The organism is Peptococcus simiae (assembly GCF_046569735.1).
Lineage (GTDB): Bacteria > Bacillota > Peptococcia > Peptococcales > Peptococcaceae > Peptococcus > Peptococcus simiae_A.
This window is the reverse complement of sequence record NZ_JBKICG010000013.1, coordinates 1-57,671: the sequence shown is the minus strand read 5'-3', so window position 1 is coordinate 57,671 and position 57,671 is coordinate 1. Positions and strand designations below refer to the sequence as shown.

Genomic DNA, 57,671 nt, shown 5'->3' with positions numbered 1-57,671 from the left:
TTAAGCGCCTGCCGGGATATTTTAAGAAAAGAACCGGGGCAGACCCTTGTGACCCTGCTGCCGGATTCAGGTAACCGATATATGTCAATGGATGATATTTTTGAGCAAGGGAAGGGCGTGGAGGAATAATGGCAAAGACAATATATGTAGATAATGCGGCAACCACTCCGGTTAGTGATAGCGTTTTGGAAGCGATGATGCCTTACTTAAAAGAGGTATATGGCAATCCTTCCAGCCTGTATCATGTGAGTGAAGAACCCAAGGCCGCTATTGCTAAGGCCCGTGACCAGGTGGCCAAGGCTTTAAATTGTGAACCCCGGGAAGTCTTCTTTACCTCCTGTGGGACAGAGTCGGATAACTGGGCCTTAAAGGGCTATGCGGTCCAAATGAAAAAAAGGGACAAGACCCACATCATTACGACCAATATTGAGCACCATGCCATCCTGCATACGGCTCAATTTCTTGAAAGCCAAGGCTTCGATGTCAGCTACCTGCCGGTAAATGAAGATGGCTTAGTGACCGCTGAGCAAGTCCGAGATGCCATCCGGCCGGAAACTGGCTTGGTCAGCATCATGTATGCCAACAACGAAGTGGGGACCATCTTCCCCATTCCTGAAATTGCCCAAGTCTGCCATGAAAAAGACGTCATCCTGCACACCGATGCAGTTCAAGCCGTCGGCCATGTGCCCATTGACGTCAAGGCCCAGAAGATTGACATGCTCTCCTTGTCCGGGCACAAGATTCATGCCCCCAAGGGAATTGGCGCCTTGTATGTCCGCAAGGGCATTATGCCGGTCAACCTCCTTCATGGGGGCGGCCAAGAGCGGGGCCGTCGGGGCGGGACAGAAAATACCGCCTTCATTGTCGCCCTCGGCCAGGCCATTACCGATGCAGTGGAAAACATGGAAAAAAACAGCGCCCACTGCCGCCGGCTCCGCGACCGTTTAATTGAAGGCCTCTTGGCCATTCCGGCCACCCGGTTAAACGGGGCCCGGGACCCGCGCCTGCCCGGAAATGTGAACGTATCCTTCGAAGGAATTGAAGGGGAGTCCATCCTGCTCATGCTGGATGCTTACGGGATTTGCGCCTCCAGTGGGTCGGCCTGCACCTCAGGGTCCCTGGACCCCTCTCACGTGCTTTTGGCCCTGGGCCTGCCCCATGCCATTGCCCACGGGTCCTTACGTCTGAGTGTCAGTGAAAACAACACCGATGAAGAAGTCGATTACATCTTAGAGCATGTGCCAGCCATCATTGAACGGCTGCGGAATATGAGTCCGGTTTGGGATAAGGAAAACCAGCGTATGATCATGGAAGATGACAACCTTAAAAAATAATCCGCCAGTTCAGTACCTTTGATTAAAGAGAGGAGTCTTCACCTTGTATACAGATAAAGTTATGGACCACTTCAGAAATCCCCGGAATGTCGGCGCCCTTGAAGATGCCAATGCCATTGGTGAAGTAGGTAACGCCAAGTGTGGCGACATCATGAAAATGTACCTTAAAATTGAAGATGACATCATCAAGGACATTTCCTTTGAAACCTTTGGTTGTGGGTCTGCCATTGCCACCAGCTCCATGGCAACGGAAATGGTCAAGGACCACCCCATCTCTGAAGCCATCAAGTTATCCAATGATGCCGTTGTTGAAGCCCTGGGTGGCCTACCGGCCAATAAAATCCACTGCAGTGTTTTAGCCGAACAAGCCATCAAGGCAGCCTTGGTGGACTACTACAACCGCCAGGGGCAAGACGGCGAAGCCATGGTTGGTAAGCTCATGACGGAAGAAGAAATTGAGGCCACCAACCACATTGAAGAAGACTAAGGATAAAAACTGAATACAAAACGTCTTTTGCCATTTGCGGTAAAAGACGTTTTTTACCTTGCTTGACGAGAGGCGGTCTCACTTATACAATATTGGGAGCATAAAAATTTAAAGACCCTTAAGGAGGGGTATGTCATGCGTGAGGCTGTAGGTGTTATTGGTGGCTTAGGGCCGGCAGCAACGGCCTATTTTATGGAGCGGGTCATTGACTTTACCCAGGCCGACTGCGACCAGGCCCATATTAATATGATGATCTTTAACCACTGCACCATTGGCGACCGGACGGCCTATATTTCCGGGGCCTCGTCTGAGGACCCCCTGCCCTTAATGATTGAGGATGCCCGGGATATGGCTGCTCTGGGCTGCCGCTTTATCGTCATTCCCTGTAATACGGCCCATTATTTTTATGAGGATATCCAGGCGGCGGTAGAGATCCCGGTGGTTAATATTGTCCGGGAGACCCTGCGCTATGCCAGCTGCGAGGCCAAGGCTCCCCTTTGCATTGGGATTATGGCCACCGATGGCACCATTATGACGGAAAGCTACCAGAAGGCCGCTGAGGAAAGCGGCTGCAGCTGGGTCACCTGTGACCCGGCCATGCAAAAGAAGTTAATGGACATGATTTACCAGGGCGTCAAAGCCGGTCAACCGGTGGCCCTGGCGGATTTTGAAGAAATAGCCAACCACCTGCGCCAAAAAGGGGCCAACTGCCTGGTTTTAGGCTGCACCGAGTTGTCTGTTTTAAAACGCGACCTCGCCCTGCCGGATGAAGATGTCATTGATTCAATTGACGTCCTGGCATTAGAGACGGTACGCCGCAGTGGAAAACCCATGACCGCTGCCGCCTTGCGTGTGAAAGGAGTCAAGTGTAGATGAAAAAAAAGATGTTAAAGGCATTAGGGATTTTGTTGATTTGTTCTTTGGCCTTGACCGGTTGTGGTCAGGAAAAGGGAGAAGGCGGCAAGACTGCCGTTGCGGAAATTATTAATGAAAAGCATGTGCCGAGTGACTATGATGTCATTGTTGTTGGTGGTGATCCTGAAGGCATCGTTGCCGCTATATCGGCTGCACGAAATAACCAAAAGACCTTGCTCTTATGTTCCAGTGCACAGTTAGGTGGCCTATATACGGATGGTGAACTAAATTTTATTGATATACCGGAGACACGGAAGGGTGAGGTCCTGGTTCGTGGGATTTACGAGGAGTTCTTTAAAGCTGTTGGGGGCTCCGGTTTTGACATTGATAAAGCGCGACAAGTTTTTTATGATATGGTAAAGGCGGAAGATAATCTGACTTTGCGGGTAAACAGCGTATTTCAAAAGCCCGTGATGAAGGGGGACAAGATTAAGGGGGTCACAGTGACCGAAGATGGTCGAGAAAAAACTTATAAGGGTGATATCGTCATTGATGCGACTACAGATGCTGATGTAGCTGCAGCTGCGGGCGTCCCCTATACCTATGCCGGTGAAGATATTGGTGAAAAAGATCGAGAAATGGGTGTCACCCTTGTTTTTGGCCTAAAGGGGCTGGATTGGGATAAAATCACGCGGCACTTGAATATGCAACGGGCTAAAGGGGAAGTTACTGGCGGGTCAACGGATATGGGGGCCCGGGATAACCTGGCCTGGGGTTATCTTAAGGAGGGCTATGGGTATAAACCAACTAACGAAAATATTCGCTTACGTGGGTTTAACATGAGTCGTCAAAATGATGGTACCGTTTTATTTAATGCCTTGATTATTTTCGGCGTCAATCCTCTAGACCCGGATAGTCGAGCAGATGGGATAGCCCGTGGTAAAAAAGAACTGGAAAAAATAGTACCCTATTTGCGTAAAACCTGTGTTGGCTTTGAAAAAGCGGAGCTTGAAACGGTTGCAAAAGAGCTCTATGTTCGCGAAAGTCGCCATATGGAATGCGAGTACATGTTAACCGTTGACGATGTCTTGGAAAACCGACCACAGGCAGATATGATTGCAGTGACCAGCTATCCCGTTGATGTTCAGCCTTCAAAAACACAAACCTTTGGCATTGTGATTGGCTTTCCAGACCAGTACGCTATCGGCTTACGGTCCTTAGTTCCGAAAAAAGTAGATGATTTATTGATCGTTGGGCGAAGTGCAGGGTATAGGTCAATGGCAGCGGGCAGTGCACGTATTGTGCCAACAGGGATGGCTTGTGGTCAAGCCGCAGGTGCTGCAGCGGCATTGGCCCGGGAGCAGTCTTTGACGCCACGAGAGCTCTGCTATAATGAAAAACAGGTCGAAAGTTTACAAACTCGCCTGGTTGAGCAGGGTGTGAATTTGACGCATGAACAAACTCAAGAGCCCATTATGTCTCATTGGGCCTATCCTGGCCTTAAGACCATGCGGAGCTTAGCCTTTATCGGTGGCGGTTATGACAATAACTACAAACTGGATGAAGAGGTATCAAAAAATCAATATCAGAATTTAATTAATGGCTCTTTACGGAAGTTGGGTTTCCCGCCGGATCCGGTCGTTGAAGTGAACGATAATCCCCCGGCACGACAAGTGATCGGTTCCTTGGCAAGGGAGGTTGCAAAGCTCGAGGGTGTTCATTTACCGGATGATTTCGCCAGCTATCGGCAGTATTTAACTGAAAAAGGTATTATTGACGACACCCTGCAGCCCTACTTTACCAGCAAAGAAGAGCGGCCACATACGGCGGAAACGGTCCAATTGGTTGCAAATTTTTATCATTGGGGTAGGGAATTACCTGATGCGAAAAACTTGATAGCAGTTGAGTAATATGCGGATATGATATACAGATGGAGAAAAAGCTAACATGCAAAAATCTTATGGTGGACAAGCGCTCATTGAAGGCGTGATGATGCGGGGCAAGCACCACCAGGCCATGGCTGTGCGCCTAGATGATGGGCGGATAGAAAGCCTGGTAACCCCCTTTACCCCCTGGGGGGAGGCGCATCCGATCTTGCGCCTGCCTTTCATCCGGGGGAGCGTCAATATGGTTGAATCCCTGGTCGTTGGCATGAAGGCCTTGAGCTGGTCAACGAATATGAACTTAAGCGGGGGGATGGATGCAAAGGAAGAGGCGGTCAAGCCCTGGCAAATGGCCTTAACCGTCCTCATGTCCCTTTTGCTGTCGATTGGGATATTCTTCCTGCTGCCGGTGGTCTTGGCCCATGCCGCCGGTCCTTGGATTTCCGGGGTCCTGGCCCAAAACCTCCTTGAAGGGGTCCTGCGGGTCGGGATTTTCCTCCTCTATATTTGCCTGATTGCACAAATGCCCGATATTCACCGGGTCTTCCAATACCATGGTGCTGAACACAAGAGCATCCACTGCTATGAGACAGGGGCCCCCTTGGCGCCAGCTTCAGCCCGACGCTTTTCCCGGCTCCACCCCCGGTGCGGGACCAGCTTTCTCTTTATCGTCATGGTCGTGAGTATCTTTGTCTTTTCCTTTACCGGCGTGGACAACATCCTCTTACGGCTCTTTTCTCGGGTACTTTTGCTACCGGTCATTGCAGGGGTGAGTTATGAAATCCTCAAGTGGACCGGCCGGCATATGGACCGCCCCATCGTCCGTCTCATTGCCTGGCCGGGCATGCAGATTCAGCGGATGACCACCGCTGAACCGGATGAAGATATGCTGGAAGTGGCCCTGGTGGCCTTGGAAAAAGTCCGCTTAGCCGAAAAAGACCAAGAGCCGGTGCCCTTTACTCAGATGACCTATCTCGCTGCACAACATTAAGGGTGAAAGGAGATTACCGGCCCATGAAAGATATGGCCTATATTCGCTTGGCGACCGTAGAGGATGCGGAAGCCCTACTGGACATATACCGCCCCTATATCAGCATGACCTGGCTGACAACGGAGGCAGAGGTCCCTAAGCTGGAGGCCTTCCGCGACCGGATTGCCGGCGTCCTTGAAAAATACCCCTTTGTCGTAGCCCAGGTGGGGGATGACCTCTGTGGCTACGCTTATGCGCATAGGTACCGGGCTCGTCCGGCCTATGACTGGAGCGCTGAGCTGTCCATTTATTTAGATGAAGACTGGTCCGGCTATGGCCTGGGTAAGCTCTTGTACGGCACCGTCATTCAGCTGTTGGACTACCAGCACGTGCAGACCGTTTATGGCATGATTGTCCGGGACAATGAACCCAGTGCTGGTTTACACCTGGGCATGGGCTTTAGCCCGATTGCCACTTATTCTAAAGTGGCTTATAAGCGGGGAGCCTGGTTGGACCTCATGCTGTTTGAAAAGGATATTGGCGACCATCCGATTCCGCCGCCCCCCTTTTTACCCCTTCATAAAGTTAAACCGGAAGCCTTGCAGGAAACGCTGACGGTAGCAACAAAAAAATTCATCAATGAGTTGGAACGGAAATCGGCAAGGAGGATGACATGAGTTCACAGAATAAGTATGACGAAACGACCCCGGCAGGGAGTTATTGGGCAAGGGATGCCAAACATGTAGTGGTCAGGGCCCACTTGCCGGCCGGCCGCCTGTCGGTGACCCAGTGGCATACCTTAAGACAAATTTTAGACAAGCACCCGGACCTGGACCTGCGGATTACCACCCGGCAGAATGCCCGCCTTTACGGTGCTGACCCGGTTTTAGCGGAAAGCCTCCTGGAGGAAGTCAGCCAGGCCAGTTTCCAGCCCGTCGGGAAAAAAGGCGACGTGGTCATCAATCCGGATTCGGGCCTGCGCCAGGACGAGGCCTTTGACGTTTACCCCTATGCCCTAGCCATTAGTGAATGGCAGAGCAGTGGCCTGGGCCGGTCCGCCCAGGTGCCCGGGAAGTTAAAACCCTCCATGACCTCTGCACCGGATGCCCTAGCCTCTATTTCTTACGCCGATATTGGCTTTGTCGCCCGACGGAATGAGGCCGGTGAGGCAGGCTTTACCGTCCTGGGTGGCGGGAGCCTGGGGGCCATGCCCCGCCTGGCCGTTACCCTATTAGACTTTATCCCGGCCAAGGACGTTTTGCGGGCCATGGAGGCCTACGCCCAGGTCTTTATCGACCTCTTTGCCGATAGTAAGATTGGTAAAAAACGGATGCGGTTTAAAATCCGCGAACTGGGCGAAGAGGGCTTCATCGCGGCTTTCCGGACGGCTTATAACCAGGTCAAGGCTAAGGACATTGCCGGGCTGCCCAAGGATGCCCTCCGCAAGAGAGACTGGGGAGAGCCGGCTGACCGGACCCACCCCAACATGGTCCCGACCCGGTTTGAAGGCATTTACAGCGTCTACCTGCCGGTGCCGGCCGGCATTGTCCCGGTCGACTTTGTCCAGACGCTGGACAAGTTCTTCAACTACCTGGAATACCGGCCGGAATTGGCCCTGTCTGCAGAGCAGGAAGTGGTCGTTCGTGACCTGGCCGGGGACGACGCCCTGGCCCTTTTGGATATGATGGCCCCCTACATGGCGGCCCATGCCGTTGGCGACCAGCAGAACCGGATTGCCTGTGTTGGGGCAGACCTCTGCCGCTTTGGCCTGGCCCACAACTCGGCCGTCAATGACATTCTGAGCAAGTTTGACCCGGATGACTTACCCAAGATGGGTATTTCCGGTTGCATGAACTCCTGCTCCGGTCACCAAGTTCGCCCCCTGGCCTTTTGGGGGAAGAAGTCTGACCATGCGGACTTTGCCAATGATGTCTTTGAGGTGGTTGTCGGCGGTTCAGCCACTGACGATCAGGAGGGCTTTACCTTGGGCCAAAATATTGGCTCCATTGCCCTAAAAGACCTAGAAAGCTTTCTACAGGAGCTCATAGCCCGGCAGAAGGCCTCCGGCCAGGCCTGGGAGGAATTTCTCCAGGACCATACCGAAGACCTCAAGGCCCTTGTGGCGACCTATCAAGACTAGGCTTGCACATTTGCTGGGATAAGCGTAAAATATATATGCCCCTGGTTGCCAGGGGCATTATTTTGTACATACGACCTTAAAAGGAGGAAGCCCATGTTTGAACAACTTCCCGCATTAGATAAACGTTTTGAAGAATTGAACCAGGCCATGGCTGACCCAGCTCTACTCTCCAATCAGGAAGAGTTTCGCAAAACAGCCAAGGCCCGGGCAGATCTGGAAGACGTGGTCATGGCCTGGCGTGAATACAGCGGCCTCTTACAGGAAAAAGAGGACACCAGGGAAATCATTGAAGCCGAAGATGACCCGGATATGGTGGATATGGCCAAGGAAGAACTACATGAACTCAATGACCGGATTACTGCCCTGGAGGAAAAAATCAACCTCCTGCTCCTGCCCAAGGACCCCAATGATGAACGGAACGTCATCATGGAAGTCCGGGCCGGCACCGGCGGGGACGAGGCCGCCCTCTTTGCCAGCGACCTCTTCCGGATGTATGCCCGGTATGCCGAAGACTGCGGCTGGAAGGTCGACATCATGAACTCCAATGCCACCGATGGCGGCGGTTACAAGGAAATCACCTTTATGATTGTGGGTAAGGGGGCCTATTCAAAATTAAAATTTGAAGGGGGTGTCCACCGGGTCCAGCGGGTCCCGGCCACAGAAAGCGGCGGCCGGATCCATACCAGTGCCGCAACGGTCGCTGTCCTACCTGAAGCAGAGGATGTGGAAGTGGACCTGGATATGAATGATGTCCGGGTAGACGTCTTTTGTTCTTCCGGCCCCGGGGGGCAGAGTGTCAACACCACCCAGAGTGCCGTCCGGGTCACCCACGAACCCAGCGGCATTGTGGTCAGCTGCCAGGATGAAAAGTCCCAGCAGATGAACAAGGAAAAGGCCCTCAAGGTCTTAAAAAGCCGCTTGTACGAAAAGGTGATGGCCGAACAGCACGGGGCTGAAGCGGAAGCCCGTCGGTCCATGATCGGGTCCGGGGACCGCAGCGAACGGATTCGGACCTATAACTTCCCCCAGGGGCGGATCACCGACCACCGGATCAACCTGACCATCCACAAGCTGGACCAGGTCCTGGACGGGGAATTAGATGAACTTATCGATGCCCTGGTGTCCACCAACCAAGCCCGCCAATTAGATGAGGCTGCCCGTGACATCTCCTAAGACCTGGCAAGGCTTATTTAACGAGGCCCTGGCCCAAGTCGGCCGGGACCGGCGGCTGGCTGTGGAGCGGCTGATGGTCCATGCCCGGGATATGGACCGGGCCCTGGCCCTGGCCCACCTGGATGAGCCGGCTCTAGCGGCAGAGGAGGAGGTCTTTACCAGGGGGATCCGGCAGCTTTTAGACCACCGGCCCCTGCAGTATATTTTAGGGGAGGCCCCCTTTGCCGATTTTTCCTTACAGGTCGGTGAAGGGGTTTTAATTCCCCGCTTTGATACGGAAATCCTGGTTGACCAGGTCCTGGCCCTGGTAGCTGAAGGCCCCTTCCGCCTGCTGGACCTCTGCACCGGTAGCGGGGTGGTGGCCATTGCCCTGGCCCGGCGTTGTCCGGCCTGGGAGGTCTTTGCCTCGGATATCAGTCCCGAGGCCTTGGACCAGGCCCGGGCCAATGCCCGCCGGCTAGCCGTCGCGATAACCTTTGCCGAAGGGGACCTCTTTGCCCCCTGGCAGGGCCAGACCTTTGACCTCATTACCGCCAACCCCCCCTATATCAGCAGTGCAGACATGGAGACCCTGCCGGCAGAGGTCCGGCAGGAGCCCCACCTGGCCCTCTGGGGCGGGGCCGATGGCCTGGATTTTTACCGCCGCTTGGCCCAAGAGGGCTTGACCTACCTCAGGCCCGGCGGCTACATGGCCTGTGAAATAGGGGCCGGCCAGGGGGAGGCTGTGGTTCACTTATTCCGCCAGGCAGGCTTTCAAGACCTGGTCATCCATTATGATTGGCAAGGCCACGACCGCGTGGTCCTAGGAAGAAAGGAGAGATAGGATGTCAGTGGCGCAAACGCCAACCGAAGCCGCCTTAGAGCGGCGGAAGCAGGAGCGGGCCATGGGGGCCATTATCATCATTGCAGCCTTCCTGGCCCTCTTCAATGTATCGTCTGTCAATGTGGCTGTTCCCCGCTTTATACAGGAGTTTAATACCTCAGTGACCCTGGTCCAGTGGATCAGCATTGGTTACACCGTAGTGATGGGGGTTGTCAGCCCCCTGGCCGGTTATTTTACCCGGCTCTTTACCCTTAAAAACTATTTTATTATGAGCATGGGGGCCTATGTGGTCTTATCCATCCTGTCGGGCCTGGCCTCGAATATCTACCTGCTCATCATTGTCCGGGGACTTCAAGGTCTGGCCGGGGTTGCCTTAATTCCGACGACGATGATCATTATCTACAGCTACATCCCTCGCCATAGACAGTCCTTATACTTAACCATCCAAAACATGAGCCTGTCCCTGGGGCCGGCCTTAGGTCCGGTTATTGCCGGCCTCATCCTGGCTGTAGCCAGTTGGAAGTGGATTTTTTGGTTTAACGTCCCCCTGGGCATCCTGGCCATTTACTTATCCCTGGCCTACCTGCCCAAGGAAGAGGCCCATACGACGGAACGGATTGACTGGCTCAGCTTTGCCTTTGTGGCCGTGGGCTGCCTGCCGGTTCTCTTATCCTTTAGCCTGGCTACCAACCTGGGCTTTACCTCACCAATTGTCCTAGGCATGCTGGTTGGGGGGAGCTTCTTTGTTTTCTGCTTTGTCCGCCGGCAACTCCGCCTGACCAACCCGGTCCTAGACTTCACTGTCATGCGCAACCGGGAGTACACCCTGACCCTGGTCAGCAATGGGCTCCTGTCCATGGGGCTGGCCCTGGGGCCCTTTATCTTTGCCATCTACTTCCAGATGGTCAAGGGTTATAGCCCACTGACCATGGGCCTTCTGCTCCTAATTCCGGCCGTATTTTCAGTTGGCGGGGCCCCTGTGGCCCAGGCCATGTATGACCGGATGCCTTCGAAGACGGTTATTATTTTAGGCTGGGTGGCCCTGTGTGCCGGGAGCATCACCCTGGGCTTTTTGCAATTGACGACCCCGCTTGTCCTGGCCATGGTCTTTTTCTGCTTCCGCTACCTGGGGATTGGCCTCCTGGGCATGCCCATTACTGACCATGGGATGCGTGAGCTGCCCAAGGAAAAAAGTGACGATGGGTCCACCCTAATTAACTGGATTAAGCTCATGATCACTGGCCTTTCCTTATCCGTTTTTACCCTGATGTATGAAAAGGTAACGGCCTACTTTGCGGCTACCATGTCTACTGAAGGGGCCACCCTCATGGGGGTCGATGCAGTCTTCTTATCCTCCGGTCTGACCTGCGTCATTGGCCTCGTTTTATCCTTAAAACTCAAGCGGATCCATCCAAAAGATATGTAAAAAACGCTGTCCACCCCCTTTACCGCAACCTGTCAATGCCGGTAGAGGCCCGGTGGCAGCGTTTTTTATTTGAAGGGTCATGTTTAAAAAGTAGCCGGTAGCGGTTATATATAAGACAGTGAACACTTAATGTATATATGATAAGGAGGCTTTACTATGGGAATTCTTTCTTGGTTAATCGTCGGCGCCTTAGCCGGTTGGATAGCTAGTATCATCATGGGTAAAAATGCTCAAATGGGCGCCATGGCTAATATTGGTGTCGGTATTGTAGGGGCCGTTATTGGCGGCTTTTTATTATCCTTCATCGGCCACGGCCAAATTACGGGAATTAACTTACCAACCATCGGGACAGCTGTTCTAGGGGCTGTTGTTTTGCTTTTTGTCGTTGGTAAGGTTCAAGGTAAAAAATAAAAAGGAGCTGTCATATGTCGATCAAAGGCATCATTTTTGATCTTGACGGGACGCTTCTGGATACACTAGAGGATCTCGCAGATGGGGTAAATGCCGCTCTGCGAGATTTCTCTTTTCCAGAGCGGAGCCGTGAAGAGGTGCGCCATTTCGTTGGCAATGGCGTTCGTCATTTAATCCGCCAGGCCGTCCCTGCAGGGACTGACTCGGCAACCCTTAGCCAGGTGCATGGGGCCTTTATGGCCCACTATAGGGAAAACATGACCCGGAAGACCCGGCCCTACCCGGGGGTCGTTGACCTGCTGGAAAGCCTGGCCCTTTCCGGCTATAGCCTGGGGGTTTTGAGCAATAAACCCCACGGGGCGACGGAGGCCCTGGTCCGGCATTTTTTCCCGGACCGCTTTTCCATCATTATGGGGCATAAGGAGGGCAACCCTCGCAAACCGGATCCGACCATGCTTTTACAAATGGTCAGTGATATGGGCTTAAAGCCGGAAGAGGTCTGTTATGTCGGCGACTCGGAAGTGGATGTGGCCACCTGCCAGCAGGCCCAGGTCGCCGGGGCCTTTTGCCTCTGGGGCTTTCGATCTGAAGAAGCCTTAAAGGCGGCAGGGGCCGGTCTTTTCTTAGATGAACCGGCTGAACTCTTGGCCCAGCTCCTAGCTGGGGAAGTCGGCTTGTAAAAGGGACAGAATTGATGTATATTTTAGTTAATTCATCCTCAACGAAGAAAGGTGATTAGTTATGAAAAAAATAGTTGTGTTAGAACCCTTGGCTGTGCCGGATGACCTGCTCCACCAGCTGGTCGATGAAAAGCTGGATGGGCAGGCTGACTTGGTGCTCTATGACCAAAGGGCGCAAAGTGATGAGGAAATGATCGATCGGGCAAAAGATGCGGAAATCGTTGTGATTGCCAACCAGGCGATGAGCGAAAAGGTTGCCCGGAGCCTGGAAAAAATTGAGCTCCTAGCGGTGGCCTTCACCGGTTTTGACCACATTCCTGTTGATGTCTTTAAGGAACGCGGGGTGACCGTTTGTAATGCCTCCGGCTACTCCAACGAAGCGGTGACTGACCTGGTTTTCGGGATGGTCATTTCCCTTCTGCGGAATATCCGGGAATGTGACCAAGCAGTGCGCCAAGGGGGCACCAAGGATGGCCTGGTGGGCCAGGAATTATCCGCCCTTACCTTTGGGGTCATCGGGGCCGGGGCCATTGGCCAGCAAGTCATCAAGGTGGCCAATGCCTTCGGTTGCCGGGTCCTGGCCTTTAACCGGAGTAAAAAAGACGTGCCGAACTGTGAGTTTGTAGACCTGGATACCCTGCTCAAGGAAAGTGATGTTGTCTCCATCCACCTGCCGAGCAATGCCGATACCAAGGGCTTTATCGGGGCTGATGAGCTGGCCAAGATGAAGGACACCGCCATCCTTATCAACTGTGCCCGGGGCCCGATTGTCGATATTCCAGCTCTGGCCAAGGCCCTGAAAGACCAGTCCATTGGTGGGGCAGCAGTGGATGTCTTCTATACCGAGCCGCCCCTGGAAGCCGACAACCCCCTCTTCGATACCCCCAATACTCTCCTGACGCCCCATGTGGCCTTTGCGACAGATGAGGCCTTTGTTAAACGGGCCCACATTGTTTTCGGCAACATTGCCGCCTTCCTGGCCGGTAAACCTGAAAACGTAGTTGTATAAAAATCATAAAATTAGCAGATGAATATATATAAATAAAATTTATCAATTAGCCGACCGCTATAGGTCGGCTTTTTTGCTGGGAAAAAACGTTCGGAATGTATGTTCCGAACCCCTCCTCTTTGGGCTGGGGGCTGGATTAAAGAGGCAATGTGGTGTAAAGTGGTATAAAGTGGAGCAAAAGGGTTTCGAAAGGCAGACTTTTGTAGAGAAAGGGGGGTGGCAGATGTTCTTAGGCGAATATAGACACAGTTTGGACGCTAAGGGACGTCTGATCATCCCCAGTAAGTTTCGCGAAGGCCTGGGGAGACGGTGTGTGGTGACCAAGGGCCTGGATGGTTGCTTGTTTGTTTTTCCCATCGATGCCTGGGAATCCCTTTCCAAAAAACTGGCCCACCTACCCTTGACCAGACAGGATGCCCGATCCTTCACCCGTTTCTTCTTTTCCAGCGCCAGTGAAATAGAATGCGATAAACAGGGACGGATTCCCATCCCCCAGGGCCTGCAGGGCTATGCCGAATTGGATAAAAACGTTGTTGTTATCGGTATGAGCGAGCGGATAGAAATATGGGGGACCGACCGCTGGGAAGCCTATGAAGCTGGTAATGCCGGCTCTTTTGAGCAACTGGCAGAGCTGATTGAACCCTTTGACATCGGTTTATAGGAGGAAGCATGTTTCAACATATACCGGTTCTAGCTGAAGAAGTCCTGACCCACTTAGCGGTCAAGCCCGGAGGCGTTTATGCCGACGGGACCCTGGGTGGCGGTGGCCATGCGGGCCTCATCCTGGAGGCCTCGGCGCCGGACGGTCAGATCATTGCGACAGACCGGGATGAGCTTGCCTTAGCTGCAGCCCGGGCCCACCTGGCCCCCTATGGCGACCGGGTCAAGGCCTACCATGCCAATTACACTGAATTAGCAGACTTTGTTGCCCAGGACTACCCTGAGGGGATTGACGGTATTTTATTGGATATCGGCGTATCCTCCCCACAGATAGATACCCCGGACCGAGGCTTTAGTTATATGCACGATGCGCCGCTGGATATGCGGATGGACCGGAGCCAGGGGCCCAGTGCCCGGGACGTGGTCAACGAGCTTTCTGAACAAGCCCTTCATGACCTGATCAAGGACTATGGAGAAGAAAAATGGGCTGCCCGGATTGCGGCGCTTATTTGTGAACGCCGGGCCCTGGCTCCGATTGAGACCACCTTCCAACTGGTCGATGTCATCGAACGGGCCATCCCCAAGGGGGCCCGGGAAAAAGACTCCCATGTGGCCAAGCGTACCTTCCAGGCCTTGCGGATTGCAACCAATGATGAACTGGGGGCCCTGGAAAAGGCCATCGACCGCCTGGTAGATGTACTCCAAGTTGGTGGCCGCCTGGCCATCATCAGCTTTCATTCCTTAGAAGACCGGATTGTCAAGAATAAATTTAAGTACCTGGCGGCATCCTGCCTTTGTCCGCCAAAATGGCCGGTATGTACCTGTGGCAAGGTGGCCTCGGTACGGATCATCACCCGGAAGCCGATCACTGCCGGCAGTTTAGAATTAGACCATAACCGACGGGCAGCCAGTGCCAAGCTGCGTGTTGTTGAAAAAATCATCTGACAGGAGAGATAACCATGACTCAGTCAGGCTACTACCATGACTACAAGGGTCGCCAGCAGGCCGGCAATCGCTTTGAAGCCAGGCCGGATGACCGGTACAAGCGGGCCTTACGCATAAAAGATAAGTCCAAAGAACAAGTGAAGCCTGCTGAAAAGAGCAGGGCCATCTTTAAGTTTCCCCGCTTGCGGGCGGTGGCCCTTATTTTTGTCCTGGGCCTTTTAGTGGCGGCCCAATACAGTGCTGTCCAGACCATGGGCTACCGGGTCAGTGAGGCTCAGTCCCGCTTGTCTGAAATCAAGGCCGTCAATGCTCAATTGGAGCAGGAATATGCGGCCCTGGGTAACCTAGCCCGGATTGAAAAACAGGCCACTGAAAAAATGGACATGGTCATGCCGGACCGGGTCCTGACCTACCAACCGTCCAAGGCTACCCTGGCGGCCCAGAAAAAAGAAGCTGAAGAAACCGCCGGAGGGCGTCGATGAGAAATAAAAATCGCATTGGCGCCATCATGGGCATCGCCTTTTTTATTGGCTTATTAATTATGGGCAAACTCCTTTATGTGCAAGTGTTTGCCAATGAATCTTTCAGTAGCATGAGCCTGTCCAACCGGTTGCAGGAGGTCTCTGTCATGCCGGACCGGGGACTCATTTACGACAGCAAGGGCGAGGCCCTGGCCATTAGTGTCAAGCGGAAGTCTGTGTATATTACGCCGGCTGAGATCCGCAAATTAAAGGATAAGGACAAGGTCATCGATACCCTGGCTAAAAGCCTGGGCATGTCCAAGAGTGACGTCCTGGCCGCTGTGAACGATAAGACCAGTGACTTCCGCTGGCTGAAGAGACACGCCGACAACAAGGCTATTGAAAAACTGCAAAAGGAAAACTTCCGCGGGGTCGGCTTTACCGATGAGTACAAGCGGGAATACCCCAAAAGCCGCCTGGCCGCTCAAGTCTTGGGCTTTGCCGGGGTGGACAACCAGGGGCTCAGCGGCATAGAGCTCCAGTGTAATTCGATTTTAGCCGGGAACCCCGGCAAGCTCCTGGTTGAATATGACGGGAAGGGCAATATCATCCCCCAGTCCATCCGGGAGTCAATCCCGGCGACGGCCGGGGACGATATCTACCTGACCATTGATGGGACCATCCAGTATATTGTCGAGCGGCAACTGGCCAAGGCTTCAGAGCAGTTTGACCCGGAGGGGATCACCTGTATCGTCCAGGAAGTGGACACCGGGAATATCCTGGCCATGTGCAGCCTGCCGGATTTTGACCCAAATAACTATGCCAAGTCCGATGAGAAAAACTGGCAGAACCCGGCAGTATCCAAGGTTTATGAACCGGGGTCCGTTTTTAAGGTCGTCAGTGCCTCTATGTTTTTAGATGACGACGTGGCCACCCCCCAGAGCCAGTACAATTGTCCGGGCAGCATTTTAATTAACGGCCATGAACTCCGGTGCTGGACCTACCCGAACGGGCAAGGTCCCATGACCCTCCGGTCCGGCCTGGCCATGAGTTGTAACATCGTCATGGCCAAGAGTGTCGCCCGGCTGGGTAAAGAACGGTTTTACGACTATCTCCATGGCTTTGGCTTTACCCGCAAAACCAACATTGACCTTCCGGCCGAGTCGAACCCGGTCCTAGTTCCCGAAGACCAGGCCGTTCCCCTGGACTTGGCGGCCATGTCCATTGGCCAGGCCAATGCCTACACCCCCATCCAGATGGTCAATGCCATTTCGGCTATTGCCAATGGGGGGACCCTCATGAAGCCGCAAATTATTTCAAAAATCACCGAACGGGACGGGAAGACCATTAAGGAGGTCAAGCCTGAAGAGGTCCGGCGGGTTTTAAGCAGCGAACGGGCAGAACAGGTCCAGGAAATGATGGAAGCGGTTGTCACGGAAGGCATCGGGAAGGAGGCCGCTGTCCCTGGCTATCGGGTAGCCGGTAAAACCGGGACGGCCGAAATCGCCCGGGAAGGCCGCTATGAAAAGGGTGACTACATTATGAGCTTTGGCGGTTTTGCCCCGGCCGGTGACCCGAAAATTGCCTGTATCGTTATCGTATCCAGCCCTAGGACCACCGCCTCCAGCGGGACTGTGGCAGGGCCGGTTTTCTCCGGGATTGTCAAGGACATCATGCGCTACTATGAAATTCCCTCTTCCCTGCCGGACAAGAGCATTGAAGAGCCGGAAGTCAAGAACCTGGGCCAGGTGCCCAAGGTTGACCTGCCCATGAATGCTGAAGCCTTCCGCCTCCGCATGCAGGAAGCAGGCCTCCAGGTTGAGTACGTTGGCAGTGGGTCAGACGTTGCGGCTGCCCTGCCCCTGGCCGGGACCCGGCTGGCAACAGGCAGTCAGGTCAGGGCTTACCTGAGTAATCCCAAGGCAGAACAAGTCACCCTACCGGACCTGTCGGGCCTGACCCTTAAAGAAGTGGACCACCTTTTAACCGGCCTAGGCCTTAAGGCCAGCCTGGATGGTAGCGGCTTGTGTTGGTACCAGACCCCGGCAGCCGGGGCGGTGGTGCAGACCGGGTCAACGGTATCTGTTAAATTTGCCTCTACCCGCGAGCAATCCAATATCCGGGATGTAGAAGATGAACGGGCCGCTGAAGAAGAGAAAAAGGCCCAGGAAGCCGCCAAGGCAAAAGAACAAACCACCACAGGTAGCAAAAAGTCGTCAACTCCCTCATCTCAAACCCCTTGAGATGGATTGATTTCATAGCTAGAAGAATGATCCGGGTTTTCCTTGCCGAGGACCCGGCTTCTTCGTTTTAGTCATAAAATATCGAGGTGTCTTATGTACCAACTAGATACAGACCAATTGGCCCATGCCCTAGGCTATCCCCATAAGGGGGAGGCCAAGATACCGGCCCGGGTCGTCTTTGATAGCCGGGAAGTCAGCCCGGGGGACTTGTTTGTGGCCATCCAAGGCGACCGGGTCAACGGAGCGGACTATATCCCGACGGCCCTGGAAAAGGGGGCCATCGGCTATGTGGCCGATGCCGCGTATGATTACCCCGGCGCAGCCCATATTATAGTGGAAGATGGTCTGGCCTTTATGCAGGCCCTGGGCCGTTTCATGCGGATCCGCTTCCAGGGGCCGGTGATTGCCGTCACCGGGAGCCAGGGGAAAACCAGTTGCAAGGACCTCTTGACCCATGTCCTCCGGCAAGACCACCAAGTGGTGGTGACCCATGAAAACCAAAACAATGAACTGGGCCTCCCCATGACCCTAACCCGGCTCACCGAGGAGACAGATATCCTTATCGTTGAGATGGGCATGTCTGGTTTCGGGGAAATTGCCTTCCTGGCCAATATCGCCTGGCCCAGCCATGCCCTCATCACCAACATCGGTATTGTCCACGCAGAAATCCTCGGCAGCCAGGCGGGGATTGCCAGGGCAAAAAGTGAATTATTCCCATATGTGCCACAAAATGGTACAATTGCAGTAAGGGAGGCCGACCGAGACCTCTTGGCCCCCTATTTAAAAGAAACCGCAGCCTCTTTTTTATGGACCAGCCTTGAAGCCGGCGCCAATACGCGTTACTATGCTAGAGACTTGGTCCTGGATACCGACCGGAGTCGCTTTCACTTTTGTGGGCCAGCAGGGTCCTTTCCCGTGGACCTGCCCTATGCCGGCCAGCACCAGGTGGAGAATGCCCTCTTGGTCATTGCCACCGCCCTGGCCCTAGGCGAAAAGCCTGAAAGTATCCAAAAGGGCCTGGCTGGGGCCTTTCCCCTGTCGTCCAACCGGATGGAGCAGGTGGTATCGGGCCAAAGGCTGATTTTAAACGATAGCTACAATGCCAACCCGGCCTCTGTCCAGGCCACCTTGAAAGTCCTGGCCGGCTACAAGGACCGGCCCCGTTGGGCTTGTATTGGCAATATGTATGAGCTGGGCCCCTATGAAAAAACGGGGCATGCAGCAGTTGGGGAGACCTTTGCCGCCCTGGCCTTAGAAAAATTAATTTGTGTTGGAGATTTGACGAAAGATACCGCCCAGGCAGCCATTGCTGCCGGCCTGCCTGCAGAGGCAGTGGTGACCGTGGAAGATAGCGCTGAGGCCCTGGCTTACCTGCAGGACCAGCTGCCGGCTGATGCGGTGCTCCTGGTGAAGGGGAGCCACAGTATGCACATGGATACCATTGTCGGCGGATTAATCTGACGTCTGGAGGGAACTATTTTGAATTTTATTCTGTCAATATTAGCTTTGGCCCTTGGTTTTTTTCTGACAGTCGTGGCCACCCGCAAGCTTATTCCGATCCTGACCCGGATGAAGTTTGGGCAGGAAATTCGTGAAGAGGGGCCTCAGAGCCACCTGCAAAAAAAAGGCACGCCGACCATGGGCGGGGCCGTTTTTGCGCCGGTCATGGCCCTGGCCGTCTTCCTGACCAATGGGGTGAACCGGTATTCCGTCTTCCTGGTCTTGTGCGCCAGCCTCTTTGGTCTGATCGGTTTTTTAGATGACGGATTAAAACTATTCAACCACCGGTCGCTGGGCCTGCGGGCCTGGCAAAAGGTGGGCCTGCAACTGGTCATCGTCGGTGTGGTCTTGGCCTTGGGCCTTGGCCTGGTGGGCCTGGCTCCGGGGTTTTGGATCCCGGGCTTTCAGCTGGCCCTCAAGCAACCAGTCTTTTATATGGCTGTCATGGTCATTGTCCTGGTGGGCACGACCAATGCCGCCAATTTAACGGACGGCCTGGATGGGCTCTTAAGCGGGACCAGTCTGGTCATCGCCGTGGGTTTTTTCATTATTTCCGTGTGGTACATGCTGCCCTCGGGGATGGCCTTTTCGGCAGCCCTGATCGGTGTCCTCTTAGGCTTCTTTTACTTTAACCGCCATCCGGCCTCTATTTTCATGGGTGATACCGGCTCCTTTTTCATCGGCGGGGCCATGGCCGGCCTGGCCATGCTGACCAAGACAGAACTGCTCCTGCCCCTAATCTGCCTGGTCTATGTCCTAGAGGCCTTATCGGTTATCATCCAGGTCCTGGTCTTTAAGCGGACCGGCAAGCGGGTCTTTCGCATGTCGCCCCTCCACCACCACTTTGAGCTGGGTGGGCTGAAAGAAGAGCAGGTGCTGTATTTATTTATGATTATCACCGGGATCAGTGTGCTCCTGGCCCTCTTGGTGGTCCATGGGGCTGACCCGGCTTTGCTGCAACAATTAAGGGGATAGCAAATGAAGCGTTACTTAATTATCGGGGCGGCCCGGAGCGGACTGGCCTGTGCAGACTACCTGTTAAGGAAAAAAAATACCGAAGTCATCCTGGCGGATTCTGATCCGGGCAAGGAGGCGGCAACGGTGGAATATTTTGCCAACCGGTCTATCCAGCTGATTTGGGGTAGGCCTGATATTGATGCCCTGAAACCGGATATCCTGGTCTTAAGCCCCGGGGTGCCGCCGCAGATTGGACCGGTCCAAGAGGCCCTGGCGGCCGGCATTCCGGTGATTTCAGAACCGGAGCTGGCCTACCGGGAAGGGCGGGCCCGCTGGTTTGGTATCACCGGGACCAATGGTAAAACGACCACCACGGCTCTGGCGGCCCACCTCCTGGAGGGATTTGGGGCGCCGGTTTTTTGTGGAGGTAATATCGGAACCCCGCTCATTTCTGCGGTTCCGGACCTGCCGGAAGAGGCCGTGGTGGTGGCGGAACTATCCAGCTTCCAGCTGGAACTGATTGACCGCTTTCGCCCCAATGCAGCGGCCTACCTGAACCTGACCCCGGACCACCTGGACCGGCATGGGACCCTGGAGGCCTATGCCGAAGCAAAAGCCCGGATTTTTGAAAACCAGGGGCCGGAAGACCTCCTCATCGCCAACTACGATGACCCTACGGTTTGCCAATTAGCCGAACGGGCAGGGGGGCAGGTCTGGTATTTCAGCCTGAAGGCGCAGCCGCCCCTGGGCATGTGGGAAAAAGAGGGGAAGCTGATGGTGCGCCTCCAGCCCCAAGATGCGCCCCACTGCCTGCTTGACCGATCAGACATTGCCCTGCCCGGGGCCCATAATACGGAAAATATCATGGCAGCGGTCCTCGGGGCCTTGTATTTCGGGGCGGATGAAGCCCATATCTGCCAGCAGTTGCGGACCTTCCACAGTGTGGCCCACCGGCTTGAACCGGTGAGGGACCTGGCCGGCGTCCGCTATGTTAATGACAGTAAGGGGACCAACCCGGATGCAACAGAAAAGGCCTTGCAGGCCTATGATGAGCCCATTGTGATCATCCTGGGCGGACGGAATAAGGGCAATAGCTTTGACCCTTTAGTCCCCCTTATTCAGGATAAATGTCGGCATGTGGTCCTGGTCGGTGAGGCCAAGGCGGATATCCGCCAGGCCCTGGACCGGTTCGCCTATACAGACTACAGCGCGGCCGCAAGCTTTGAAGAAGCCGTCAGCCTGGCCCAGCAAGCGGCCCAGCCCGGGGACGTGGTCCTGCTCAGTCCGGCCTGTGCCAGCTGGGATATGTTCCCCAACTATGAGGTGCGGGGCGATTTATTTAAGAAGTTGGTGAACGAACTCGATGGCTAAAATTCCTAGAAACCGCTGGTCGGACCAGAGCGAGGCAGAAGAGCGGCGGAAAAAGTCGCAAAAGGCCAACCTGGTCCGCCACCTGGGTGGGGACAAGCGTCCGGACGAGGCCCACCGCCAGCCGGACAGGCAGGGGGCCAAACGCCAGTCTGGGGCGGCCCGGCAAGACCAGTCTCTCCACCGGGACCAGGGCGACCCCGCTACTGGCTCGCGCTTTCGGGTCAAAGACCAGCCCCTTAAAGATAAGAAGGCGAAAAGCAAGAAAGATAAACATAAAGACAAGAATAGCAAAAAAAGCTGGCTCAGCGGTTACCGCCGGGCCAGGTGGGCTGAGGTCCAGGGGGTTCGGACAGGTCCGGACCTGATGCTCCTGCAGATTTCCCTAATTCTTCTGGCAGTGGGCCTGGTCATGGTCCTGTCCTCCAGCTCCTATGAGGGTCTCATGCTCCATGGGCAGGGAGGCTATTACTTCGCCCGCCAGCTCTTTATGACCATAGGCGGGGTCCTGGCCCTGGTCATCATGCTCTTTTTTAATCCGGAAATCATTCGCCGTTTTGCTCCTGTGGCCCTGGTTGCCGTTATTGGCCTTATTATCGTGGCCTCCTTCTTTACAGATGCCCAGTATGGGGCCCGCCGCTGGATCAGCATTTTCGGGATGAGCTTCATGCCTTCCGACTTAGCCAAGCCGGTACTGGTCGTGGTTTTTGCCGGCCAGTTGGAAAAGGTCCGGGACCGGCTCGATGAATTACCGGAGTACGGTAAAACCCTGATTGCTATGATGGTCGTACCGGCCCTGGTGGTCATTGAAGACTTGGGCACCGGCGTTGTTTTGGCCGGCTGCCTCTTTGCCATGCTCTATATTGCCGGGGCACCTAAAAAGTATATCCTGGGGACCATGGGCCTGGGCCTAGTGGCCTTCGGCGCTGCCGTTGCCTACAAGCCCTACCGCCTGGCCCGGCTCACCAGCTTTATTAACCCTATGGATCCGGAAAAGATGGAGGCCGGGAGCTTTCAATTGGTACAGAGCCTTTATGCCTTTGGAGATGGCGGCCTTTTTGGGGTCGGCCTGGGTAATGGGGGGCAGAAGTTAAGCCACCTCTTTGGGTCCCACACCGACTTCATCTACGCTGTTATCGGTGAAGAGCTGGGCCTCATTGGGGCCGGCTGTGTCCTGGCCCTCTTTATCGCCTTTGCCTGGCGGGGCCTGTGGATATCTATGCATATTCGTGACTTTTATAAGTCCCTGGTGACCTTTGGCCTGACGGTGATGATTTCCCTCCAAGCCTTTATCAATATGGGGGTGGCCGTTGGTGTCCTGCCGGTTACGGGGATTGCCCTGCCCTTCATCAGTTACGGGGGGTCCTCCCTGATCGTTACCCTGGCAACGGTGGGCTATTTGCTGAATCTTTCCCGGTATGTTAAGCGGTCAGGTAAAAGTAATCAATGAATCCTCCCGCATTGCGTGATATAATAACGAGGATATGAGGGGAGCGAGACAATGGGTGTGATCGTTACCGGTGGTGGTACCGGCGGGCATATTTACCCGGCCTTGGCCATCGCCGAAGAAATAAAAAAAAGATATCCGCAAGTGGATATCCTCTATATTGGCAGTGAGACAGGCCTGGAGGCGGACATTGTGCCCAAGACAGGTCTGCCTTTTGCCGCTATTACAGCGAAGGGTTTTACCCGAAAATTATCCCTGGATACCCTTCGTACCCTGCAAGCCACGGGCAAGGGTTTTCGGATGGCCCGGCAGATTCTGAAAGATTTTAAGGCCCATACGGTCATCGGGACCGGGGGCTTTGTCTGCGGGTCTGTCATGCTTGCAGCCAAGGGGCAGGGGGCCCGGCTCTTTTTACATGAACAGAATGCCTACCCGGGGGTGACCAACCGCCTGCTGGCCCCCTTATCCGACGGGGTAATGCTGAACTTTAGCGAAGCCCGGGGTCGGTTTAAGGGTAAGACGCCGATGTATGTAACCGGACTTCCGGTCCGGGCCGATATCGGCCGCTATTCAAAGGCGGAAGGCCTGGCCCACTTTGGTCTGGCTGAAGACAAAAAGACCCTTTTAATCACCGGGGGTAGCCGAGGGGCCAGGACCATCAATCAAACGATGAGTCAAATCCTCCCGGCCCTCTTGAAAAGTGAGGATGTCCAGGTGATTTTTATCAGCGGGCGGAACGGGTATGAGGAAACCCGGGGTCTCATTCGGGCAGCCGGCCTATCAGATACAGGGACGCCGGGCCTTAAATTATTAGACTATCTCTATGACATGCCCCTGGCCCTGGCCGCAGCCGACCTAGCCGTAGGCAGAGCCGGTGCGACTTTCCTGGCGGAACTTTCGGCCACTGGCCTGCCGGCGGTTCTTTTACCCTACCCCTATGCCAGCGAGAACCACCAGGCCCACAATGCCCAGGCCATTGTTGATGCAGGCGCTGCGGAGATGATTTTAGATGCCCAGTGCACCGGTCCGCTGATGTTAGAGACCTTAGAACGTTTTTTAGATGACGATGACTATCGCCGGGGAATGGCCAAGCAGATGAAAGCCTTAGCCAAACCCAATGCTTTAGCCGATATTATGGCCGTATTAGAAAAGCAGGGTAGTCTTCAGTAGGAAGGAGCTGCGCGCAGATGACGCTTGAAGGCAAGACAAAAATACATTTTATCGGTATAGGAGGCATCGGCATGAGTGCCATTGCCGAAATTCTCCTGGCGCTCGGGTATGAGGTGAGCGGTTCGGATGTGGCCCTATCTTCCCGGGTCCAGCGTCTGATGACCCTAGGGGCCCGGATTGACATCGGTCAATCTGCCGACCACATACATAAGGACATGGACCTGGTCGTCCATTCCACGGCGATTCGGCTGGATAACCCGGAACGCCGGGCAGCAGAAGCCCTGCATATTCCCGTTTGCCACCGGTCAGAAGTATTGGGCGAATTAATGCGCCGACAAAAGGGCATCTGCGTCGCCGGGAGCCATGGAAAGACAACCACCAGCTCCATGGTTTCCCTGGTCTTAGAAAAAAATAACCTGGACCCCACCATTGTCGTCGGTGGCGTTATCAATGAAATCGGCAGTAATGCCAAGCTGGGCCGGGGGGAATACCTGGCCGCCGAAGCCGATGAAAGCGACGGCAGCTTCTTAAACCTCCACCCCTGGTATACCATCGTCACCAATGTAGAAGAGGACCACCTGGATCATTACAAGGATATCAAGGCCATCCAGGATATTTTCCGCCGCTTCGTTCAACTGACGGCAGTCGATGGCCACGTCCTCCTATGTGCCGACTGCCCCGAGGCCCTGGCCCTCAAAGAAGTGGCCCCGGCTGATGTAAAGACCTATGGCTACAGTGACCAGGCCGATTATCGGATTTGTAACCACCAGCAAAAGGGCAGCCTCAATGAGGCTGATATTTACCAGGGCAGCGACTATCTGGGCCGGCTGGAACTCATCATTCCCGGCCGCCACAATATGCAGAATGCCCTGGCAGCCACCATCTGTACCATGGACCTGGGCCTGTCTTTTGAGGCCATTGCCGCGACTCTGCGGGGCTTCCATGGAACCAAGCGCCGCTTTCAGCTGGTTGGGGATGTGGCAGACATCCAAGTCGTCGATGACTATGCCCACCATCCCACAGAAATCAGTGCCACCATCCAGGCCGCCAAAGACTGTCACACCGGCCGGGTGGTCGCAGTCTTCCAGCCCCACCGCTATAGCCGGACCCAGTTTTTAGCGGATAAGTTCGCCGCAGCCCTGTCTGCAGCCGATGATATTTTTCTTTTAGACGTTTATCCGGCGGGGGAAGACCCCATCGAAGGGGTTTCCAGCCAACTGATTTTAGACTGCCTGCCTGCTGGCCGGACAGGAACCCTCTGCAAGGAAGAGGCCGTCGCCCAAGAATTGACCGGCCATCTTCAACCAGGGGATATGGTCCTGGTCATGGGGGCCGGCTCCATCTGGCAAGAGGCCCCGAATATTGTCGAGGCCTTAAAGGAAAAATACCTATCCTAACACTTTAGCGTCCACAAGGAGGTGAACGATGTTAAAAAGAAAGAAAAACGACCCAACCCCCTCGCCGGCAGAACCGGCTGACGAAAGCCCCAGCGGGCAGCTGGAAGAGCGGGCTGGCGGAAGAAAAAGGAAACTCTCAGCGGAATTTCAGCTGACGATTATCCTGTCTGTCATCTTTACCATCATCGTTTCCCTTGCCTTGTCGCCCCTGATGAATATCGATGCCGTTGCCATCACCGGCAACCAGGCGGTATCGAAACAGCATGTGACCCAACTGGCCAACCACCCCCAGGGGCAGAACCTTTTCCTATATAAAAAGGGAGAGGCCATCCGCTCTCTGGAAAGCCACCCCTATATTAAAGAAGCCAGCATCCACCGCCACCTGCCCCACAGCCTGAGCATTGAAGTCAAGGAACGGCGGGCTGTCGGTGTCCTGGTCAACCGGGGGATTTTTCTCCAGTTTAGCGCTGACGGGTTACTACTCAACAGCACCCCAACCCTAGAGAATACGACCATCCCCATCATTACGGGCATATCCTTAAAGGCCGTTCCCCAACCTGGTGGGAAAATAAAAAACGAAGCCTTTGAACAAGCCCTGGCCGTGGTCAACGCCATGCCCAAAGACTTGCTGGCCGGCATTCAGGAAATCAATATTGCCGAAAAGGATAATATCCTGGCCTACACCTCGAACGGTATTGAGGTCCGGATTGGCAGTATTAAAAAGATTGAGAGCCGGATGTCCGCCTTGAACGATATTATGAAACAAGTGATTCTTTCCAACGCCGTTCAGGGTAAGGTAGAGTATATTGATATGCGCTACAGCAAGTCGCCTATTTTAAAACTCAAGGGCCAGGATGGCAGCGCCATTCCCCTGGATATGGAAGGGGCAGGAATGCCCATTTCTGCAGAAAGAGAGGCCCAACGGGTTGAAGGCACCACGGAAGCCGTTGCTGAAGGAGACCCGGAAACGGGCCAGGATGAAAATGACCAGGCTTAGCCGATCCCACTCTTGCATCTTAAATTGAGAAATTAATTGCAAGAAAGGGTTATATGGTATATCATAAAGATAAATATTGCGATTTTTCGGAGGGGATAGCATGTTCCAACTTGATGATAATGTTGCAAACAACGCTGCGGTCATTAAAGTGATCGGCGTTGGCGGCGGTGGCGGAAACGCCGTAAACCGCATGATTGAAGCCAAAGTGCAAGGTGTTGAATTTATCGTTGCCAATACCGATGCTCAGGTGCTGGCACACTCAGAAGCAGACCAAAAAATCCAACTGGGGAGCAAGCTCACCCGGGGCCTCGGTGCAGGCGGTAACCCTGAAGTTGGTGAAAAGGCCGCAGAAGAAAGCCGGGAAGAAATAGCAGAAGCCCTTGAAGGCGCTGACCTGGTCTTTGTGACGGCCGGTATGGGCGGCGGGACAGGCACCGGTGCAGCACCGGTTGTTGCTGAAATCGCCAAAAGCCAAGGGGCGCTGACCATTGGCGTTGTCACCAAACCCTTTGCCTTTGAAGGGAAAAAACGCAAGAGCAATGCTGCCCAAGGGATTGCTGTTTTAACCGACAAGGTCGACTCTCTAGTGACCATTCCTAATGATCGCTTACTTGAAATTGCCAGCAAGGAAACCACCCTTGAAGAAGCCTTTGATATCGCTGATGATGTCTTAAGACAAGGGGTCCAGGGTATTTCCGATACCATTACCAAAGTGGCTATGATCAACTTGGACTTCGCTGACGTCCGGTCTACCATGCAAAATACCGGTACAGCACTGATGGGTGTTGGCTACGGCAAGGGTGAAGACCGGGCCGTTGCTGCCGCAAAAGCTGCTATTTCATCCCCTCTCCTTGAAACCTCTATAGATGGGGCTTCTGCTATCCTGATGAACGTTTCCGGGGATAACCCGACCCTCTTGGAAGCTCAAGCAGCAGCAGATTATATTTATGAAGCCGCCGGTGCTGACGCAGACGTTATCTTTGGGGCCATTAACGATCCGGATGCCAAGGACGACATCAAAATTACGGTTATCGCCACTGGTTTCCAACCGGATGACCGCAATACCTATGATACGAATGCCTACAAGGCTGGTGGCCAACAACGGACCAGCCGGTCCAGCAGCAAGGATAAGTTTACGGATGTTCACATTCCGGACTTCCTGAAAAAAGGCAACCGTAACTTCTAATTGGGATTTACTGATCAGCGAGACCTTGGCGGCCTCGCTGATTTTTATTTCAAAGCAAAAAAAGCGAACATACAATCGAAAATCCTCTTGACAAGGTACATTTGTTTGGTAAAATATAAGAAAACACGTTCGGGGAACTTGGGTTCTCATTTTCTTGTCAGGAGGAAGGACTTATGAAAGTAATTGGCGTAGCTTTAATGACCTGTGCATCCATCTTTTTATTCGTGATGTCGGTAGGACTTGTGGAAGACCCGACGGTGTCCTTGTGGATTACAACACCCATCTCTCTGCTCAGCATGGTGGGAATCTTCATTGGCTTGGCGGCCTTTCGCATTATAGAATTCCGTCCTTATTTACACCTTTCCGAATCGCAGCGAAAATAGTGGGTGCCTGATAAGGAGGCCCTATGAGTAGGAAGCTATCTCGCAGTGGGAAAAAGAAAAAATCACAGTATCGCAAAACAGCCAAAGAACAGGCGGAAATGGCCAAGGAGGTCACCCCGGAAGAGCGGGGGATGGAGAAGAAGCGGTTACGGTTCAATGGGGTTGCCCTGGGCCTTTTAACCGCCGCCTTAATCCTCATGCTGGGCGCCCCGACCTTTGACCGGATGGGCTTCCTGCCCTATCAGGCCGGTACCATTTTAGCTTATGTCTGTTCGCTGGTGGCTGGTGCCCTGATGCTCTATTCTTTAAAATACACCCGGGAAGAGAAGAAAACCACCGGTCGGATTACCGGTGGCTTGATGGTTGGGGTTGGCCTGATTGGCTTGATTACCACCCTGTCACCCCTCTTGACCGGTTAGGCTCACCTAAAAAGACAGGTCACATCCCTTTTGGATGTGACCTGTCTTTTTCTTATGCCTGGGTATGGTAAGTGGCCTTTTCTGTAACGATAATGGATAGGGGCATATCGGTATCCTGCTGGGGAATCTTTTCACCCTTGACGACCTGGCAGTCATAGCCGGCGCCGATAATAGGGGTCCCCTCTTTTAAGCGGGGGAGGAAGCGGTCATAAAAACCGGCCCCATAGCCAATCCGGCCGCCGGTCTCGTCAAAGACCAGGCCTGGTACCAGGCAGAAATCAATTTCTTCTATAGGGACCTCTTCAATAGCCTCGGGGGCAATTTCTTCCAGACCTAGCCCGGTTGTAATGAGCGGCGTACTTGGCCGGTAGACAGAGAAAATCATCTGGTAGTTTTTTTGGCAGATGGGCAGTAGTACCCGTTTGCCTTCTGCGAAGGCGGTTTCGATTAAGTCCTGAGTTTTCAGTTCACTGCCGAAAGATAAGAATAAGGCCACGGTATCAGCCCGAAGCCATTCGGGCATGGCCGATAAACGGGCAGCGAAGGCCTTGCCGGCTAAGTCTCTTTCTTCCTGAGAGAGCGCCTTGCGGGCCTTGGTCATTTGATCGCGATAATCTTGTGCAGTCATAAGACCCCTCCTTTGTCGACAAGATTATAGCGAATGCAGCCGGTGATTGCAAGTTCCGTAAATTATCGGGGGATTGGGCAAAAAGGCTTGCATTTTTTTTTGAATCTGCTATTATATAGGTATGGTGTTAGCACTCGAATAGATTGAGTGCTAACACAAACAGGAAAGTCAATAAGGAGGCCATTTAATGAACATTAAACCGTTAGGCGACAAAGTCGTTATTAAACCCTTAAAAGTTGAGGAAAAAACCCAGAGCGGGATCGTTCTGCCCGGGTCCGCCCAAGAAAAACCCCACCAAGGGGAAATCATTGCCGTAGGCAGTGGGGTCCTGAATGACAAAGGTGACCGTGTGCCCTTGGAAGTGAAACCTGGTGATAAGGTTGTCTATGGCAAATTCGGTGGTACCGAAGTGAAACTGGATGACGAAGAAGTCGTTATTATCGCAGAAAAAGATATCTTAGTCGTTCTCGGCTAATTAAAGCTTATATACGTTTTACTTTTACTAGGAGGCTAATATAGATGGCAAAAGAAATTCGTTTTGGTGCAGAAGCACGTGCAGCCTTGGAAAAAGGGGTTAATGCAGTCGCTGACGCCGTGAGTGTAACCCTTGGGCCTAAAGGCCGTAACGTTGTTTTATCCAAACCCTACGGCGCCCCTTTAATTACCAATGACGGGGTTTCCATCGCCCGGGAAATTGAACTGGAAGACGCCTTCGAAAACATGGGTGCCCAGCTCTTAAAAGAAGTATCCATTAAAACCAACGATGTCGCCGGTGACGGGACCACCACCGCTACGGTGCTGGCGCAGGCCATGGTTCGTGAGGGTCTCAAAAATATTGCTGCCGGTGCCAATCCCATTATTCTCCGTAAGGGGATGGTGGCAGCTGCAGACAAGGCAGTTGAAGCCATTGAAAAGGTATCCAGCCCCATTAAAAATAAGGAAGCCATCGCTCAAGTGGCGGCTATTTCTTCCGGGGATGACGAAACCGGTAAGCTCATCGCTGACGCCATGGAAGTGGTTGGCAATGATGGGGTTATCACCGTTGAAGACTCTCAGACCTTCGGCACCTCTTTAGATGTCGTTGAAGGGATGCAGTTTGACCGGGGTTATATCTCTCCTTATATGGTTTCCGATACGGAAAAAATGGTGGCTTCTTTAGAAGAACCTTATATTCTGATTACGGATAAAAAAATCAGCAATGTCCAGGAAATTTTACCTGTCCTGGAGCAAGTTGTGAAAACCGGTAAGGCCCTCCTGCTCATCGCTGAAGATGTGGAAGGGGAAGCCCTGACCACAATGATCTTAAATAAACTCCGGGGCACTTTTAACTGTGTCGCTGTCAAGGCTCCTGGCTTTGGTGATCGCCGTAAAGAAATGCTCCAGGATATTGCCGTCTTAACCGGGGCTACTGTCGTCACTGAAGAATTAGGCTACAAACTGGAAGATGCAACGGTAGACATGCTCGGTTCTGCCCGCCAAATCACTGTTACCAAGGACAATACCACCATTGTTGAAGGTAAGGGGGGTAAGGAAGGCATTGACGGCCGGGTGGCTCAAATCCGTGTTCAATTAGAGGAAACCAGCTCTGACTTCGATCGGGAAAAACTGCAAGAACGTTTGGCCAAGCTGGCTGGCGGGGTTGCCGTTATCCAGGTGGGGGCTGCCACGGAAACAGAACTGGCTGAAAAGAAATTGCGGATTGAAGACGCCCTTTCTGCAACCCGGGCTGCAGTGGAAGAAGGGATTGTCGCCGGCGGCGGCACCTCCTACATTTCTGCTATGGCTGCCCTGGATGACCTCCAACTGGACGAAGCAGACGCAATGACCGGTGTGGCCCTCATTAAAAATGCCTTAGAAGCCCCGGTTCGCCAAATCGCTGAAAATGCCGGTATGGAAGGGTCTGTCGTCGTTGCGGCCGTTAAGGAAAAAGACCAGGGGATTGGTTACAATGCCCTCGCTGACCGCTACGAAGACATGATTGAAGCCGGTATCATTGACCCGGCTAAGGTCACCCGCAGTGCCCTGCAAAATGCAGTCTCCATCGCTTCTATGATCCTGACCACTGAAAGCCTGGTGGCAGATATCAAAACAGAGGACCCGATGGCCGGCGCCGGTGCAGGCGCTCCCGGTATGGGCATGATGTAAGCTTAAAAAGACTTTTAAACGGACGTAAACCTACGTCCGTTTTTTTATTTGCCGGGGCAAAAGCTTGAGCGAGGCTTCTCATTCCAGTATAATAACAAGAAGCGTAAAAAGGTACAGTCAAGCTAGAGGAGGCTACTTATGTGCGGTATTGTCGGCTACATGCCGGGAAATAAAGAAATAGACCATGCGGCAGTCATCAAGGACATGTGTGACGCGATGGCCCATCGGGGGCCGGATAGCGACGGCACCTTTATCACTGATCAAATCGTCCTGGGCTTTCGGCGGTTGAGTATCATTGACTTAAGTAATGAGGCGGACCAGCCTCTTTTCAATAAAGATAAGACCCTGGCCTTGATTTTCAATGGCGAAATCTACAACTACAAGGAACTGCGGGAGGACCTGGTCAAGCAGGGCTATACTTTTATCTCTGAAACCGATAGCGAGGTCCTGGTCCATGGCTATGATGCCTGGGGAGAAGGGGTCTTGCACAAGGTCCGAGGCATGTTCGCCTTTGCCATTTGGGATGCGAAAAAGGAGGAGCTCTTTTTAGCCCGGGACTTTTTCGGCATCAAGCCCCTTTACTATGGGGCAGCCTCCGATGACGGTAGCTTTTTCTTCGGGTCGGAAATCAAGTGCTTTTTAGAGCATCCGTCCTTCCGGAAGGCCGTCAACCCTAAGGCCCTTCGCCCCTACCTGACCTTCCAGTACCCGGCAACAGAAGAGACCTTTTTTAAGGACATCTACAAGCTGACTCCTGGCACCTGGATGAAGGTCAAGGAGGGGAAGATCACCGACCGGGGCCGATATTGGGACTTTAACTACCGGGCTGCCGGCCTGACCGATGATGAGGCTACCACCGCCATTGGGGATGTCCTCCGGGAGAGTGTCCGCTACCACCAGATGGCAGACGTCCAGGTCGGGGCCTTTTTATCCGGTGGGATTGACTCTAGTTTTATCACCGCCCTCTTCCGGCCGGAAAAGACCTTTTCCGTCGGCTTTAAGGACTATGACGGGGTCTTCAATGAAACAGACCTGGGCCGTCGGCTATCGGAAATTTTAGGTTTTACCCACTACAAGCGCCTGATCAGTGGCGATGACTTTTTCGAGGCCCTACCGACCATCCAGTACCATATGGATGAGCCCCAGTCCAACCTGTCTTCAGTGCCCCTTTACTTCCTGGCCCAGTTGGCTTCCGAACACGTTAAAGTCGTCCTTTCGGGCGAGGGGGCAGATGAGCTCTTTGGCGGCTATGACAGCTACATGGATACGCCCCACCTGGCCCTCTATAAAAAGCTCCCGGCCTTTGTCCGCCGGGGCCTCTACCAGACCGCCGGGAAGGCCTTTCCCCATTCCCGCCTGGGTGACCTGGCCGTCCGGGGCGGTCAGCCCCTCCGCGAACGCTTTGTGGGCCAGGCCCGGATTTTCTCTGATGATGAAGCGCTGGCCCTCCTGACCCCGACCTACCGGGGCGGTCCGTCAGCAACAGAGCTCCTGGCCCCTGAGTATGACCGCCTCCATGGGGAAGACGAGCTGACCACCAAGCAGGTCATCGATATCCGGACCTGGCTCCCCGGGGACATCCTCTTAAAGGCGGACAAGATGAGCTCGGCCCATTCTCTGGAACTCCGGGTGCCCTTCCTGGATAAGGAGGTCATCCACCTGGCCACCCAGCTCTCCCCGGACCAGCGGGTCTGCGATGGGGTAGCCAAGATTTCCTTGCGCAAGGCCGCCCTGGCCGAACTGCCGGAAGAGTGGGCCAAGCGGCCGAAGGTCGGTTTCCCGGTGCCCCTGCGGGACTGGCTCTGCCAGGAAAAATACTACCTGGCGGTTAAGGCCGTTTTTGAGCGCCCCTATGTGAGTGAATTCTTCAACCAGGATAAGCTCCTGGCCTACCTCCAGGACCACTATGAAGGCAAGGCCATGCGGCAGCGCTATATTTACACTGTGCTTTGCTTCCTGATTTGGTATGATGAATATTTTGTGAAAAGATAAGGAAACGGGGCCTGACCCCGTTTTTTCTTGCTATCGTTTGGTCGCCGCGGATTATGGTGTATAATGATTAAATATGAAGAGAGAAATGAAGACCTATTATACCTACCTGCTGAAGTGTGCAGACAATACCCTCTACTGCGGCTATACCGTTGACCTGGACAAGCGGCTTGCCAAGCATAATGTCGGCAAGGGCAGCAAGTATACCAGGGGGCGGTTGCCGGTAGAGCTGGTTTACTGGGAGGCCTTTGCCAGCCGGCATGAGGCCATGGCCCGGGAATACCAGCTCAAGCAGTGGACCAGGGAAGAAAAATTGGCCTTGATAAGGAATGGGAAGACAGGTGACGCATGAATACTTTTTTTATTGTAGATGGAAATAGTATTGCCAACCGTGCTTTTTATGGGGTCCCCCCCTTGACCAGCAAGGATGGGACGCCAACCAATGCGGTGGTAGGCTTTTTGAATATGCTGAAAAAGTTAATCGCTAGCGAAGAGGAGCCCTATTTGGCAGTGGCCTTTGATGAACGGGGCAAGGTCTTCCGTCATGAAAAGTTTGCAGACTACAAGGCCAACCGGAAGGGGATGCCCGATGACCTGGCGGCCCAAATGCCCCTCATCAGGGAAGTCCTGACCCTGATGCAGGTCCCCATCTTGAGTATGCCCGGCTACGAAGGGGACGATATTTTAGGGACCCTGGGTAAAAAGGCCAAGGCAGAAGGTTTTGATGTGGCCCTGGTCAGCGGGGACCGGGATACCTTCCAACTCATTGAGGACCATATCAGGGTCATCTACCCCCGCCGGGGCCTTTCTGATACGGAGGTCATGGACCTGGTAGCCCTCAAGGAAAAATATGACCTCAACCCGACCCAGATCATCGACCTCAAGGGGCTCATGGGTGATGCCTCGGATAATATCCCCGGGGTGCCCGGTGTCGGGGTCAAGACGGCGACCAAGTTCTTGCAAAAGTATGGATCTATGGAGGCCTTGTACGACCATATGGAAGACTTCGCCGGCAAGAAAATGGGCGACAAGCTGACGGAATATAAGGACCAGGCCTTCATGAGCCGGGACCTGGCTACGATTAGCACGGATGTGCCCCTGGACATCCCGCCCATGGAAGACTTTCGTCTGAAAGAGCCGGACCTGGATGGGCTCCGGGCCTTTTACAGCCGCCTGGAGCTGCGTCAATTTCTCAACCAGCTGGACGAGGGCCGGGAGCCCGAGGCCCAGCCCGAAGGGGAAGTGCACAGGGACCCGGCCGCCATCCAGGCCTGCCTGGATGGCCTGGCCGATGCCGACCAGCTGGCCATTATTTGCCGGCTGGACGACGGGCGTAAGACCCTGACCGACCTGGCCCTCAGGGGCAAGGGGAAGAACCATCATATTCCCTGCGCCGATTATGAAGGGGAAGTGGCAGAGGGCCTGGCGGACCTGCTCCAGGCCTATGGTAAGCCGGTCATCACAGATGATGCCAAGGCCTTTTACACCGCCCTGGCCCTGTGTGGCATCAAAACGGTACCGGTTGCATGGGATGCGGTCCTTTCGGACTACCTCCTGGACCCGGAAGCCGGCGACCACAGCCTGGAAGGGCAGCTGCAAAAGCGATATCAAATGGTTTTTTCAGAAGATCTTTCTGAAAAACACTATGCCCTCCTAGAGGGGCTGGAAAAGCTCCAGGCGCCGACCATTGAAGCCCTCCGAGAAGCTGATATGGCGGACCTCTACTATGCCCTGGAGCTCCCCCTGGCCCAGGTCCTGGTCAATATGGAACAGACCGGGGTTCGGCTGAATATCCCCTACCTCCAAGCCATGGAAGAGGAATTCGCCGGCCGGTTGGACAAGCTCACCGATGACATCTACGACCTGGCCGGTGAGCCCTTTAACATCAACTCTCCCAAGCAATTGGGCCAGGTCTTATTTGACCAGCTGGGCCTGCCGGTTTTGAAAAAGACCAAGACCGGCCCCTCGACCAATGCAGAGGTCCTAGACCAGCTCCGCAAGGAGCACCCCATTGTGCCCCTGATCCTGGACTACCGCCAGTTAAGCAAGTTGAAGAGCACCTACATTGACGGGCTCTTGGCCCTGGCAGATGAAGGGGGGAAGGTCTACACCCACTTTAACCAAACCCTGACCGCTACCGGACGCCTGTCCTCCAGTGAGCCCAACCTGCAAAATATACCCGTCCGCACCGATGAAGGCCGGCGGATCCGCCAGGCCTTCATCCCCTCTGAAGAGGGCCAGGTCCTCATTTCTGCCGACTACTCCCAAATCGAACTCCGGATTTTAGCGGCCATGTCCTTAGACGGCAACCTAGTGAATAGCTTTAGAAGTGAAGAAGACATCCACCGACGGACCGCCTCGGAAGTCTTCCATGTGCCTATTGACCAGGTGACGAGCCTGCAGCGGTATGCGGCCAAGGCCGTTAACTTTGGGATCATTTATGGGCAGACAGACTTTGGCCTGGCCCGAGAACTGGGCATCAGCCGGAAGGCAGCCCAGGAATATATCGATAAGTATTTTGAACGCTATCCCCTGGTTCAGAATTGGATTGATGAAGCCGTAGAGGCGGCCCGGGAAAATGGCTATGTCAAAACCATCCTCGGCCGGCGCCGGTATATCCGGGATATCCACAGCAAGAACCAGCACCAACGGCACTTTGCCGAACGGACGGCGGTCAATGCCCCCATTCAAGGCAGTGCGGCGGATGTCATCAAGCTGGCCATGCTCGATGTCAACCGGCGGCTAGAGGCCGATGACTACCGGGCCCGGATGCTCTTACAGGTTCATGATGAGCTCATCTTTGAAGCGCCGCCGGAAGAGGCCGGCATGCTTATCCAGATGGTCCATGAGGCCATGGAAGACGTGTTAGAGCTGCCGGTACCCCTCCATGTTGAGGTCAAAGTTGGCTTTAACTGGGAAGAAATGGAAACCGTTTAGGAGGAGGGACCGCTATGCCCGAATTACCAGAAGTAGAAACGGTACGCCGGGGCCTGGCGGAAAAGCTGGTCCAAGCCAGGATTGAGGCGGTCCAGGTCAGCCTGCCTAAGCAGGTCAAAAGGCCCCGGGGAGACGCCCAGGCCTTTAGCCAAGGGCTATGCGGCCGGACCCTTCAAACCCTTGACCGGCGGGGTAAGTACCTAGTCTTTACCCTCTCAGGCGGGCACTGGCTGGTCGCCCACCTGGGGATGAGTGGCCGCCTTTTGCTGAAACCTCTGCCTGAACCATCGGCTGCCCATACCCATATCGTCCTGGCCTTTGACAAGGGCCTGGCCCTGCACTACCAGGACGTCCGCCAATTTGGTGGTCTGGCCCTATGGACAGAAGACCCCTACTTGCAGGCGCCTCTGGCCAAGCTGGGGCCGGAACCCCTCAGTGATGACTTTAGCGCCGAGGGGCTTTATCAAAAGAGCCGGGGCCGGAAGCTGGCCGTCAAAAGCTTTATCCTGGACCAAAAAATCATCGCCGGCGTGGGGAATATCTATGCGGACGAGGCCCTCTTCCGGGCCGGGCTGCGGCCCCGTAAGGCCGCCGGTCGCTTGACCCGGAAGGATTGCCAGTGCTTACATTCGGCCATCCGCCAGGTGCTGGAAGAAGGCATCGCCGCCGGCGGTAGCTCCATCCGGGACTATGTCGGGGCCGATGGCCATGCAGGTGGTTACCAGCTCACCCACCAGGTCTACGGGCGGAAGGGGCAGGCCTGCCTGGTCTGCGGCAGGCCCTTAAAGAGCATCGTCGTTGGCGGCCGGTCCAGCGTCTACTGCCCCCACTGTCAGTCATCATAAGGAGGGCCTATGGCAACATATATTGGTATTACCGGTGGTATCGCTTCTGGCAAGTCTGCAGTAGGCGACTACCTGGCTAGCCTGGGTTACCCGGTCATCGATGCAGATTTAATTGCCCGGGAAGTGGTAGAGCCCGGCAGGGAAACATTAGCGGCCTTGCGGGAGGCTTTTGGGCCGGGCATTCTTTCGCCGGCAGGGGACCTGGATCGGCGCGCCCTGGCGGCCATCATCTTTAAAGATGACCAAAAGCGGAACCAGCTCAATCAAATCATCCACCCGGCCATTGACCGGGAAATGCAGAAGCGGATGGCGGCAGCCCAGTCCCAGTCCCTGGTCTTTCTCATGGTCCCCCTCTTATACGAGACCGGCTTTCAGAAATATTGCGATGAGGTCTGGCTGGTCAGGGTCAGCCGGGAAACCCAAGTCCGCCGGCTCATGGCCCGGGATGGCATTGACGCCGGCTATGCCGACCGGAAGATCCAGGCCCAGATGACCGATGAAGACCGGCTGGCTTATGGGCCGCAGGTCATCAATAATGACGGTGACCTGGCTGCCCTCCACGCCCAGGTTGATGAACTTTTAAGGGAGGCGGACTAGATGGCCCGGTCAACAACTGAGGGCCGGGACAAGCTCTGGACCGGCCCCTTTATCGCCATTGTGGTCATTAACCTGGTACTCTTTTTAAGCTTCCAGGTCCTGACACCAACCCTCCCGGTTTACGCCCAGTCCATCGGGGCCGGAGACCGGAGCATCGGCCTCTTGATTGGCCTGGTCTGTATTTCCTCAATCATTACTCGCCTTCTGGGCGGCATGCTCCTGGACCGGTTTGGGCGGAAGCTTATTTTTCTCTTGGGCCTTTTAGGGATGACGGCCTTTACCTTTGGCATTGGCTTTGTCACCACCGTCGGCCTCCTGCTCCTGGTGCGAACGGTCCAAGGCCTGGCCTGGGGGGTGGCCAGTACTTCCTCCAGCACCATGGCCGCAGACAGCATCGCTCGGTCCAGGCTGGGGGAGGGGATGGGCTACTATGGCCTCTCGACCTCCCTGGCCCTGGCCATTGCCCCGGCCCTGGGTTTATTTGTCCTCCAGGCCTACGGCTTCCATTGGGTGACCCTGATAGGGACTCTTCTTTTACTGGTCTGCCTGGTCCTCGTCGCCCTGACCCCGGAGCCTGCCTATGAGCGGGCAGCTCAGCCGGAGGCAGGGGCCAGCCTCCTGGCGGCCATGTATGAAAAAACAGCCCTCTTGCCGGCCCTGATGATGATGGCACTGACAGCTGTCATGGGGGCCAACTCAGCCTTTATAGCGGTTTCGGCCTATAGCCGGGGGGTCCGGAATATTGGCCTTTACTTTATCGTCTATGCCCTGGCCATGATCCTCTCCCGGCCCCTGGTCGGCAAGGTCGTCGACCGGTATGGCCTAGGGGTTGTCGTTTTGCCCACCCTGTCCTGCCTGGGCCTTTCCCTGGTCATGACCGCCTTTGCCGGCCATATCTGGGTTTACTGCCTGGCCGGGGCCCTTTTCGGAGCTGGCTTTGCGGCCGGGCAAACGGCCTTTCAGACCATGGCCGTCACCCTGGCCCCCCGGGGACGGATTGGGGCAGCCAATGGGACCTTCTTCGTTGGCTTCGATGGGGGGATGGCCATTGGCTCGGTTCTGGCCGGCCTGGCTGCGGACGCCTGGGGCTATGCCGGCATGTACCTCTTTTTGCTGGTCTTTATTTTCCTGGCCGCCGTCTTGTTTTTAATGGTTGGGAAAAAACGACTTGGCAGCCGGTAAATGCTTGCTTAATGACATCCTGTATGCTATACTGTCTGAGGTAAAAAAACACACGGTTTCCATTGCCTGCCCTTGGAGCGAAAGTTGCGGCAAGGCTTGAGGAGGCCGGAGGAAAATCCAGAAAGGAGGTGCCCAAATGTCCGTCGTTTCTATGAAACAATTATTAGAAGCCGGTGTGCATTTTGGACATCAGACGCGCCGTTGGAACCCTAAAATGGCGCCTTATATCTTTGCTGAACGCAATGGTATTTATATTATTGACTTGCAGAAAACTGTACGTCTCATGAAGGAAGCCTTTGGCTTTGTCAAAGAAACAGTCGAGGATAACAAGCCTATTCTCTTCGTTGGGACCAAAAAACAGGCCCAAGAATCTATCCGTGATGAAGCCATCCGTGCGGGTGAATACTATGTGAATGAACGTTGGCTAGGCGGTATGCTGACCAACTACAAGACCATCAAAGCCCGTATCAAACGCCTCTTCGAACTGGAAAAGATGGAAGAAGAAGGGACCCTCGAGTTACTCACCAAAAAGGAAAAATCCTTGCTCTTAGCTGAGAAAGAAAAACTCGAACGTTACCTTGGCGGCATTAAGAACATGCCTGAACTTCCGGGTGCTCTTTTCGTTATCGATCCGCGGAAAGAAAAAATCGCCGTTCATGAAGCCCGTAAGCTTGGTATTCCCGTTATTGCGGTTGTTGATACCAACTGTGACCCGGATGAAATTGATTATGTCATCCCGGGCAATGACGATGCCATTCGTGCCGTCAAATTGCTGACTTCCGTAATTGCAGATGCTGTCGTTGAAGCCAAACACGGCTTTGAAGAAGACACCGTCGTTGAAGCAGAAGCTGAATAATTGACTAACAGGTAACCGGTTGGCTTTGCCATTGGTTACCTTTTTTAAAGAAAGCTGTTAATGACTAAGGAGGTATCTTTGTGGCAAATATTACCGCTTCTATGGTAAAAGAACTTCGTGAAAAAACCGGCTCCGGTATGATGGATTGCAAGAAAGCCCTGCAGGAAACCGATGGCGACCTGGAAAAGGCCATTGACCTCTTGCGGGAAAAAGGGATGGCTGATTCCGCTAAAAAAGCTGGCCGGATTGCAGCTGAAGGGGTTATCGCTTCCTACCTGCATATGGGTGGCCGCATTGGGGTTATGGTTGAAGTGAACTGCGAAACCGATTTCGTCGCCAAAACCGATAACTTCAAAGAATTTGCGCAAAATATCGCTATGCATATTGCTGCAGCCAATCCATCCTACTTGACCGCTGAAGAAGTGCCCGAAGAAGAATTAAACCACGAACGGGAAGTCCTAAAGGCACAAGCCTTAAACGAAAACAAGCCGGAACATATCGTCGACAAGATGGTCGAAGGCCGGCTGAAAAAATACTATGCTGAAAATTGTCTCATGCAACAAGCCTACATCCGGGCTGAGCATGATGAAACCATCGAAGATGTGGTTAAGGCAGCAATCGCTGAATTTGGGGAAAACATCAAAATTCGCCGGTTTACGCGCTACGAAATGGGCGAAGGCTTAGAAAAACGTTCAGAAGACTTTGCTGCTGAAGTAGCTGCACAAGTCGGTCAGGGTTAAGCCAAAGGGGTCCATTTCATTAGGAAATGGGCCCTTTTTCTATATCTAGGAGGTTTGTATGGAAACACCTAAGTATAAACGCGTCATTATCAAACTATCCGGGGAAGCCCTCGCCGGTGACCAGGGCTTCGGCCTGGAAAATAGTGTCCTGGATTCCTTGGCCGAACAAATCGGTGATATCATTGATTTGGGTGTTGAAGTGGCCGTCGTTGTTGGCGGTGGGAATATCTGGCGCGGCGTGGCCGGGTCCAAGCGGGGCATTGACCGGGCGACAGCTGACTACATGGGTATGCTGGCGACTGTGATTAACGCCCTGGCCCTCCAGGACATCCTTGAAAACCATGACATTGACACCCGGGTTCAGACCGCCATTGAAATGCGCCAGGTGGCCGAGCTCTACATTAAGCGCCGGGCCATCCGCCACCTGGAAAAGGGGCGGGTCGTGATTTTCGGGGCCGGGACCGGGAACCCCTTCTTTTCAACAGATACCACTGCCGCCTTGCGGGCAGCAGAAATTGAAGCGGAAGTCATCCTCATGGCAAAAAAGGTCGATGGTGTTTATGATTGTGATCCACAAACCAACGCCAATGCGAAGAAATTTGACCACTTGTCCTATATCGACGTCTTAAACCGTGGCTTAAAAGTTATGGACAGCACGGCAACCTCTTTATGCATGGATAATGATATCCCCATCATCGTCTTTAACATGATGGAACGTGGAAATATGAAGCGCGCACTTATGGGAGAAACCATTGGTACCTATGTAGGGAGTGAACAAAATGATTAATGACATTTTGAAAGACACTGAAAACCGGATGCAGTTATCCATTGAATCCTTGCGTACGGAACTCAGCCGAATTCGCACCGGAAAGGCCAACATTTCTTTGCTGGATGGTATTACTGTTGAATATTATGGGGCCCCGACGCCTTTAAACCAAGTGGCCAATATCAGTGCACCGGAACCCCGGCTTTTAACGGTCCAGCCTTGGGATAAGACCGTTATGCAGGATATTGAAAAGGCCATCCTGGCTTCGGACCTGGGCATTACCCCCAATAACGATGGGCAGATTATCCGCCTGCCCCTGCCCCAGCTGACCCAGGAAGTCCGGGAAGATTTAGCCAAACAAGCCCGTAAACGGGGCGAAGATGCCAAGGTCAGTGTTCGGAATATTCGCCGCGATGCGAACGACCAAGTCAAAAAGCTGGAAAAGGGCAAGGAAGTGGCGGAAGACGAAGCCAAGTCAGCCCAAGATGATATTCAAAAATTAACCGATGACGCCGTCAAAAAGATTGACGCCGTCGTCAGCGATAAAGAAAAAGAAGTCATGGAAATTTAACCTCAAGTCGGGCCTGGCCCGACTTTTTTCTTACCCGGAAAATCTTTCCGGGCTTCTTCTATCTGGTCTTCATGAAGTCTTAATAGGCTAAGCCTGTTCACCTGCCGGCGCTTATGATAAAATAGAGGCATGATTTTATCTATAAGATTATAATGAGAGATGGGGTGGACGAATGAGCCATGCTGAATCAATAGAGACACGCATTAACCAAATGAAAGAAGGAAGCATTCCCCGGCATATCGGGATTATTATGGATGGCAATGGCCGCTGGGCAACCCTGAGGGGCTTGGCCCGGTTAAAGGGCCACCGGGCAGGGGTGGAAGCTGTTGACCGGGTCCTTGAAACAGTGATGGCCCTGGGCGTTGACTATTTAACGGTTTACGCCTTTTCAACGGAAAACTGGAAGCGACCCACAGCAGAAGTCAGGGGGTTGATGGCCCTCCTGGTTGAATACCTGGATGCGAAACTGGACAAGCTCATGGCCAATGGCGTCTGCCTCAAGGCCATAGGCGATAAGGCCGGTCTGCCGGAAAAAGTGCAGGTCAGCTTAAACCGGGTAGAAGAGAAGACCAAGGCTAATACAGGCCTGTATTTTAATATTGCCCTGAATTACGGCGGCCGCCAGGAAATCGTGCGGGCGGCCCGGGCCCTGGCTGAAGAAGTCCAGGCCGGTAGCCGGTCTCTAGAAGATATTACCGAAGAAAGCCTGGCCGATAAGCTCTATACCGCCGGCCAACCGGACCCGGATTTCATCATCCGGTCTTCCGGTGAATTTCGGATTTCCAACTTCATGCTTTGGCAAATGGCCTATGCCGAGCTATGGCTGACGGATACCCTGTGGCCGGATTTTTCTGCAGACGACCTACTGGATGCCATCGCTGACTACCAGAAACGCAACCGGCGTTTTGGTGGGATCGATGCGAAAGGAAAAGTATGAGACAACGTATTATTACTGGGCTTGTAGGCATTCCTGTGATCCTACTTTGCCTATTTACTGTGCGGCCGCTCATGGTCCTCTTGGTGGCGGCCCTAATGGCCGCTGCCCTTTACGAACTGGCCCGGATGTATGCGCCGAAAAGGCTCATGGCCTTTATCTGGCTCCCTGCCCTAGGGGCCGCTGGCTTCCTCTTGACCTACCTCCTGGGCTGGTCAGACTGGCAGGGGGTTGTGCTGGCTCTTTACCTGGTGGCCCTGGTGGCTCTGGGGGTCTTTGCCTATCCCCGGCTTCCCATCCAGGATATTGCCTTCCTGCTCCTGATGCTGGTCTATGGGGCCTGGACCTTTATGCATGCCCTGACCCTTTACGATGTGTCCCGGGGCAGCTGGCTCCTCCTAATGGCCTTCCTGACAGTCTGGTTCTCAGACAGCGGGGCTTACTTTGTGGGGCGGGCCTTTGGCCAGCGGAAAATGGCCCCCCAGCTTTCCCCCAATAAAACCATTGAAGGGGCTCTCGGTGGCCTGGCCTTTGCGGTCCTGGCCCTGCTCATTGCCAATGCCTTTATCAAGGCCCTACCCAGCCCCCTGGCCACCATTTGTTTTGCCTTGGCCATCGCTGTAGTAGGGATCCTAGGGGACCTTTTTGAAAGCCTATTAAAGCGAACTTTCGACGTCAAAGATTCAGGAAATATCCTCCCCGGCCATGGCGGTATCCTAGACCGCTTTGACAGCTTTATGCTGGTCTTGCCGGTGGTGAGCTACCTGCTCCCTTTCCTGGCTACTTTATAGGGATGAGAAAGGACAAGTATGACAAATATAGCAGTATTGGGCGCAACCGGCTCAATCGGTCAACAAACGCTCCAAGTGGTGGACGAACATCCATCACTTTTTTCTATAAGTGTCCTGGCCGGGCACCGCAATAGGGCCCTTTTACGAGACCAAGCCCTGAAGTATCGGCCGGAAGCCGTTTTTATTACAGATGCCGCAACTTACCAAAGTTTACAGACTGAGCTGACCCAGGCCGGGATCACTGTCCTGGATAGCTGGGACCAGCTGGCAGCTTTTTTAGCAGATGTGGATATCGTCCTCGGGGCCATATCCGGTGCGGCCGGCATTGAACCGACCTTAATCGCCCTGGAACTGGGAAAAACCGTGGCCCTGGCCAACAAGGAAACCCTGGTCGCAGCCGGCGACCTGGTGGCGGAGGCCCTGGCCAAGCATGGCGGACGGATTATCCCGGTCGATAGCGAACATTCAGCGATCTTTCAATGCCTGGAGGCCAACGGCCAGCCGGCTAAAATTTTACTCACCGCTTCCGGCGGCCCCTTCCGCCATTGGCCCAAAGACAAACTGGCAGGCATTCGCCCGGCAGATGCCCTCAGCCACCCCACCTGGGAGATGGGCCGGAAGATAACCATTGACTCGGCGACCTTGATGAACAAGGGCCTTGAAGTCATTGAGGCTGTCCGCCTCTTTGATATGCCGGCGGAAAGGATCCAGGTCCTGGTCCATGAAGAAAGCGTCGTCCACTCCATGGTCCAATGGGTAGATGGGACCATTATGGCTCAACTGGGGACCGCCGATATGCGGCTCCCCATTCAGTATGCCTTATTTTGGCCGAAACGGCTGGAGAATACCTTCCCTGCCCTGGACCTGGCCGCCATCGGCACCCTTCACTTTGCCGAGCCTCGCTGGGAGGACTTCCCGGCCTTAAACCTGGCCTATAGGGCCCTGGACCGCGGGGGGATTATTCCGGCCGTATTAAATGCAGCCAATGAAGTGGCTGTGGACCAGTTTTTAAAGGAAAAGATCGGCTTTCTGACCATCGCCGAGGTCGTGGCAACAAGTATGCAGGCCTTTCAGGCTAATCAGGTTGAAAGCCTGGCCCACTTACAAGCTGTAGACGCAGAAGCCCGGGCTAAGGCCCTGACCCTTTGTGCAGGTGATCGCCTATGATGTCCTTTATCATTGCTGTTTTGCTCCTGGGCTTTTTGGTATTTGTCCATGAATTTGGTCACTTTATCATTGCTAAAATTTCCGGGATGAATGTAGAGACCTTCAGTATCGGCATGGGACCGGCGATTTCTACCTTTAAAAAAGGCGGGACCGAGTACGTCATTGCGGCCATTCCGGCCGGTGGCTATGTCAGTGTGACCGGGGCCACCGGGGACCTGGACGAAGAAGACGCCCTAGACCCGGACGACCCCCGCCGCTACCCCAACCGGCCTCTCTTGCACCGGGCCTTTTTTGCCGCCGCCGGTCCCTTGATGAACCTCTTGGTTGCTGTCTTGATCTTTATGCTGATCTTTATGTCGGTAGGCGTTGAAGTGCCTAAAATGGAAACGGATACCATCATCTCCACGGTAACTGATAAGAGTCCGGCCCAGGCGGCAGGTCTCCAGGCCGGCGACCGGGTCCTGGCGGTAGATGGCCAAGCGGTCAATAGCTGGGCCGCCTTACAAAAGGCCATCGGCGACCAGAAGGGGGCGGCCCTCAACCTGCAAATTGACCGGCAGGGTCAAGTCCAGGAAGTGACCTTGATGCCCAAGTGGGACAAGGGCGAGGAGCGCTACCTCATTGGGATTGCCCATAAAACAGAGTATGAACAGCGGCAGCTATCCCTAGCGGAGGCCGCCAAAGCCAGCGTCAAAATGACCAAGCAAATGTCCATGCTCATCTTTGATGCAGTGGGCAACCTGGTTACCGGCAAGGCCTCCGTCAGCGATAAAGAAGAGGGGCTGGCCGGCCCGGTCGGTATTGTCAAAGCCATCGATGAATCGACCCAACATGGCCTGGTCAATGTGTTGATGCTGACCGCCGCCCTATCGGTCAACCTGGGGCTCCTGAACCTCTTGCCCATTCCCGCCCTGGATGGGAGCCGGCTCCTTTTTCTTTTATTGGAAGCGGTGCGAGGGAGACCGGTCAGTGCCGAAAAAGAAGGCCTGGTCAACCTGGTCGGTTTTGCCTTCTTAATGGGGCTGATGATTTATGTTACCTTTAACGATATCTCACGATTGGTGTGAATAAAATGCTAGGAATGCGACATAAGACGCGGTCTTTCTACGTGCGGGACCTGGGCTTTGGGGGAGACCATCCCATTGTTGTCCAGTCCATGACCAATACCGATACCCATGACCTGGTGGCCACCCTGGAGCAGATCCGGGCCCTGCACCAAGCCGGGGCCCAGCTGGTCCGGCTGGCTGTGCCGGATAAGGCAGCCATCCCGGTCTTGGAAAAACTGCTTGACCAGAGCCCGGTCCCTCTCGTGGCCGATATTCACTTTGATTATCGTCTGGCCCTGGCCGCCATTGCCTGTGGGGTCGATGGGGTCCGGATCAACCCTGGCAATATCGGTGGCCTTGACCGTTTCCGCCAGGTGATCAAGGCCTGTCTGGAAAAAGACACCCCCATGCGGATTGGGGTCAATTCCGGGTCTGTTGAAAAGAAATTACTGGAAAAATATGGCGGTCCCACACCGGAAGCCATGGTGGAAAGCTTATGCCAGCATGTCCGGGTCTGTGAAGAGGCCGGCTACGGCAAGCTGGTCCTATCGGTCAAGGCCTCCAGTGTGCCGGGAATGGTCCGGGCCAACCGTCTGGCTGCCCGAAAGCTGGACTACCCCCTCCACCTGGGGGTGACGGAAGCCGGCGGTGTCCGGATGGGGACCATTAAGTCGGCCGTAGGCATTGGGGCGCTCCTGGTCGACGGCATTGGTGATACCCTCCGGGTCTCCTTAAGTGGAGATCCTTTAAATGAGCTGCCGGTGGCCTACGATATCCTCAAGGCCAGCGGCCGGCTCAAGCAGGGGGTCAATATCATTGCCTGCCCGACCTGTGGGCGGACGCAAATTGACCTGGTGCCCCTTTTGGAAGCCGTTGAAGAACGGACCCGCCACATCCAGCGGCCCTTGAATATTGCCGTCATGGGCTGTGCTGTCAATGGTCCCGGGGAAGCCCGGGAGGCCGATATCGGCATTGCCGGTGGCAAGGGAATGGGCCTTATTTTTAGAAAGGGCGAAATCGTCGCCAGTGCCAGCGAAGACCAGCTCCTGGCCAGCTTTGACCAACATTTACAACAACTCTTAATGGAGGATTCTGAATCATGAGAATGACAAATGCACTAATCCCAACCTTACGTGATGTGCCGGCTGACGCAGCGGTACCTAGCCACCAGTTGCTCCTCAAAGGCGGCTACATCCTACGGACGGCCGCCGGTTTATATAACTACCTCCCCTTAGGCCACCGGGTGCTGGCCAAGGTTGAAGCCATTGTCCGTGAAGAAATGGACCGGTTTGGAGGCCAGGAAGTCCTGATGCCCATCCTGCAACCGGCTGAATTATGGGAGGAAAGTGGCCGCTGGGAGGTCTACGGTGAAGAGCTCATGCGGATCAAGGACCGGCATGACCGGCAATTTTGCCTGGGGCCTACCCACGAAGAAGTCATCACCGACCTGGTCCGCCAGACCATCGGCTCCTACAAGGCCCTGCCCCTCCGGCTCTACCAGATGCAGAACAAGTATCGGGATGAGCGGCGGCCCCGGTTCGGTTTAATGCGGGGCCGGGAATTTGTCATGAAAGACCTCTACTCCTTTGACTTGGATGAAGCCGGTCTGGATGCGGCCTATGAAGATATGTACCAGGCCTACACCAATGTTTTTAACCGCTGTGGCCTGACCTTCCGCCCGGTATTGGCAGATGCCGGCCAAATCGGTGGGGGCTACACCCATGAATTTAACGTCTTAGCGGAGAATGGGGAGTCCGTCCTGGCCATTTGCCCGGATTGCGACTACGCCGCCAATCAGGAAATTGCCGAAGTTAAGGCCAGCCCGGTGACCTACCCGGCTGATGAGGCGGCCCTGGAAAAGGTCCATACCCCGGATGCGAAAACCATTGATGCCGTAGCGGCCTTTCTACAAGTCGATGAAAAACAATGCGCCAAGACCATGATGTTTGAGGCCGATGGAGACCTCATCTGTGTCCTGACCCTGGGCAATGATGAAGTAAATGAAGTGAAAATCCAAAAAATCCATCCCTGCGACCAGCTGGTCCTGGCCGACCAGGCAACCATCCGGGCCCGGCTGGGAGCAGACCCCGGGTCCCTAGGCCCGGTGGGTATACCGGAGGATATTCCCATCTATGCTGACCAGGCCCTTAAAGGAGGGCAGGGGCTGGTTGTGGGCGCCAATGAAAACGACTACCACTACACCCATGTGAACCTAGACCGGGATGCCAAGATAGCCGCCTATGGCGACTTGCGGATGGTCGTAGAAGGGGACGCCTGCCCGGTATGTGGCGCCCAGTTGACCTTTACCCGGGGCATTGAAGTGGGGCAGATCTTTAAACTGGGCACTAAGTATTCGGAAGCCATGGGGGCTACCGTCCTTGATGAGAACGGTAAGGCCCGGCCGCTGATCATGGGCTGCTACGGCATCGGGGTTAGCCGGACAGTGGCTGCCGCTGTCGAGCAGCACCATGATGGTCGGGGGATTATTTGGCCCAAGAGCCTCGCCCCCTACCAGGTTCATCTGATTGCCGTCAACATGAAAGATGAAAGCCTGGCAGCCATCGCTGAAAAAACCTATCAGGCATTAATAGAGGCGGGCCTTGAGGTCTTATTCGATGACCGGAAGGAGCGGGCCGGCGTCAAGTTTAACGATGCCGACTTAATCGGCATTCCCCTCCAGCTTATCATTGGGAAAGGGGCAGTCGAAAACGGCGAGATTGAATGGAAAGACCGCCGGACCGGTGAAAAACAAATGGTCCAGCCCACGGCCTTAATCCAGGCAGTTAAAGCGTTTTATGATTATGAATAGGGGGATTTTATGTCGATTCTAGTCAAAAAAAATTTTACCGAAGGACTAGAAGAACATGTAAAAGACTTTCTTGAACGCGCGACCATCCAGCAGCTGGAAATCCAGACCCGGTCGAAGCGGATTTTAATGACCTTAAAGGTGCCCTACTGGCCGGCAGTGGCCCTTAAAGCGGAAATCAGTCGCTACCTACAGGGCTGCTACCCGGCTGATGTCCGGCTGGACATTAAGATGGTCTGTAAAGACTTGGCGGCCTTAGGGGACCTCCTGCAAGAGCCCAAGCTCTTTTTAGCCTACCTGGCTGAGGACTACCCCCAGTTAACACCCTGGCTGTCTGAGTGTGATTTCTGTGATGGGGCCAAGGGTCTCCAGGTCCATGTCCACTCGGATATGGTCTTCCGGCGGCTAGAAAAGGCCGGGACCCAAAGGGGTCTGGCCCAGTGGCTGGAAGAGCGGGGGAGGACCGGGGCAATGGTGACCCTGGTCCGGAGCGACGTGGAAGAACCGCCTGCAGAACCCTTAAATATCCTAAAGGAAGAGCCCAGGCCGGCGCCGGTCGTGCCCAGCTGTCGGAATGGGGTCAGCCCGGCTTCAGTAGCAACGGGAGCCAAGGGGGCCCATATCATCTATGGCAGGACCATCAACCAGGCCCCTGTAGATATTGCTGACATCACCGAAGAGGAAAATAAAGTTTGCTGTGCCGGCCGGCTCTTTGATATCGATGGCCGGGAGCTGAAGAGTGACCGGGGCCTGATTGTTTTTAGCATTACCGACCAGACAGACAGCATTGAATGCCGGCTCTTTTGCGATAAAAAGGAAGTCAGCGACCTCTTAAGCCAGCTGAAAAGTGCCGATGGGGTCTGCTTAAATGGTCGGGCTCAGGTCGACCGCTATAGCCAGGAACTGGTCCTTATGGTCAACAACATCAACCATAAGACCCTGGCCTGCCGGATTGACCAGGCCACAGAAAAGCGGGTGGAACTCCACCTCCATACCCAGATGAGCAACATGGATGGGGTATCCAGCCTCAAAACCCTGGTCTCCCTAGCCGCCCAGCTGGGCCATTCGGCCATCGCCATTACCGATCACGGGGTGGTTCAGTCCTTCCCCCAGGCCTATGACCTGGGCAAGAAACTGGGCATTAAAATCATATACGGGATGGAGGCCTATATCTTTGATGATTCCATCCCGGAAAACCAAAAGCCGAAAACCTACCACTGTATCCTCCTGGCTAAAAATATGACCGGCCTGCTGAACCTCTATAAGCTGACCACCGAGTCCCACCTCCGCTATTACAAGAGACGGCCGCGGATTCCCAAGCGGCTCATCAATTACGCCCGGGAAGGGCTCATCATCGGGAGCGCCTGTGAGGCTGGTGAACTCATGCAGTACCTCATCCATCACCCGGATGATGAAGCCGGCCTGGAAGACCTGGCTCAGTTTTATGACTATGTGGAAATCCAGCCGATAGACAACAATGCCTTCATGATCCGCAAGGATATTGTCAGCAGCCGGGAAGACCTCCAGGACCTAAACCGCCGGCTCTTTAGCCTGGGCCGGAAACTGGGCAAGCCGGTTGTGGCTACCTGTGACGTCCACTTTGCCAATGCTGAAGATGCCATTTTCAGGACCATCCTCATGGCCGGCAAGGGTTTCCAGGACGCCGAACAACAGGCCCCTCTCTACTACCGGAATACCGATGAAATGCTGGCCGAGTTCGCCTACCTGGGGGAAGAGGACGCCTACGATGTAGTGGTCACCGCCCCCAACCGGATTGCGGACCAGATTGAAGAAGTCAAACCGGTACCGGATGAACTTTTTCCGCCGGAAATAGAAGGGGCTGAAGAAGAAATCAAGCGGCTCACCTATAAAAAGGCCCATGCCTTATACGGTGCCCCCCTGCCTGACATCGTTGAAGCCCGGATTGAAAAAGAACTCAAGGCCATTATCGGGAACGGTTTCTCCGTCCTCTACCTGATTGCCCATAAATTGGTCAAAAAATCCAATGAAGATGGTTACCTGGTTGGGTCGCGGGGGTCTGTCGGCTCCTCTGTAGTCGCTTACTTTACAGACATTACAGAGGTGAACGCCCTACCGCCCCACTACCGGTGCCCGGCCTGCCAGCACAGTGACTTTGCCAATGAGGCCGGCGCCGGTACAGGAATTGACCTCCCCCGGCAGACCTGCCCCCACTGTGGGGCGGATATGGAAAAAGACGGATTTGATATTCCCTTTGAAATTTTCCTAGGCTTTAAGGGGGACAAGGTCCCCGATATTGACCTGAACTTTTCCGGTGAATACCAGCCTTCAGCTCACGCCTTTACCGAGACCCTCTTCGGTAAAGACAACGTTTTCCGGGCCGGCACCATTGCGACGGTGGCTGAAAAGACCGCCTATGGCTATGTGCGGAAATTCTACGAAGAGCGGGGCGAAGTCCACCGGAGTGCAGAAATGAACCGGCTGCGGAATGGGTGTACCGGGGTAAAACGGACCACCGGGCAGCACCCCGGCGGCCTGATGGTTATCCCTAAAGGGCTGGATGTCCACCAGTTCACCCCCCTGCAGCGGCCGGCTGATGACGTGAAAACAGAAATCGTCACCACCCACTTTGACTACCACTCCATCAACGACCGCCTGGTTAAGCTGGATATACTGGGCCATGATGACCCGACCGTCATCAAAATGCTCGGGGACCTGACCGGCCTGGATGCCCGCCATGTCCCCCTGGATGACCCGGCCACCATGTCCCTCTTTTCCTCAACCGAGGCCCTGGGGGTCAGCCCGGAAGCCCTGGGCTCACCGGTGGCGACCTATGGGGTTCCCGAGTTCAATACCAAGTTTACCCGGCAGATGCTGGAGGACATTAAACCCCAAACCTTCGCCGAACTGCTCCGGATCAGTGGTTTTTCCCACGGCACAGACGTCTGGCTGAATAATGCCCAGGACCTGATCCGGAGTGGGACCGCCACTGCCACGGAAACCATATCCACCCGAGATGACATCATGCTCTTCCTCATTGATAAGGGTATGGACTTCAGCCTCTCCTTTAAAATCATGGAAAGCGTGCGGAAGGGGAGGGGCCTTAGCGAAGACCAGCATGCGGCAATGGTGGAAAATCATATCCCGGACTGGTTTATCAAGTCCTGTGAAAAAATCAAGTATTTATTCCCCAAGGCCCACGCCGTCGCCTATGTGATGATGGCCTACCGGATTGCCTGGTTTAAGATTAACCATCCCCTGGCCTTTTACGCCGCCTACTTTACTGTCCGGGGGGCAGATGAGTTTGACCTGGAGACTGTCCTCGAAGGAGAGACAGTTGTACAGGGGAAAATTAAAAACATTTACAACAGCGGCCGGGACGCTTCAGCCAAAGACAAGGCTTCCGTCAGTGTCCTGGAAGTCGCCCTGGAACTTTTACTCCGCGGTTTTCATGTCCTGCCGGTTGATATCAAGACCTCCGACCCGACCAAGTTTACCCTTGTCGATGACGCCCTTTTACCGCCACTGGTAGCCATTCCCGGCTTAGGGCAGACTATCGCCAACAGCATCGCCCTCGCCCGAGAAGAAAAGGCATTCATTTCCATTGAAGACCTGAAGGGGCGGGGGAAGGTTGGCGAGGCCATGGTGGGAGAAATGGCAAGGATGGGTGTTTTGAAAGACATGCCTGAAAGTAACCAAATTAATCTTTTTTAAGGAATTTTTAAATGTTGAAATAAGTGAAAAACAGCAATAAGAAAAACTTATTGAAAATCCGCTGCAGATGGATGGTTGAAATTGAATTAGAAGGATAAATATGTTAAAGTAGAGCTAAGGGGTATACAACTTATTCAATTTTGAGGAGGAAAACCGTGTCTATTAAAGAAAAAGAATCGGTTGCTTCAACTGCTGCTGCAGAAGGCAAAAAACCGAAAAACATGAAAACAATGGACGGTAACACTGCTGCTGCTCACGTATCCTACTTATTTACCGACGTTGCAGCTATCTACCCGATTACGCCGTCTTCCCCGATGGCAGAAAAAATCGACGTATGGAGCGCTCAAGGCCGGAAAAACCTTTTCGATCAAACTGTAAAAGTTGTCGAAATGGAATCTGAAGCTGGTGCTGCTGGTGCTGTTCACGGCTCCTTAGCTGCCGGTGCCCTGACTTCCACCTATACGTCTTCCCAAGGCTTACTTTTAATGCTGCCGGTTATGTATAAAATCGCCGGGGAATTACTTCCGACTGTTTTCCAAGTGGCTGCACGTGCTGTCGCAACCCACGCTTTATCTATCTTCGGTGACCATTCCGACGTCATGGCTTGCCGGGGTACCGGTTTTGCTATGTTGGCCAGCTCCAGTGTCCAGGAAGTTATGGACATCGGGAGCGTCGCTCAACTCTCTGCCATTAAGGCCCGTTTACCGTTTATCCACTTCTTTGACGGTTTCCGGACTTCTCACGAAATCCAAAAAATTGAAGTCATTGATGAAGATTTCTTAAAAAGCCAAGTAGACTACGAAGCGGTTAAAGAATTCCGTGAAAGAAGCCTCAATCCGGAAAAACCGGTCATCAAAGGGACCAACCAAAACCCGGATATCTTCTTCCAACAACGTGAAGGCATCAACCAAAACTATGTTGACGTTGTAGGCGTTGTAGAAGACTACCTGAAAGCTGTTTCTGAAGAAACCGGCCGCGACTACAAAATCTTCAACTACTATGGTGCTGAAGATGCAGAAAACATTGTTGTTGCAATGGGTTCTGTTTGTGAAGCCCTTGAAGAAGTTATCGATTACAAAGCCGCTCAAGGTGAAAAAGTCGGTATGATCGAAGTCCACCTGTTCCGGCCCTGGAGCAGCAAGCACTTCTTTGATGTATTACCGAAAACCGTTAAAAAAATCAGCGTCTTAGACCGTTCCAAAGAACCGGGCTCCCTCGGTGAAGCGCTCTATGAAGACGTTAAGACCATGTTCTATGATGCTGACATTCATCCGCTCATCATCGGTGGTCGTTATGGTTTAGGTTCTAAAGATGTCACCCCGGCACAACTGATTGCCGTTTATGACAACTTAGCTAAAGAAGAACCGAAAAACCACTTCACCGTCGGGATTGTTGATGACGTTACCCATACTTCCCTGGAAGTTGGCGCACCTGTCACCACCAGCCCGGATGACTGCATTGCTTGTCGGTTCTGGGGTTACGGCTCTGACGGTACCGTTGGTGCAAACAAAGACGCTATTGCCATCATTGGTGACAATACCGACATGTATGCCCAAGGTTACTTCTCCTATGACTCCAAAAAATCCGGTGGTGTTACGATTTCCTCCTTGCGTTTCGGGAAATCCAAGATCCGCTCCACCTATCAAATTGACCAAGCAGACTATGTTGCTTGCCATAAATCCAGCTATGTGAACTCCTATGATGTCCTCGAAGGCTTAAAACCGGGCGGTACCTTCCTGCTCAACTGCACCTGGAACGATGAAGAGCTAGACACCCACCTGCCGGCTCATATGAAACGTTACATTGCTGAAAACGATATTAAATTCTTCACCATTGATGCGGCTACCGTAGCTCAAGAAATTGGCTTAGGCAACCGTACCAACATGGTTACCCAAACAGCTTTCTTCAAACTGACCGAAGTTATTCCTTTTGAAGATGCCGTTCGTCTCCTGAAAGAAGCCATCCAAAAAACCTATGGCAGAAAAGGTGACGCCGTTGTTAACATGAACAACGAAGCTGTTGATAAGGCTATCGAAGTTCTCCACAAAGTCGAAGTACCGGCTGACTGGAAAAACGCTGAAGATGGCGCAGAAGAAGGCGTTCGTTGCTCTCACGAACCTGAATTCATCCGCAAAGTCTTCCGTCCGATGCTGGCTCAAGCCGGTGACAAACTCCCGGTTAGCGCCTTTGTCGGCTTAGAAGATGGTGCTTATCCGAGTGGTACCACCAAATTCGAAAAACGTATGCCGGCCCTCTTCGTTCCTGAATGGATTCCGGAAAACTGCATCCAGTGTAACCAGTGCTCCCTGGTTTGCCCGCATGCTGTTATCCGTCCCTTCGTATTAGACGAAGAAGAAGCTGCCAACGCTCCTGAAGACATGACCCTGGTTGACGCTAAGGGTAAAGAATTTGCAGGCATGAAATTCCGCATGCAAGTTAGCCCGATGGACTGCTTAGGCTGCGGTAGCTGCATCAACACCTGCCCGGCTAAAGAAAAAGCCCTCAAATTTGCTCCGGTAGAACAAGAAGCTGAAAAAGAACGCGACCATTGGATCTACATGACCCACAAGGTCAGCAATAAGGCTCACTTAACCAACACCACTACCAGCAAAGGCGTTCAATTCAAAGTGCCCCTGCTTGAATTCTCCGGCGCTTGCGCAGGCTGCGGTGAAACCCCGTATGCTAAACTGATTACCCAATTCTTCGGCGATCGGATGATGATTGCAAACGCTACCGGTTGCTCCTCCATCTGGGGTGCTCCGGCACCGAGCCTGGCTTACACCACCAACGAAAAGGGTCAAGGCCCTGCTTGGCAGAACTCCCTGTTTGAAAACAACGCTGAATTCGGCATGGGGATGGTCATTGCTGATAAGCAAATGAAACTTAAATTAAAAGACCTGCTCAAACAAGTTTCTGAAGGTAGCTATGACGCTGACCTCAAAGAAGCTGCTGATAAATGGTTGGCTAACATCGATGACCGTAACGTTGATGAAGTTTCTGCTGCTGCAGATGTCATCGTTAAGGCTGTTAAAGGTTCTGATGACGAAGTCCTTCACGCTATTGATGATGTTCACGGCTTCCTCAAAGTTCGTAGCCAATGGATCTTCGGCGGCGACGGCTGGGCTTATGACATCGGTTACGGCGGTTTAGACCACGTTCTGGCTTCTGGCGAAAACGTCAATGTCTTCGTATTTGACACTGAAGTTTACTCCAACACCGGTGGTCAAGCATCTAAATCCACCCCGACTGCAGCTATCGCTCAGTTCGCTGCTGACGGTAAACGTACCAACAAGAAAGACCTTGGTATGATGGCGGTTACCTATGGTAACGTTTATGTTGCTCAAATCGCTATGGGCGCCAACATGAACCAAACCTGTAAAGCCATCCAGGAAGCTGAAGCCTATGATGGGCCGTCCCTCATCATCGCTTACGCAACCTGCATCAACCACGGTATCCGTAAAGGCATGGGCGTCAGCCAAGCCCACATGAAAGACGCTGTTGAATGTGGTTACTGGCACCTGTGGCGCTACAATCCGGAACTCAAAGACCAAGGGAAGAACCCCTTCATCCTTGACTCCAAAGAACCGGATTATGATAAGTTTGATGACTTCATCAAGAGCGAAGTTCGTTATACCTCTCTTGCTAAAGCGCTTCCTGAAAAAGCTCAACAGCTCTTCGATCTCACCAGAGAACGCAGCAAAGAACGTTACGAATCCTACAAGGCCCTGGCCAACAAAGAATAATTGTATACCAAAAGGAATCGGACACTTGTCCGGTTCCTTTTTTTGTGCGCCCGACGGCGCACAAAAAGAGAGACAAGCACAAAGGATGTACTTGTCTCTTTGATCCAACTTTTTGGGGTCACTCTAATAACAGTTGGCCGGGATATCCAGGTTTTTTGCATGGGACCCCTTTCAGCGTCCTCTTTTATAGCTAACGTGTTATACTATATAAATAAATAAGCGGTCTATCACTTTGAAAGACGGAGAGATACAATGATTAAATCTAGGCTCGACAAGAAAAGACGTTACTTTAACACCGGCGTGACCCGCCAAGCGAATTTCCGCAAGCAGGTTCTCCTGGCCTTAAAAGAGGCCATCCGGCGGTATGAAAAACCCTTGGTTGAAGCCCTGGCAGCTGACTTGAACAAGTCTGCCTATGAAAGCTACATGACTGAAATTGGCTTGGTCATCCAGGAGATTAACCGGCATCTTAAGTTTCTGGATAAGTGGATGAAGCCTGTGCGCCGTCGGGTGGGTATCAATGCTTTCCCGGGCAAGGCCTATACCCTGGCAGAACCCTACGGCCTCGTCCTGATCCTATCGCCCTGGAATTATCCTGTGAACCTAACCCTCATGCCCCTGGTAGGCGCCTTGGCCGCCGGTAACTGTGTAGCCTTAAAACCCTCGGAGTTTTCGCCCCATACCACAGCTGTCTTGCAAAAAATGTTGCAGGAAAGCTTTTCAGACCAGCTTATCAGCGTCTTTGTTGGGGGTGTCAGCCTGAGTGAACGCCTCCTGGAAGAACGGTATGACTATATCTTTTTTACCGGCAGCAGCCCTGTTGGCAAAAAAGTCATGAGCGCCGCAGCCAACCACCTGACCCCGGTCACCCTTGAATTAGGTGGCAAGTCCCCCTGTATCATCACGGCCGATGCCGACTTGTCCCTGGCGGCCAAGCATATCGCCTTTGGTAAAATTCTTAACGCCGGTCAAACCTGTGTGGCACCGGACTATGTCTTGGCTGATAGCAACATCCTGGACCGGTTCGTCCATGCCTTGGCCCGGGCTCTCAATGATCAATTGCCCGAGGGATTACATACCAAAGGATATCCTAGAATCATCAATCAACACCACTTTGATCGCCTGCTGGGATTAATGGCTGATGGAAAAGTTTTAGTCGGCGGCCAAGTGGACGCCCAAAGCCACCGGATTGCCCCGACAATTATTAGTCAGCTTTCGGCGGATGATACCATCATGCAGGAAGAAATCTTTGGTCCCCTGCTGCCCATTTTACCGGTGCAGTCAGAGGACGAGGCTCTTGACTTCATTAGTCAGCGGGAAAAACCCTTGGCTGCCTATATCTTCAGCCAAAATAAGAATAAACAAGAGCAACTCTTACGACGCCTGTCTTATGGAGGCGCTTGCGTCAACGACACCATCTCTCACATTACCTGCCAAGGCCTGCCCTTCGGTGGCGTGGGCTATAGTGGCATGGGCGCCTACCATGGGGCCTATAGCTTTTGGACCTTTAGCCATGAGAAGAGTATTTATAAAAAAGCCTCCGTTTTTGATCTTCCCTTGAAGTATGGTCCCTATCCCCACAGCTACCGGATGCTCAAGTGGATCCTGCACTGATGAACCAGGGTAACCCCATCCTTACGACTAAGCTACAAAGTGATAGATAGCTTTTTTATTTTTGGCTTGCAATTCCTGCGCCTATCTGGTAAAATATATATCCAGTCAACAAATGCCTATCTGAAAACTGAGGAATTTACAGAATAAAAACTTCTACTTGACATAATTGGGGATTATTGATAAAATGATTTATGCCTTTTAATAAGGTGACCAATTGGGGGTATAGCTCAGCTGGGAGAGCACCTGCCTTGCAAGCAGGGGGTCAAGAGTTCGAATCTCTTTATCTCCATGAGTCGG

Annotated in this window: 50 protein-coding genes and 1 tRNA gene (1 of these 51 running past the window's edge); 50 read left to right on the top strand and 1 reads right to left on the bottom strand. The window is 53.7% G+C overall.

Going from position 1 to position 57,671, the window contains the following annotated elements; all coding sequences use genetic code 11:
- The 28 genes from cysK to ACLGL1_RS06585 all read left to right on the top strand — a co-directional run.
- On the top strand, positions 1-129 hold the final stretch of the coding sequence (gene cysK / locus ACLGL1_RS06720; protein ID WP_411007935.1) for a cysteine synthase A. The gene continues 819 nt to the left of window position 1, outside the view; 129 of the gene's 948 nt are visible here — the last part of the coding sequence; its start codon lies off the left edge, out of view; it ends in the stop codon at positions 127-129.
- Positions 129-1,334, top strand: coding sequence for a cysteine desulfurase NifS (gene nifS, locus ACLGL1_RS06715; protein ID WP_411007934.1), 1,206 nt, complete (start codon positions 129-131; stop codon positions 1,332-1,334). Before cysK ends, nifS begins: the two co-directional genes overlap by 1 nt.
- 61 nt (positions 1,335-1,395) lie before the next feature.
- On the top strand, positions 1,396-1,821 hold the full coding sequence (locus ACLGL1_RS06710) for an iron-sulfur cluster assembly scaffold protein (RefSeq protein WP_408977853.1): 426 nt from the start codon (positions 1,396-1,398) through the stop codon (positions 1,819-1,821).
- Between the two features lie 135 nt (positions 1,822-1,956).
- Positions 1,957-2,697: an aspartate/glutamate racemase family protein gene (locus ACLGL1_RS06705; protein WP_411007933.1), complete on the top strand. Its 741-nt coding sequence runs from the start codon at positions 1,957-1,959 to the stop codon at positions 2,695-2,697.
- Positions 2,694-4,586: an FAD-dependent oxidoreductase gene (locus ACLGL1_RS06700; RefSeq protein ID WP_411007932.1), complete on the top strand. Its 1,893-nt coding sequence runs from the start codon at positions 2,694-2,696 to the stop codon at positions 4,584-4,586. Before ACLGL1_RS06705 ends, ACLGL1_RS06700 begins: the two co-directional genes overlap by 4 nt.
- Before the next feature lie 37 nt (positions 4,587-4,623).
- The gene (locus ACLGL1_RS06695) at positions 4,624-5,550 is read left to right on the top strand and encodes a DUF1385 domain-containing protein (RefSeq protein WP_411007931.1); all 927 of its coding nucleotides are present in this window, start codon (positions 4,624-4,626) and stop codon (positions 5,548-5,550) included.
- A 23-nt stretch (positions 5,551-5,573) separates the two neighbouring features.
- Positions 5,574-6,206 (top strand): GNAT family N-acetyltransferase, encoded by a 633-nt coding sequence (locus ACLGL1_RS06690; protein WP_411007930.1) that lies wholly within the window; start codon positions 5,574-5,576, stop codon positions 6,204-6,206.
- Entirely contained in the window at positions 6,203-7,669 is a 1,467-nt protein-coding gene (locus ACLGL1_RS06685) for a hypothetical protein (protein WP_411007929.1), read from the top strand. Before ACLGL1_RS06690 ends, ACLGL1_RS06685 begins: the two co-directional genes overlap by 4 nt.
- Positions 7,670-7,762: 93 nt before the next feature.
- Positions 7,763-8,842: a peptide chain release factor 1 gene (gene prfA, locus ACLGL1_RS06680; RefSeq protein WP_411007928.1), complete on the top strand. Its 1,080-nt coding sequence runs from the start codon at positions 7,763-7,765 to the stop codon at positions 8,840-8,842.
- Entirely contained in the window at positions 8,829-9,665 is an 837-nt protein-coding gene (gene prmC / locus ACLGL1_RS06675; RefSeq protein WP_411007927.1) for a peptide chain release factor N(5)-glutamine methyltransferase, read from the top strand. Before prfA ends, prmC begins: the two co-directional genes overlap by 14 nt.
- Before the next feature lies 1 nt (position 9,666).
- Positions 9,667-11,091 (top strand): DHA2 family efflux MFS transporter permease subunit, encoded by a 1,425-nt coding sequence (locus tag ACLGL1_RS06670; protein WP_411007926.1) that lies wholly within the window; start codon positions 9,667-9,669, stop codon positions 11,089-11,091.
- 156 nt (positions 11,092-11,247) lie between these two features.
- Positions 11,248-11,502 (top strand): GlsB/YeaQ/YmgE family stress response membrane protein, encoded by a 255-nt coding sequence (locus ACLGL1_RS06665; protein ID WP_411007925.1) that lies wholly within the window; start codon positions 11,248-11,250, stop codon positions 11,500-11,502.
- A 14-nt stretch (positions 11,503-11,516) separates the two neighbouring features.
- Positions 11,517-12,182 carry an HAD family hydrolase gene (locus ACLGL1_RS06660; protein ID WP_411007924.1) on the top strand — a complete coding sequence of 222 codons (666 nt, stop codon included), beginning with the start codon at positions 11,517-11,519 and terminating at the stop codon, positions 12,180-12,182.
- A gap of 61 nt (positions 12,183-12,243) precedes the next feature.
- Complete coding sequence (locus ACLGL1_RS06655) at positions 12,244-13,191, top strand: NAD(P)-dependent oxidoreductase (RefSeq protein ID WP_411007923.1); 948 nt, start codon at positions 12,244-12,246, stop codon at positions 13,189-13,191.
- Positions 13,192-13,414: 223 nt separating this feature from the next.
- Positions 13,415-13,852: a division/cell wall cluster transcriptional repressor MraZ gene (gene mraZ, locus ACLGL1_RS06650; RefSeq protein ID WP_411007922.1), complete on the top strand. Its 438-nt coding sequence runs from the start codon at positions 13,415-13,417 to the stop codon at positions 13,850-13,852.
- A gap of 8 nt (positions 13,853-13,860) precedes the next feature.
- Positions 13,861-14,796: a 16S rRNA (cytosine(1402)-N(4))-methyltransferase RsmH gene (gene rsmH / locus ACLGL1_RS06645; protein WP_411007921.1), complete on the top strand. Its 936-nt coding sequence runs from the start codon at positions 13,861-13,863 to the stop codon at positions 14,794-14,796.
- 14 nt (positions 14,797-14,810) lie between these two features.
- The gene (locus ACLGL1_RS06640) at positions 14,811-15,278 is read left to right on the top strand and encodes a hypothetical protein (protein ID WP_411007920.1); all 468 of its coding nucleotides are present in this window, start codon (positions 14,811-14,813) and stop codon (positions 15,276-15,278) included.
- The gene (locus ACLGL1_RS06635) at positions 15,275-17,500 is read left to right on the top strand and encodes a penicillin-binding transpeptidase domain-containing protein (protein ID WP_411007919.1); all 2,226 of its coding nucleotides are present in this window, start codon (positions 15,275-15,277) and stop codon (positions 17,498-17,500) included. The genes ACLGL1_RS06640 and ACLGL1_RS06635 overlap by 4 nt, the downstream gene beginning before the upstream one ends.
- Before the next feature lie 93 nt (positions 17,501-17,593).
- Positions 17,594-18,961, top strand: coding sequence for a UDP-N-acetylmuramoyl-tripeptide--D-alanyl-D-alanine ligase (locus ACLGL1_RS06630; RefSeq protein ID WP_411007918.1), 1,368 nt, complete (start codon positions 17,594-17,596; stop codon positions 18,959-18,961).
- An 18-nt stretch (positions 18,962-18,979) separates the two neighbouring features.
- The gene (gene mraY, locus ACLGL1_RS06625) at positions 18,980-19,975 is read left to right on the top strand and encodes a phospho-N-acetylmuramoyl-pentapeptide-transferase (protein ID WP_411007917.1); all 996 of its coding nucleotides are present in this window, start codon (positions 18,980-18,982) and stop codon (positions 19,973-19,975) included.
- Between the two features lie 3 nt (positions 19,976-19,978).
- On the top strand, positions 19,979-21,328 hold the full coding sequence (gene murD / locus ACLGL1_RS06620; RefSeq protein ID WP_411007916.1) for a UDP-N-acetylmuramoyl-L-alanine--D-glutamate ligase: 1,350 nt from the start codon (positions 19,979-19,981) through the stop codon (positions 21,326-21,328).
- The gene (locus tag ACLGL1_RS06615; protein ID WP_411007915.1) at positions 21,321-22,775 is read left to right on the top strand and encodes an FtsW/RodA/SpoVE family cell cycle protein; all 1,455 of its coding nucleotides are present in this window, start codon (positions 21,321-21,323) and stop codon (positions 22,773-22,775) included. The genes murD and ACLGL1_RS06615 overlap by 8 nt, the downstream gene beginning before the upstream one ends.
- 51 nt (positions 22,776-22,826) lie before the next feature.
- Complete coding sequence (murG, locus tag ACLGL1_RS06610) at positions 22,827-23,942, top strand: undecaprenyldiphospho-muramoylpentapeptide beta-N-acetylglucosaminyltransferase (protein ID WP_411007914.1); 1,116 nt, start codon at positions 22,827-22,829, stop codon at positions 23,940-23,942.
- Between the two features lie 17 nt (positions 23,943-23,959).
- Entirely contained in the window at positions 23,960-25,339 is a 1,380-nt protein-coding gene (gene murC / locus ACLGL1_RS06605; RefSeq protein ID WP_411007913.1) for a UDP-N-acetylmuramate--L-alanine ligase, read from the top strand.
- 28 nt (positions 25,340-25,367) lie between these two features.
- Complete coding sequence (locus ACLGL1_RS06600; RefSeq protein WP_408977822.1) at positions 25,368-26,336, top strand: cell division protein FtsQ/DivIB; 969 nt, start codon at positions 25,368-25,370, stop codon at positions 26,334-26,336.
- A gap of 100 nt (positions 26,337-26,436) precedes the next feature.
- Entirely contained in the window at positions 26,437-27,522 is a 1,086-nt protein-coding gene (ftsZ, locus tag ACLGL1_RS06595; RefSeq protein WP_408977821.1) for a cell division protein FtsZ, read from the top strand.
- 173 nt (positions 27,523-27,695) lie between these two features.
- Complete coding sequence (locus tag ACLGL1_RS06590; RefSeq protein ID WP_408977820.1) at positions 27,696-27,905, top strand: hypothetical protein; 210 nt, start codon at positions 27,696-27,698, stop codon at positions 27,903-27,905.
- A 23-nt stretch (positions 27,906-27,928) separates the two neighbouring features.
- The gene (locus ACLGL1_RS06585) at positions 27,929-28,324 is read left to right on the top strand and encodes a hypothetical protein (RefSeq protein WP_408977819.1); all 396 of its coding nucleotides are present in this window, start codon (positions 27,929-27,931) and stop codon (positions 28,322-28,324) included.
- A gap of 52 nt (positions 28,325-28,376) precedes the next feature.
- Here ACLGL1_RS06585 and ACLGL1_RS06580 read toward each other — a convergent pair whose 3' ends face one another.
- Positions 28,377-28,952, bottom strand: coding sequence for a 5-formyltetrahydrofolate cyclo-ligase (locus ACLGL1_RS06580; protein WP_411007912.1), 576 nt, complete (start codon positions 28,950-28,952; stop codon positions 28,377-28,379).
- Positions 28,953-29,139: 187 nt separating this feature from the next.
- On the opposite strand from ACLGL1_RS06580, the gene ACLGL1_RS06575 reads away from it, so the two are divergent.
- The 22 genes from ACLGL1_RS06575 to ACLGL1_RS06470 all read left to right on the top strand — a co-directional run bounded on the left by ACLGL1_RS06575 (position 29,140) and on the right by ACLGL1_RS06470 (position 57,663).
- Positions 29,140-29,427, top strand: a complete 288-nt coding sequence (locus ACLGL1_RS06575; RefSeq protein WP_411007911.1) for a co-chaperone GroES — start codon at positions 29,140-29,142, stop codon at positions 29,425-29,427.
- A gap of 44 nt (positions 29,428-29,471) precedes the next feature.
- Entirely contained in the window at positions 29,472-31,097 is a 1,626-nt protein-coding gene (gene groL / locus ACLGL1_RS06570; protein WP_411007910.1) for a chaperonin GroEL, read from the top strand.
- A gap of 138 nt (positions 31,098-31,235) precedes the next feature.
- Complete coding sequence (gene asnB, locus ACLGL1_RS06565; protein ID WP_411007909.1) at positions 31,236-33,089, top strand: asparagine synthase (glutamine-hydrolyzing); 1,854 nt, start codon at positions 31,236-31,238, stop codon at positions 33,087-33,089.
- 85 nt (positions 33,090-33,174) lie between these two features.
- On the top strand, positions 33,175-33,438 hold the full coding sequence (locus ACLGL1_RS06560; RefSeq protein WP_411007908.1) for a GIY-YIG nuclease family protein: 264 nt from the start codon (positions 33,175-33,177) through the stop codon (positions 33,436-33,438).
- A complete protein-coding gene (gene polA / locus ACLGL1_RS06555) occupies positions 33,435-36,023 on the top strand; it encodes a DNA polymerase I (RefSeq protein ID WP_411007907.1) in 2,589 nt (862 codons plus the stop codon). Before ACLGL1_RS06560 ends, polA begins: the two co-directional genes overlap by 4 nt.
- Before the next feature lie 14 nt (positions 36,024-36,037).
- The gene (gene mutM, locus ACLGL1_RS06550; RefSeq protein WP_411007906.1) at positions 36,038-36,868 is read left to right on the top strand and encodes a bifunctional DNA-formamidopyrimidine glycosylase/DNA-(apurinic or apyrimidinic site) lyase; all 831 of its coding nucleotides are present in this window, start codon (positions 36,038-36,040) and stop codon (positions 36,866-36,868) included.
- 9 nt (positions 36,869-36,877) lie between these two features.
- Complete coding sequence (gene coaE, locus ACLGL1_RS06545) at positions 36,878-37,465, top strand: dephospho-CoA kinase (protein WP_411007905.1); 588 nt, start codon at positions 36,878-36,880, stop codon at positions 37,463-37,465.
- Complete coding sequence (locus tag ACLGL1_RS06540) at positions 37,466-38,647, top strand: MFS transporter (RefSeq protein ID WP_411007904.1); 1,182 nt, start codon at positions 37,466-37,468, stop codon at positions 38,645-38,647.
- A 136-nt stretch (positions 38,648-38,783) separates the two neighbouring features.
- Positions 38,784-39,503, top strand: a complete 720-nt coding sequence (rpsB, locus tag ACLGL1_RS06535) for a 30S ribosomal protein S2 (RefSeq protein WP_411007903.1) — start codon at positions 38,784-38,786, stop codon at positions 39,501-39,503.
- Between the two features lie 80 nt (positions 39,504-39,583).
- Entirely contained in the window at positions 39,584-40,243 is a 660-nt protein-coding gene (gene tsf / locus ACLGL1_RS06530; RefSeq protein ID WP_408977808.1) for a translation elongation factor Ts, read from the top strand.
- Between the two features lie 58 nt (positions 40,244-40,301).
- Positions 40,302-41,030 carry a UMP kinase gene (gene pyrH, locus ACLGL1_RS06525; protein ID WP_411007902.1) on the top strand — a complete coding sequence of 243 codons (729 nt, stop codon included), beginning with the start codon at positions 40,302-40,304 and terminating at the stop codon, positions 41,028-41,030.
- Positions 41,023-41,580, top strand: a complete 558-nt coding sequence (gene frr, locus ACLGL1_RS06520) for a ribosome recycling factor (RefSeq protein WP_411007901.1) — start codon at positions 41,023-41,025, stop codon at positions 41,578-41,580. The genes pyrH and frr overlap by 8 nt, the downstream gene beginning before the upstream one ends.
- Before the next feature lie 172 nt (positions 41,581-41,752).
- Positions 41,753-42,517, top strand: a complete 765-nt coding sequence (locus ACLGL1_RS06515) for an isoprenyl transferase (RefSeq protein WP_411007900.1) — start codon at positions 41,753-41,755, stop codon at positions 42,515-42,517.
- Positions 42,514-43,305, top strand: coding sequence for a phosphatidate cytidylyltransferase (locus ACLGL1_RS06510; RefSeq protein WP_411007899.1), 792 nt, complete (start codon positions 42,514-42,516; stop codon positions 43,303-43,305). Before ACLGL1_RS06515 ends, ACLGL1_RS06510 begins: the two co-directional genes overlap by 4 nt.
- Before the next feature lie 18 nt (positions 43,306-43,323).
- On the top strand, positions 43,324-44,472 hold the full coding sequence (dxr, locus tag ACLGL1_RS06505) for a 1-deoxy-D-xylulose-5-phosphate reductoisomerase (protein ID WP_411007898.1): 1,149 nt from the start codon (positions 43,324-43,326) through the stop codon (positions 44,470-44,472).
- Positions 44,469-45,539, top strand: a complete 1,071-nt coding sequence (gene rseP / locus ACLGL1_RS06500; protein WP_411007897.1) for an RIP metalloprotease RseP — start codon at positions 44,469-44,471, stop codon at positions 45,537-45,539. The genes dxr and rseP overlap by 4 nt, the downstream gene beginning before the upstream one ends.
- Before the next feature lie 14 nt (positions 45,540-45,553).
- Positions 45,554-46,621: a flavodoxin-dependent (E)-4-hydroxy-3-methylbut-2-enyl-diphosphate synthase gene (gene ispG / locus ACLGL1_RS06495; protein WP_411007896.1), complete on the top strand. Its 1,068-nt coding sequence runs from the start codon at positions 45,554-45,556 to the stop codon at positions 46,619-46,621.
- The gene (locus tag ACLGL1_RS06490; RefSeq protein WP_411007895.1) at positions 46,618-48,327 is read left to right on the top strand and encodes a proline--tRNA ligase; all 1,710 of its coding nucleotides are present in this window, start codon (positions 46,618-46,620) and stop codon (positions 48,325-48,327) included. Before ispG ends, ACLGL1_RS06490 begins: the two co-directional genes overlap by 4 nt.
- A 9-nt stretch (positions 48,328-48,336) precedes the next feature.
- On the top strand, positions 48,337-52,017 hold the full coding sequence (locus tag ACLGL1_RS06485; protein ID WP_411007894.1) for a PolC-type DNA polymerase III: 3,681 nt from the start codon (positions 48,337-48,339) through the stop codon (positions 52,015-52,017).
- A gap of 221 nt (positions 52,018-52,238) precedes the next feature.
- Positions 52,239-55,760, top strand: coding sequence for a pyruvate:ferredoxin (flavodoxin) oxidoreductase (nifJ, locus tag ACLGL1_RS06480; RefSeq protein WP_411007942.1), 3,522 nt, complete (start codon positions 52,239-52,241; stop codon positions 55,758-55,760).
- Between the two features lie 252 nt (positions 55,761-56,012).
- Positions 56,013-57,374: an aldehyde dehydrogenase gene (locus tag ACLGL1_RS06475; RefSeq protein WP_411007893.1), complete on the top strand. Its 1,362-nt coding sequence runs from the start codon at positions 56,013-56,015 to the stop codon at positions 57,372-57,374.
- Positions 57,375-57,590: 216 nt separating this feature from the next.
- Positions 57,591-57,663, top strand: a tRNA-Ala gene (locus tag ACLGL1_RS06470).
- Positions 57,664-57,671 lie beyond the last annotated feature (8 nt).

Bases quoted from the DNA above. Each gene is read 5' to 3' on its own strand.
- nifS (WP_411007934.1), top strand. From the start codon at position 129: ATGGCAAAGACAATATATGTAGATAATGCGGCAACCACTCCGGTTAGT.
- ACLGL1_RS06710 (WP_408977853.1), top strand. From the start codon at position 1,396: ATGGACCACTTCAGAAATCCCCGGAATGTCGGCGCCCTTGAAGATGCC.
- ACLGL1_RS06705 (WP_411007933.1), top strand. From the start codon at position 1,957: ATGCGTGAGGCTGTAGGTGTTATTGGTGGCTTAGGGCCGGCAGCAACG.
- ACLGL1_RS06700 (WP_411007932.1), top strand. From the start codon at position 2,694: ATGAAAAAAAAGATGTTAAAGGCATTAGGGATTTTGTTGATTTGTTCT.
- ACLGL1_RS06695 (WP_411007931.1), top strand. From the start codon at position 4,624: ATGCAAAAATCTTATGGTGGACAAGCGCTCATTGAAGGCGTGATGATG.
- ACLGL1_RS06690 (WP_411007930.1), top strand. From the start codon at position 5,574: ATGAAAGATATGGCCTATATTCGCTTGGCGACCGTAGAGGATGCGGAA.
- ACLGL1_RS06685 (WP_411007929.1), top strand. From the start codon at position 6,203: ATGAGTTCACAGAATAAGTATGACGAAACGACCCCGGCAGGGAGTTAT.
- prfA (WP_411007928.1), top strand. From the start codon at position 7,763: ATGTTTGAACAACTTCCCGCATTAGATAAACGTTTTGAAGAATTGAAC.
- ACLGL1_RS06670 (WP_411007926.1), top strand. From the start codon at position 9,667: ATGTCAGTGGCGCAAACGCCAACCGAAGCCGCCTTAGAGCGGCGGAAG.
- ACLGL1_RS06665 (WP_411007925.1), top strand. From the start codon at position 11,248: ATGGGAATTCTTTCTTGGTTAATCGTCGGCGCCTTAGCCGGTTGGATA.
- ACLGL1_RS06660 (WP_411007924.1), top strand. From the start codon at position 11,517: ATGTCGATCAAAGGCATCATTTTTGATCTTGACGGGACGCTTCTGGAT.
- ACLGL1_RS06655 (WP_411007923.1), top strand. From the start codon at position 12,244: ATGAAAAAAATAGTTGTGTTAGAACCCTTGGCTGTGCCGGATGACCTG.
- mraZ (WP_411007922.1), top strand. From the start codon at position 13,415: ATGTTCTTAGGCGAATATAGACACAGTTTGGACGCTAAGGGACGTCTG.
- rsmH (WP_411007921.1), top strand. From the start codon at position 13,861: ATGTTTCAACATATACCGGTTCTAGCTGAAGAAGTCCTGACCCACTTA.
- ACLGL1_RS06640 (WP_411007920.1), top strand. From the start codon at position 14,811: ATGACTCAGTCAGGCTACTACCATGACTACAAGGGTCGCCAGCAGGCC.
- ACLGL1_RS06635 (WP_411007919.1), top strand. From the start codon at position 15,275: ATGAGAAATAAAAATCGCATTGGCGCCATCATGGGCATCGCCTTTTTT.
- ACLGL1_RS06630 (WP_411007918.1), top strand. From the start codon at position 17,594: ATGTACCAACTAGATACAGACCAATTGGCCCATGCCCTAGGCTATCCC.
- murD (WP_411007916.1), top strand. From the start codon at position 19,979: ATGAAGCGTTACTTAATTATCGGGGCGGCCCGGAGCGGACTGGCCTGT.
- ACLGL1_RS06615 (WP_411007915.1), top strand. From the start codon at position 21,321: ATGGCTAAAATTCCTAGAAACCGCTGGTCGGACCAGAGCGAGGCAGAA.
- murG (WP_411007914.1), top strand. From the start codon at position 22,827: ATGGGTGTGATCGTTACCGGTGGTGGTACCGGCGGGCATATTTACCCG.
- murC (WP_411007913.1), top strand. From the start codon at position 23,960: ATGACGCTTGAAGGCAAGACAAAAATACATTTTATCGGTATAGGAGGC.
- ACLGL1_RS06600 (WP_408977822.1), top strand. From the start codon at position 25,368: ATGTTAAAAAGAAAGAAAAACGACCCAACCCCCTCGCCGGCAGAACCG.
- ftsZ (WP_408977821.1), top strand. From the start codon at position 26,437: ATGTTCCAACTTGATGATAATGTTGCAAACAACGCTGCGGTCATTAAA.
- ACLGL1_RS06590 (WP_408977820.1), top strand. From the start codon at position 27,696: ATGAAAGTAATTGGCGTAGCTTTAATGACCTGTGCATCCATCTTTTTA.
- ACLGL1_RS06585 (WP_408977819.1), top strand. From the start codon at position 27,929: ATGAGTAGGAAGCTATCTCGCAGTGGGAAAAAGAAAAAATCACAGTAT.
- ACLGL1_RS06580 (WP_411007912.1), bottom strand. From the start codon at position 28,952: ATGACTGCACAAGATTATCGCGATCAAATGACCAAGGCCCGCAAGGCG.
- ACLGL1_RS06575 (WP_411007911.1), top strand. From the start codon at position 29,140: ATGAACATTAAACCGTTAGGCGACAAAGTCGTTATTAAACCCTTAAAA.
- groL (WP_411007910.1), top strand. From the start codon at position 29,472: ATGGCAAAAGAAATTCGTTTTGGTGCAGAAGCACGTGCAGCCTTGGAA.
- asnB (WP_411007909.1), top strand. From the start codon at position 31,236: ATGTGCGGTATTGTCGGCTACATGCCGGGAAATAAAGAAATAGACCAT.
- ACLGL1_RS06560 (WP_411007908.1), top strand. From the start codon at position 33,175: ATGAAGACCTATTATACCTACCTGCTGAAGTGTGCAGACAATACCCTC.
- polA (WP_411007907.1), top strand. From the start codon at position 33,435: ATGAATACTTTTTTTATTGTAGATGGAAATAGTATTGCCAACCGTGCT.
- mutM (WP_411007906.1), top strand. From the start codon at position 36,038: ATGCCCGAATTACCAGAAGTAGAAACGGTACGCCGGGGCCTGGCGGAA.
- coaE (WP_411007905.1), top strand. From the start codon at position 36,878: ATGGCAACATATATTGGTATTACCGGTGGTATCGCTTCTGGCAAGTCT.
- ACLGL1_RS06540 (WP_411007904.1), top strand. From the start codon at position 37,466: ATGGCCCGGTCAACAACTGAGGGCCGGGACAAGCTCTGGACCGGCCCC.
- rpsB (WP_411007903.1), top strand. From the start codon at position 38,784: ATGTCCGTCGTTTCTATGAAACAATTATTAGAAGCCGGTGTGCATTTT.
- pyrH (WP_411007902.1), top strand. From the start codon at position 40,302: ATGGAAACACCTAAGTATAAACGCGTCATTATCAAACTATCCGGGGAA.
- frr (WP_411007901.1), top strand. From the start codon at position 41,023: ATGATTAATGACATTTTGAAAGACACTGAAAACCGGATGCAGTTATCC.
- ACLGL1_RS06515 (WP_411007900.1), top strand. From the start codon at position 41,753: ATGAGCCATGCTGAATCAATAGAGACACGCATTAACCAAATGAAAGAA.
- ACLGL1_RS06510 (WP_411007899.1), top strand. From the start codon at position 42,514: ATGAGACAACGTATTATTACTGGGCTTGTAGGCATTCCTGTGATCCTA.
- dxr (WP_411007898.1), top strand. From the start codon at position 43,324: ATGACAAATATAGCAGTATTGGGCGCAACCGGCTCAATCGGTCAACAA.
- rseP (WP_411007897.1), top strand. From the start codon at position 44,469: ATGATGTCCTTTATCATTGCTGTTTTGCTCCTGGGCTTTTTGGTATTT.
- ispG (WP_411007896.1), top strand. From the start codon at position 45,554: ATGCGACATAAGACGCGGTCTTTCTACGTGCGGGACCTGGGCTTTGGG.
- ACLGL1_RS06490 (WP_411007895.1), top strand. From the start codon at position 46,618: ATGAGAATGACAAATGCACTAATCCCAACCTTACGTGATGTGCCGGCT.
- ACLGL1_RS06485 (WP_411007894.1), top strand. From the start codon at position 48,337: ATGTCGATTCTAGTCAAAAAAAATTTTACCGAAGGACTAGAAGAACAT.
- nifJ (WP_411007942.1), top strand. From the start codon at position 52,239: ATGAAAACAATGGACGGTAACACTGCTGCTGCTCACGTATCCTACTTA.
- ACLGL1_RS06475 (WP_411007893.1), top strand. From the start codon at position 56,013: ATGATTAAATCTAGGCTCGACAAGAAAAGACGTTACTTTAACACCGGC.